55 protein-coding genes and 1 rRNA gene (1 of these 56 running past the window's edge) are annotated in these 55,901 nt (G+C 68.6%); 20 read left to right on the forward strand and 36 right to left on the reverse strand.

All coding sequences use genetic code 11. The annotated features are described in order from the left end of the window. Together rrf and QSK34_RS26705 are read left to right on the forward strand one after the other, a co-directional pair. Positions 1-102, forward strand: a 5S ribosomal RNA gene (gene rrf / locus QSK34_RS26700); the annotation flags it as partial. 319 nt (positions 103-421) lie between these two features. Beyond that, the gene (locus QSK34_RS26705) at positions 422-1,306 is read left to right on the forward strand and encodes a serine hydrolase (RefSeq protein WP_285587824.1); all 885 of its coding nucleotides are present in this window, start codon (positions 422-424) and stop codon (positions 1,304-1,306) included. Here the strand turns inward: QSK34_RS26705 and QSK34_RS26710 are convergent. From QSK34_RS26710 to QSK34_RS26735, 6 genes are all read right to left on the reverse strand, one after another. Then, positions 1,296-1,982, reverse strand: coding sequence for a response regulator transcription factor (locus QSK34_RS26710; protein WP_285587826.1), 687 nt, complete (start codon positions 1,980-1,982; stop codon positions 1,296-1,298). The genes QSK34_RS26705 and QSK34_RS26710 overlap by 11 nt on opposite strands. A 23-nt stretch (positions 1,983-2,005) precedes the next feature. Further along, entirely contained in the window at positions 2,006-2,782 is a 777-nt protein-coding gene (gene pstB / locus QSK34_RS26715) for a phosphate ABC transporter ATP-binding protein PstB (RefSeq protein ID WP_285587828.1), read from the reverse strand. 5 nt (positions 2,783-2,787) lie between these two features. Further along, positions 2,788-3,636 (reverse strand): phosphate ABC transporter permease PstA, encoded by an 849-nt coding sequence (gene pstA, locus QSK34_RS26720; RefSeq protein ID WP_285587830.1) that lies wholly within the window; start codon positions 3,634-3,636, stop codon positions 2,788-2,790. A 35-nt stretch (positions 3,637-3,671) separates the two neighbouring features. Continuing rightward, positions 3,672-4,655, reverse strand: coding sequence for a phosphate ABC transporter permease subunit PstC (pstC, locus tag QSK34_RS26725; RefSeq protein ID WP_285587832.1), 984 nt, complete (start codon positions 4,653-4,655; stop codon positions 3,672-3,674). A 3-nt stretch (positions 4,656-4,658) separates the two neighbouring features. Continuing rightward, positions 4,659-5,771, reverse strand: coding sequence for a phosphate ABC transporter substrate-binding protein PstS (gene pstS, locus QSK34_RS26730; RefSeq protein ID WP_285587835.1), 1,113 nt, complete (start codon positions 5,769-5,771; stop codon positions 4,659-4,661). A gap of 200 nt (positions 5,772-5,971) precedes the next feature. Further along, positions 5,972-7,228, reverse strand: coding sequence for a helix-turn-helix domain-containing protein (locus QSK34_RS26735; protein ID WP_161484341.1), 1,257 nt, complete (start codon positions 7,226-7,228; stop codon positions 5,972-5,974). A gap of 154 nt (positions 7,229-7,382) precedes the next feature. Here QSK34_RS26735 and QSK34_RS26740 point away from each other — a divergent pair, with 154 nt between their 5' ends. After that, a complete protein-coding gene (locus QSK34_RS26740; protein ID WP_161484342.1) occupies positions 7,383-7,658 on the forward strand; it encodes a hypothetical protein in 276 nt (91 codons plus the stop codon). Here the strand turns inward: QSK34_RS26740 and hisN are convergent. Further along, positions 7,655-8,434 carry a histidinol-phosphatase gene (hisN, locus tag QSK34_RS26745; protein WP_285587838.1) on the reverse strand — a complete coding sequence of 260 codons (780 nt, stop codon included), beginning with the start codon at positions 8,432-8,434 and terminating at the stop codon, positions 7,655-7,657. The two genes, QSK34_RS26740 and hisN, sit on opposite strands and share 4 nt — an antisense overlap. Before the next feature lie 82 nt (positions 8,435-8,516). On the opposite strand from hisN, the gene QSK34_RS26750 reads away from it, so the two are divergent. Beyond that, positions 8,517-8,963: a DUF4442 domain-containing protein gene (locus tag QSK34_RS26750; RefSeq protein ID WP_285587840.1), complete on the forward strand. Its 447-nt coding sequence runs from the start codon at positions 8,517-8,519 to the stop codon at positions 8,961-8,963. Here QSK34_RS26750 and rsgA read toward each other — a convergent pair. After that, a complete protein-coding gene (gene rsgA / locus QSK34_RS26755; protein ID WP_161484380.1) occupies positions 8,960-9,967 on the reverse strand; it encodes a ribosome small subunit-dependent GTPase A in 1,008 nt (335 codons plus the stop codon). The two genes, QSK34_RS26750 and rsgA, sit on opposite strands and share 4 nt — an antisense overlap. Then, positions 9,964-11,241, reverse strand: a complete 1,278-nt coding sequence (gene aroA / locus QSK34_RS26760; protein ID WP_285587842.1) for a 3-phosphoshikimate 1-carboxyvinyltransferase — start codon at positions 11,239-11,241, stop codon at positions 9,964-9,966. Before aroA ends, rsgA begins: the two co-directional genes overlap by 4 nt. A gap of 32 nt (positions 11,242-11,273) precedes the next feature. On the opposite strand from aroA, the gene QSK34_RS26765 reads away from it, so the two are divergent. Continuing rightward, positions 11,274-12,002: an SOS response-associated peptidase gene (locus QSK34_RS26765; protein ID WP_285587844.1), complete on the forward strand. Its 729-nt coding sequence runs from the start codon at positions 11,274-11,276 to the stop codon at positions 12,000-12,002. Positions 12,003-12,103: 101 nt separating this feature from the next. Continuing rightward, positions 12,104-12,409, forward strand: a complete 306-nt coding sequence (locus QSK34_RS26770) for a TraR/DksA family transcriptional regulator (protein WP_285587846.1) — start codon at positions 12,104-12,106, stop codon at positions 12,407-12,409. On the opposite strand, the gene QSK34_RS26775 is transcribed toward QSK34_RS26770, so the two are convergent. Further along, positions 12,410-13,153, reverse strand: coding sequence for a methyltransferase domain-containing protein (locus QSK34_RS26775; RefSeq protein WP_030456433.1), 744 nt, complete (start codon positions 13,151-13,153; stop codon positions 12,410-12,412). Between the two features lie 224 nt (positions 13,154-13,377). On the opposite strand from QSK34_RS26775, the gene QSK34_RS26780 reads away from it, so the two are divergent. The 7 genes from QSK34_RS26780 (at position 13,378) to QSK34_RS26810 (ending at position 19,556) form a co-directional block, all read left to right on the forward strand. After that, complete coding sequence (locus tag QSK34_RS26780; RefSeq protein WP_061297191.1) at positions 13,378-13,983, forward strand: sigma-70 family RNA polymerase sigma factor; 606 nt, start codon at positions 13,378-13,380, stop codon at positions 13,981-13,983. Beyond that, on the forward strand, positions 13,980-14,246 hold the full coding sequence (rsrA, locus tag QSK34_RS26785; protein WP_030456435.1) for a mycothiol system anti-sigma-R factor: 267 nt from the start codon (positions 13,980-13,982) through the stop codon (positions 14,244-14,246). The genes QSK34_RS26780 and rsrA overlap by 4 nt, the downstream gene beginning before the upstream one ends. Before the next feature lie 10 nt (positions 14,247-14,256). After that, positions 14,257-15,165, forward strand: a complete 909-nt coding sequence (locus QSK34_RS26790; protein ID WP_285587853.1) for an NAD-dependent epimerase/dehydratase family protein — start codon at positions 14,257-14,259, stop codon at positions 15,163-15,165. A 131-nt stretch (positions 15,166-15,296) separates the two neighbouring features. Beyond that, positions 15,297-16,631 carry an HD-GYP domain-containing protein gene (locus QSK34_RS26795; protein WP_030456437.1) on the forward strand — a complete coding sequence of 445 codons (1,335 nt, stop codon included), beginning with the start codon at positions 15,297-15,299 and terminating at the stop codon, positions 16,629-16,631. Beyond that, positions 16,628-17,893, forward strand: coding sequence for an HD-GYP domain-containing protein (locus tag QSK34_RS26800; RefSeq protein ID WP_030456438.1), 1,266 nt, complete (start codon positions 16,628-16,630; stop codon positions 17,891-17,893). Before QSK34_RS26795 ends, QSK34_RS26800 begins: the two co-directional genes overlap by 4 nt. Positions 17,894-17,981: 88 nt before the next feature. Continuing rightward, on the forward strand, positions 17,982-19,313 hold the full coding sequence (locus tag QSK34_RS26805; protein WP_030456439.1) for an acetyl-CoA carboxylase biotin carboxylase subunit: 1,332 nt from the start codon (positions 17,982-17,984) through the stop codon (positions 19,311-19,313). Between the two features lie 33 nt (positions 19,314-19,346). Further along, a complete protein-coding gene (locus QSK34_RS26810; RefSeq protein ID WP_156046122.1) occupies positions 19,347-19,556 on the forward strand; it encodes a biotin/lipoyl-binding carrier protein in 210 nt (69 codons plus the stop codon). On the opposite strand, the gene QSK34_RS26815 is transcribed toward QSK34_RS26810, so the two are convergent. Continuing rightward, complete coding sequence (locus QSK34_RS26815; protein ID WP_030456441.1) at positions 19,546-19,929, reverse strand: thioesterase family protein; 384 nt, start codon at positions 19,927-19,929, stop codon at positions 19,546-19,548. The genes QSK34_RS26810 and QSK34_RS26815 overlap by 11 nt on opposite strands. 47 nt (positions 19,930-19,976) lie before the next feature. On the opposite strand from QSK34_RS26815, the gene bsaP reads away from it, so the two are divergent. Together bsaP and QSK34_RS26820 are read left to right on the forward strand one after the other, a co-directional pair. After that, entirely contained in the window at positions 19,977-20,159 is a 183-nt protein-coding gene (gene bsaP, locus QSK34_RS37955) for a biotin synthase auxiliary protein BsaP (RefSeq protein ID WP_062357937.1), read from the forward strand. 139 nt (positions 20,160-20,298) lie between these two features. After that, the gene (locus QSK34_RS26820) at positions 20,299-21,921 is read left to right on the forward strand and encodes a serine/threonine protein kinase (protein WP_285587863.1); all 1,623 of its coding nucleotides are present in this window, start codon (positions 20,299-20,301) and stop codon (positions 21,919-21,921) included. 40 nt (positions 21,922-21,961) lie between these two features. Here the strand turns inward: QSK34_RS26820 and QSK34_RS26825 are convergent, their stop codons facing one another. The 5 genes from QSK34_RS26825 to QSK34_RS26845 all read right to left on the reverse strand — a co-directional run bounded on the left by QSK34_RS26825 (position 21,962) and on the right by QSK34_RS26845 (position 27,266). Next, positions 21,962-23,596 (reverse strand): acetolactate synthase, encoded by a 1,635-nt coding sequence (locus QSK34_RS26825; protein WP_285587865.1) that lies wholly within the window; start codon positions 23,594-23,596, stop codon positions 21,962-21,964. Positions 23,597-23,670: 74 nt separating this feature from the next. Next, complete coding sequence (gene bioB, locus QSK34_RS26830; RefSeq protein WP_161484354.1) at positions 23,671-24,663, reverse strand: biotin synthase BioB; 993 nt, start codon at positions 24,661-24,663, stop codon at positions 23,671-23,673. Next, positions 24,660-25,382: a dethiobiotin synthase gene (bioD, locus tag QSK34_RS26835; RefSeq protein WP_285587868.1), complete on the reverse strand. Its 723-nt coding sequence runs from the start codon at positions 25,380-25,382 to the stop codon at positions 24,660-24,662. The genes bioB and bioD overlap by 4 nt, the downstream gene beginning before the upstream one ends. Before the next feature lie 10 nt (positions 25,383-25,392). Then, positions 25,393-26,118 carry a GntR family transcriptional regulator gene (locus QSK34_RS26840; RefSeq protein WP_030456446.1) on the reverse strand — a complete coding sequence of 242 codons (726 nt, stop codon included), beginning with the start codon at positions 26,116-26,118 and terminating at the stop codon, positions 25,393-25,395. Next, positions 26,115-27,266: an 8-amino-7-oxononanoate synthase gene (locus QSK34_RS26845; RefSeq protein WP_285587870.1), complete on the reverse strand. Its 1,152-nt coding sequence runs from the start codon at positions 27,264-27,266 to the stop codon at positions 26,115-26,117. Before QSK34_RS26845 ends, QSK34_RS26840 begins: the two co-directional genes overlap by 4 nt. Positions 27,267-27,366: 100 nt before the next feature. Here QSK34_RS26845 and QSK34_RS26850 point away from each other — a divergent pair, with 100 nt between their 5' ends. Further along, positions 27,367-28,845, forward strand: coding sequence for a PAS domain-containing sensor histidine kinase (locus QSK34_RS26850; protein WP_161484357.1), 1,479 nt, complete (start codon positions 27,367-27,369; stop codon positions 28,843-28,845). Between the two features lie 53 nt (positions 28,846-28,898). Here the strand turns inward: QSK34_RS26850 and QSK34_RS26855 are convergent, their stop codons facing one another. Both QSK34_RS26855 and QSK34_RS26860 read right to left on the reverse strand, forming a co-directional pair. Continuing rightward, the gene (locus QSK34_RS26855) at positions 28,899-29,153 is read right to left on the reverse strand and encodes a WhiB family transcriptional regulator (RefSeq protein WP_030456449.1); all 255 of its coding nucleotides are present in this window, start codon (positions 29,151-29,153) and stop codon (positions 28,899-28,901) included. Between the two features lie 275 nt (positions 29,154-29,428). Continuing rightward, positions 29,429-30,382, reverse strand: a complete 954-nt coding sequence (locus QSK34_RS26860) for a diacylglycerol/lipid kinase family protein (RefSeq protein WP_285587874.1) — start codon at positions 30,380-30,382, stop codon at positions 29,429-29,431. A gap of 35 nt (positions 30,383-30,417) precedes the next feature. Here QSK34_RS26860 and QSK34_RS26865 point away from each other — a divergent pair, with 35 nt between their 5' ends. Then, positions 30,418-30,798 carry a hypothetical protein gene (locus QSK34_RS26865; RefSeq protein ID WP_285587876.1) on the forward strand — a complete coding sequence of 127 codons (381 nt, stop codon included), beginning with the start codon at positions 30,418-30,420 and terminating at the stop codon, positions 30,796-30,798. A 51-nt stretch (positions 30,799-30,849) separates the two neighbouring features. Here QSK34_RS26865 and QSK34_RS26870 read toward each other — a convergent pair whose 3' ends face one another. From QSK34_RS26870 to sodN, 3 genes are all read right to left on the reverse strand, one after another. After that, positions 30,850-31,629 (reverse strand): RNA polymerase sigma factor SigF, encoded by a 780-nt coding sequence (locus tag QSK34_RS26870; protein WP_030456452.1) that lies wholly within the window; start codon positions 31,627-31,629, stop codon positions 30,850-30,852. A gap of 17 nt (positions 31,630-31,646) precedes the next feature. Continuing rightward, entirely contained in the window at positions 31,647-32,066 is a 420-nt protein-coding gene (locus QSK34_RS26875; protein ID WP_030456453.1) for an ATP-binding protein, read from the reverse strand. 157 nt (positions 32,067-32,223) lie between these two features. Then, positions 32,224-32,610: a superoxide dismutase, Ni gene (gene sodN, locus QSK34_RS26880; RefSeq protein WP_030456454.1), complete on the reverse strand. Its 387-nt coding sequence runs from the start codon at positions 32,608-32,610 to the stop codon at positions 32,224-32,226. 57 nt (positions 32,611-32,667) lie between these two features. On the opposite strand from sodN, the gene QSK34_RS26885 reads away from it, so the two are divergent. Then, positions 32,668-32,982: a S24 family peptidase gene (locus QSK34_RS26885; protein WP_285587880.1), complete on the forward strand. Its 315-nt coding sequence runs from the start codon at positions 32,668-32,670 to the stop codon at positions 32,980-32,982. Here QSK34_RS26885 and QSK34_RS26890 read toward each other — a convergent pair. After that, positions 32,937-33,482, reverse strand: a complete 546-nt coding sequence (locus QSK34_RS26890) for a CGNR zinc finger domain-containing protein (RefSeq protein WP_161484361.1) — start codon at positions 33,480-33,482, stop codon at positions 32,937-32,939. The two genes, QSK34_RS26885 and QSK34_RS26890, sit on opposite strands and share 46 nt — an antisense overlap. A gap of 269 nt (positions 33,483-33,751) precedes the next feature. Between QSK34_RS26890 and QSK34_RS26895 the strand changes: the two genes are divergently transcribed. Further along, the gene (locus QSK34_RS26895) at positions 33,752-34,927 is read left to right on the forward strand and encodes an NAD(P)-dependent malic enzyme (RefSeq protein WP_161484362.1); all 1,176 of its coding nucleotides are present in this window, start codon (positions 33,752-33,754) and stop codon (positions 34,925-34,927) included. Between the two features lie 58 nt (positions 34,928-34,985). Here QSK34_RS26895 and QSK34_RS26900 read toward each other — a convergent pair whose 3' ends face one another. From QSK34_RS26900 to QSK34_RS26945, 10 genes are all read right to left on the reverse strand, one after another. Next, the gene (locus QSK34_RS26900; RefSeq protein WP_030456458.1) at positions 34,986-36,125 is read right to left on the reverse strand and encodes a trypsin-like serine peptidase; all 1,140 of its coding nucleotides are present in this window, start codon (positions 36,123-36,125) and stop codon (positions 34,986-34,988) included. A gap of 107 nt (positions 36,126-36,232) precedes the next feature. Then, the gene (locus tag QSK34_RS26905; RefSeq protein WP_285587884.1) at positions 36,233-37,318 is read right to left on the reverse strand and encodes a trypsin-like serine peptidase; all 1,086 of its coding nucleotides are present in this window, start codon (positions 37,316-37,318) and stop codon (positions 36,233-36,235) included. 167 nt (positions 37,319-37,485) lie between these two features. Continuing rightward, a complete protein-coding gene (locus tag QSK34_RS26910) occupies positions 37,486-38,697 on the reverse strand; it encodes a trypsin-like serine peptidase (protein ID WP_285587886.1) in 1,212 nt (403 codons plus the stop codon). 326 nt (positions 38,698-39,023) lie between these two features. Further along, positions 39,024-40,244, reverse strand: coding sequence for a trypsin-like serine peptidase (locus QSK34_RS26915; protein WP_285587888.1), 1,221 nt, complete (start codon positions 40,242-40,244; stop codon positions 39,024-39,026). A gap of 363 nt (positions 40,245-40,607) precedes the next feature. After that, on the reverse strand, positions 40,608-41,780 hold the full coding sequence (locus QSK34_RS26920) for a trypsin-like serine peptidase (RefSeq protein WP_285587889.1): 1,173 nt from the start codon (positions 41,778-41,780) through the stop codon (positions 40,608-40,610). 400 nt (positions 41,781-42,180) lie between these two features. Beyond that, complete coding sequence (locus QSK34_RS26925) at positions 42,181-43,416, reverse strand: trypsin-like serine peptidase (RefSeq protein WP_285587891.1); 1,236 nt, start codon at positions 43,414-43,416, stop codon at positions 42,181-42,183. 367 nt (positions 43,417-43,783) lie between these two features. Then, positions 43,784-44,983, reverse strand: a complete 1,200-nt coding sequence (locus tag QSK34_RS26930; protein ID WP_285587893.1) for a trypsin-like serine peptidase — start codon at positions 44,981-44,983, stop codon at positions 43,784-43,786. Positions 44,984-45,238: 255 nt separating this feature from the next. Continuing rightward, positions 45,239-46,432, reverse strand: coding sequence for a trypsin-like serine peptidase (locus QSK34_RS26935; protein ID WP_161484369.1), 1,194 nt, complete (start codon positions 46,430-46,432; stop codon positions 45,239-45,241). 91 nt (positions 46,433-46,523) lie between these two features. Beyond that, on the reverse strand, positions 46,524-47,636 hold the full coding sequence (locus QSK34_RS26940) for a trypsin-like serine peptidase (protein WP_285587896.1): 1,113 nt from the start codon (positions 47,634-47,636) through the stop codon (positions 46,524-46,526). A 226-nt stretch (positions 47,637-47,862) separates the two neighbouring features. After that, on the reverse strand, positions 47,863-48,972 hold the full coding sequence (locus tag QSK34_RS26945) for a trypsin-like serine peptidase (protein WP_161484371.1): 1,110 nt from the start codon (positions 48,970-48,972) through the stop codon (positions 47,863-47,865). A gap of 263 nt (positions 48,973-49,235) precedes the next feature. Between QSK34_RS26945 and QSK34_RS26950 the strand changes: the two genes are divergently transcribed. Then, positions 49,236-50,198, forward strand: coding sequence for a zinc-binding dehydrogenase (locus QSK34_RS26950; RefSeq protein WP_285587898.1), 963 nt, complete (start codon positions 49,236-49,238; stop codon positions 50,196-50,198). 180 nt (positions 50,199-50,378) lie between these two features. Here the strand turns inward: QSK34_RS26950 and QSK34_RS26955 are convergent, their stop codons facing one another. The 4 genes from QSK34_RS26955 to QSK34_RS26970 all read right to left on the reverse strand — a co-directional run. Next, on the reverse strand, positions 50,379-51,137 hold the full coding sequence (locus QSK34_RS26955) for a PadR family transcriptional regulator (RefSeq protein WP_285587900.1): 759 nt from the start codon (positions 51,135-51,137) through the stop codon (positions 50,379-50,381). Continuing rightward, complete coding sequence (locus QSK34_RS26960) at positions 51,134-51,931, reverse strand: DUF4097 family beta strand repeat-containing protein (protein ID WP_285587902.1); 798 nt, start codon at positions 51,929-51,931, stop codon at positions 51,134-51,136. The genes QSK34_RS26955 and QSK34_RS26960 overlap by 4 nt, the downstream gene beginning before the upstream one ends. A gap of 73 nt (positions 51,932-52,004) precedes the next feature. Beyond that, on the reverse strand, positions 52,005-52,181 hold the full coding sequence (locus QSK34_RS26965; RefSeq protein ID WP_170990908.1) for a DUF6104 family protein: 177 nt from the start codon (positions 52,179-52,181) through the stop codon (positions 52,005-52,007). Between the two features lie 64 nt (positions 52,182-52,245). After that, positions 52,246-55,901 carry the 3' portion of a multifunctional oxoglutarate decarboxylase/oxoglutarate dehydrogenase thiamine pyrophosphate-binding subunit/dihydrolipoyllysine-residue succinyltransferase subunit gene (locus QSK34_RS26970; protein ID WP_161484382.1) on the reverse strand. The gene runs 16 nt beyond the window's last position, so 3,656 of the gene's 3,672 nt are visible here — the last part of the coding sequence; its start codon lies off the right edge, out of view — the gene reads right to left on this strand; the stop codon is at positions 52,246-52,248.

A 55,901-nucleotide genomic window follows, 5' to 3' on the forward strand; every position in this document is an offset into this window, starting at 1 on the left:
GGAGGGGAAACACCCGGTTACATTCCGAACCCGGAAGTTAAGCCCTCCAGCGCCGATGGTACTGCACCGGGGACGGTGTGGGAGAGTAGGACACCGCCGGACAATCTTTATACCGAAGGCCCCGATCGATGTGATCGGGGCCTTCGACGTTTCAGGGGATGATGCCCGGCCATTCGGCCGGGCTTTCGTCGTTTTCGGGGACCAGCTGTTGAAGCTTGGCCGCGGTGGTCAGACTGTCGTTGTCTTCACGGATACGGGAGACTCCGGCCACGTCGTGTTCCGGGGTGTGTTGTGTAGCCCGGCCATTTCAGGAATGAAAGCCCGCCTGCGGTTTCGCAGGAGCATCTTGCAGCGCGGTCATGGGGAATGGTCGGGAGTTCCTCCGAGGGCTACATTGATGCCCACGATGTCCCCCCGTCGTGTGATTCTCCCTCTCCTCGCAGCGCTGGCCCTGGCCGCCAGTGCCGTCTCGCCTGACCTCACGCCGAAGTCCGAGCCGGCCCCACTCCCGGTCCGGGCCGTCGCGGTCAAGACCGAGCCAGTGTGGGCGGACCCCCAGTTCGTATCGAAGCCGGAACCCACCGATCCTCCCGTCGACAGGCGGAAGGTCACCAAGGCGGTGAAGGCGCTGCTCAAGAGTCGGCCCGGTCGGGCCTCGATCACTGTTGAGGATCTGCACACCGGGCGGGTCTTCCGGTTCGGCGGCAAGGTGGTGCTGCCCACGGCCAGTGTCGCGAAGGTCGACATCCTCATGGCCCTGCTCCGGAAGGAGCGCTGGGAGCGGCTGCCCGAGGCCGTGCAGAGGGACGCCGAGATCATGATCCGGTATTCCGACAACAAAGCGGCCGATCGGCTCTGGGAGCGGATCGGCCGTGAGGGCGGGCTCGACAGGGCGAACAGGAAGTTCGGGCTGAAGGCCACGACCGCGGTGCCTGGGAGGTGCGTCGACCTCTACTGCTGGGGGATCACCCGGACCACCACCGACGACCAGGTCCGGTTGCTGAAGTATCTGCCGAGGCTGCGCGACGGGGGCGTCGTCCGGCGGCTGATGCGCCGGGTCGTGCCGGAGCAGAAGTGGGGGGTGAGTGCGGGGGCCTGTGCGGGGGAGCGGGTCGCGCTCAAGAACGGCTGGTTGAAGCATGTGGCCAACGACCTTTGGGCGATCACGAGCGTGGGGCTCATCGGGGATCGGTACGCGGTGGCCGTGCTCACTGAGGACAATGCCACCAGCGAGGCCGGGATCGCCAAGGTCGAGAGGCTCGTCGAGAGGGTGCTCGACGGGTTCCGCAGGTGCCCTAAGGGGTGACGAGGCGGTAGCCGACCCCCCTCACGGTCTGGATGAGTTTGTCGTCCTCGTCGCCGAGCCGGGCGCGCAGGCGTTTCACGTGGACGGCGATGGTGTTGGTGGACATCGCGTCCGATGAGTGCCAGACGTGCCGCATGATCTGCTCGCGGGTCACGGTGCGGTCGGCGTTGCGCATGAGGTAGTGCAGCAGCTCGAACTCGCGCAAGGGGAGGTGGACGACGCGGCCGCCCACCTTCACCTGATAGGCCGTGACGTCGAGGGCGACGTCGCCGATGGTCAGGACGGTCCGTTGGATGCCCTGCCGGCGGAACGCCGCGTGCACGAGCGGCAGCAGCTCGGGGACGCGGTACGGCCGGGCGACGCATGCCGTCGCGCCGGCCGCCAGCGCCTCCATGGCCTGTTCCGCGAATCCCTCGCCGACGCCCAGCAGGACCGGTACGGCCCGTGCCAGGCGTACCGCCCGCACGAAGTCGACCGGTCCGATGATGGGCAGCGACGCGCTGATCAGGACGGCGTCCGGGCGCAGTGCTCCCGCCTGGAGCAGCGCCTGGGCGCCGTCGAACACGCCGGTGACGTCGATTCCCTCGGACCCGAGTTCGTGTGTCAGGTTCTCGACCAGGGCGCTGTCGGGGTCGGCGACCAACAGCGTCGGCGCGGATCGAGTCTCCCCGTCCACCCGGTCCTCCCCAATGTGTCGGATCAGCCGAAACGCCCGGTGATGTAGTCTTCGGTGGCTTTCTGGGACGGGCTCGTGAAGATCTTGGTGGTCTCGTCCATCTCGATCAGCTTGCCCGGTTGTCCCTGGGCGGCCAGGTTGAAGAACGCCGTCTTGTCGCTCACGCGTGCGGCCTGCTGCATGTTATGGGTGACGATGACGATCGTGAACTCCTGCTTGAGCTTGGCGATCAGGTCTTCGATCGCCAGCGTCGAGATGGGGTCGAGCGCCGAGCAGGGCTCGTCCATCAGCAGGACCTGCGGCCGGACCGCGATGGCGCGGGCGATGCACAGACGCTGCTGCTGTCCGCCCGACAGGCCGGAGCCGGGCTTGGCCAGCCGGTCCTTGACCTCGTTCCACAGGTTGGCGCCCTTGAGGGAGTCCTCGACGATGCCGTCGAGTTCGCTCTTGGAGTAGCGGTGGTTCAGGCGCAGGCCCGCGGCCACGTTGTCGTAGATCGACATCGTGGGGAACGGGTTGGGGCGCTGGAACACCATGCCGATGGTGCGGCGGACCGACACCGGGTCGACGTCGGCGCCGTAGAGGTCCTGCTCCTCCATGCGGATCTTGCCCGTGACGGTGGCGCCCGGGATGACCTCGTGCATGCGGTTGAGGGTGCGGAGGAAGGTCGACTTGCCGCAGCCCGACGGGCCGATGAAGGCGGTGACGGCGCGCGCGTCGATGGTCATCGAGATGCCTTCGATGGCCTTGTGGCCACTGTAGTAGGCGTCGACGTCCGTGACCTCGATCTGTTTGGCCATGGCTATTACCTCTTCCTTGCGGGCGAGCGCCAGTACGTGATGAGACGCGCGGCCAGGTTGAGCAGCATGATGATGATGATCAGCGTGAGCGCGGCGGCCCAGGCACGGTCGATCGCGGTGTCGTTGGGCCGGGCGGCCTGGTCGAACACGTACAGAGGAAGACCCATCTGCGGCCCGTTGAACGGGTCGTTGTTGATGGAGTCGGTGAAGAAGACCGTCAGCAGCAGCGGCGCCGTCTCACCGGCGACACGGGCGACGGCCAGCATGACGCCGGTCACGATGCCGGTGAAGGCGGTGGGCAGCACGACCTTGACGATGGTGCGCCACTTGGAGACGCCCAGCGCGTAGGAGGCCTCGCGCAGGTCGTTGGGCACCAGCAGCAGCATCTCCTCGGCGGCCCGGACGACCGTGGGCAACATCAGGATCGACAACGCCATCGCGCCGGCGAAGCCGGAGAACGGCATGCCCAGGATCAGGATCCAGAACGCCAGGATGAACAGACCGGCGACGACCGACGGGACACCGGTCATGATGTCGACGAAGAAGCTGATGTAGCGCTTGAGGCGCCCGTTGGCGCCGTATTCGACCAGGTAGACGGCGGTGAGCAGGCCGATCGGCACGGAGATGAGCGAGGCCAGGGCGACCTGCTCCAGGGTGCCGATGATGGCGTGGTAGGCGCCGCCGCCGGCGTCCCTGGCCCCGATATTGCGCATCGAGTGGGTCAGGAACTCCATGTCGAAGCGGGCCATGCCGTTCGCGATCACCATCCACAGGACGGAGATCAGCGGGACGACCGCGATGGCGAACGCCAGATAGACAAGGGCCTGAACGCCCTTGTCCTTGAACCGGCGCATGCCGGAGATTCGCTGGATTTCTGGAGTGACGGCACTCACGCGGCGACCCTCGCGTATTCCTTGCGGCGGGAGATGACCCAGCGGGCGGCCATGTTCACCAGCAGGGTGATGATGAACAGCACCAGACCGGACGCGATGAGCGCGCCCCGGCCGATGTCGTTGGCCTCGCCGAAGCCGTTGGCGATGTTGGCCGCGATGCTGTTGCCGTTGGCGCTGAGGATTTCGAAGCTGATCGTGAAGGTGGCCGGGAAGATCAGGGCCACCGCGATGGTCTCGCCCATGGCGCGGCCGAGGCCGAGCATGGCGGCGCTGATGACACCGGGACGCCCGAACGGCAACACGGCCATCCGGATCATCTCCCAGCGGGTCGCGCCCAGGGCGAGGGCCGCCTCCTCCTGCATCTTGGGGGCCTGCAGGAAGACCTCACGGGAGATCGCGGCGATGATCGGCAGGATCATGATGGCCAGCACGAGCGACCCGACGAGCATCGAGCGGCCGACGACCTGGTCGCCGCCGAAGATCGGGATCCAGCCGAGGTAGTCGTTCAGGAACTGCGAGGGCCCGCGCATGAACGGGACCAGGAAGATGATGCCCCACAGGCCGTACACGACCGAGGGCACCGCCGCGAGCAGGTCGATGACGTAGCCCAGGAACGAGGCCAGGCGGCGGGGTGCGTAGTGGGAGATGAAGAGCGCGACCCCGATCGCGATCGGCGTGGCGATGATCAGCGCGAGGAAGGAGCTGAGGACGGTGCCGAACGCGAGCGCGCCGATGCCGAACTTCGGCTCTGAGGCGTTGGCGTTCCACGTCAGCTCCGTGAGGAACGACGCGGTGTTCGCCTGGAGTGCGGGGATGGCTCGCGCGATCAGGAACACGGCGATGGCCGCCATGATCACGAGCAGCAGGATGCCCGCACCGGTCGATGCGTAACGGAAGGGGCCGTCGCCACGGCTGCGCCGGAAGGCGGACCGGCTCAGGGGAGCCGACCCGCCTTCGCGCGTCTGCGTCGAGGTCGCCATTGGCTAGGAGATGGCCTCAACCGCGGTGCGGACCTTGGTCAGCAGCGACGCGGGGAGCGGCGCGTAACCGAGGTTGGTCAGCACCTGCTGGCCCTCGTCCGAGGCGGTGTAGGTGAGGAAGGACTTCACGAGCGGGAGCTCCTCGGCGGAGAGGCCCTTCTCGCAGGTGATCTCGTAGGTCACCAGGACGATCGGGTAGGCGCCCGCGGCCGAGGTGGCGTAGTCGATCTTCATCTTGAGGTCGTTGCCGGTGCCCTCGACGGTGGCGGCCTCGACGGTCTTGCCGGCGCTCTCCGGGGTCAGCTCGACGAACTCGCCGGAGCCGTTGGCGACCTTGGACTTCTGCAGGCCGGAGTTCTCGGCGTAGGAGAGCTCGACGTAGGAGATGGCGCCCTCGGTCGACTTGACCGACGCGGCGATCTGGTCGGAGCCCTTGGCGCCCTGGCCCTTGGCCTCGGCCGGCCACGCCTTGCCCGGCTCGTACGGCCACTCGGCGGTGGCGGCCAGGAACTTGGTGAAGTTGTCGCTGGTGCCCGACTCGTCCGAGCGGTGGAACGCCTGGATGGCGGTCGAGGGCAGCTGGGCGTCGGGGTTGTCAGCCTTGATCGCGGGGTCGTCCCACTTGGTGATCTGGCTGTTGAAGATGCCACCGATGGTCTTCGGCGAAAGCTGCAGGCCGTCGACACCGGGAAGGTTGTAGACCACGGCGACCGGGCCCACGACCATCGGCAGGTTGATGGCCTTGCCGGTGGCGCAGCGGGCGTCGGCCTGAGCCGGCTCGTCTTCCTTCAGCGCCGAGTCGGAACCGGCGAACGCGACCGTGCCGGCGATGAACGCCTGGACACCGGCGCCCGAGCCGCTCGGCTGGTAGTTGATGCTCACACCGGGGTTGGCGCTCTGGAACGCCTTCTTCCACTCGTCGACGGCGTTGGCCTGAGCCGAGGAGCCGGCGGCGTTGATGGTGCCGCTGAGCTGGGCGTCGCCCGAGGCCGCGGGAGCGGCGGCGGCGCCCGTGTCGGTCGCGGTGGAAGGGGTGGTGTTGTCGTCAGTTCCACACGCGGCGAGCGACAGCACGCCGGCGATGGCGGCTACGGCGAGCCGGCCTGCATACTTCACGGCTGAATCCTCCTGATTGTTTCTTCAACAACCGGGAGGCTAGGGATCGAAGGTGACCTGACGACTGGACGAAGGTGAACGAAGAATGAACGGGTCCGGTCCCCTTCGTGTAGGTCTCAACAGATAACGACCAGGTCACAGGCGTATTGCGGCGTTAATGAAAGCCCCGCTCCGATGGGGAGCGGGGCCGCTGGACCGATTCAGAAAGTGCTGGTCGCACGCAGTCTGTCGTCGAAATCGCGGACCAGCAGGGACGGCGGGCCCTCGTAGTCGCGGCGGAACCGCCGCACCCGGTGGAGCACCCTCTCGGACGAGTAGACGACCCCCGCCTTGAGCGCCTCACCTGCGAGGGTGAAGGCCTCGTCGACCTCCCCGGCCATCCGGCGGGCCGTGGCGATCTCCAGCATGAGCAGAGCCTGCTGCTTGGCGGCGGGGCGTACGGAGACGAGGGACTCGGCGAAGGCCGAGACGGCGTCGTGGGGGCGGCCCAGGCGGACCATCACCAGGGCGCGGTATCCGGCCAGTTTGCCGGGGTCGAAGGGGAAGACCCACGGCCACGGCGGCGACGACGCCCGCTCGCTCTGGGCGACGGCGATCTCCGCCTCGCGCAGGCAGTTGAGCGCGGCCATCACGTCGCGCCTGCCCGCGTGGCCCAGCGCCTCGATGCACGCCAGCCACGCCCGGGCGGTGGCCGGCGGGTTGCTCCCGGCCTGCGCCCTGGCCTGGGCGACCATCGTCAGCCCGAGCTGGGGGTCGTCGTGGTCGATCTCGAAGGCGGCCAGGCTGCCCAGCATGTAGGCCTCCAGCAGCGGATGCTCGGCGCGACGGGCCGAGTCGACCGCGAACCGGTAGAACATGCGGGCGGTGCCGATGTCCTGCATGTCGGCGTGTAACCAGGCGGCGAACCCGGCGGCCTCGCTGACGGTCGGGCAGACCTCCACCGCGAACGGCGTCTCGGCCGACCGGGCCAGGGCCCGTTTGGTGAGCTCGACGTGGGCGACGGCGCCGCGGGCGAGCTCCCGGGCCGGGGTCTCGGCCTCCAGCCGGCGCTGGGCGCCGGTGATCGCGGCCAGGGACGACGCGGTCGTCTCGTCGGCCGACCGGTAGGAGATGGACGGCGCCACGGGCATCGCGGCGAGGAAGGCTATCTTGCTGAAGTCGCGGCGTTTCGTGGGGTCCTCCCCCCCGACGTCGCCGATGCGCAGCAGGTACTGCGGGATGCCGACCTGGCGCGCGAGGTCGCGGATCTGGTCGACGGTGAGCGACTGGCGCCCTCTGAGCACCTTCGACACCCAGCTCTGGGAGTATCCGAGGAAGTCGGCGAGCTGGCCCTGCGTCCATCCGCGAGCGGATCGGACCTGATCGAGAATCGTCGCCATGTCACACTCGGCGAGCGCGCTGACGACCGGCGGCCGGGCCCAGAAGTCCGGCGGCAGACCGTTTCCGTCATGACCCATGACGGTAAGTTACGCCCATTCGCGACGTCACGCAGGAATTCGCCGGACGAATATCGCGATTTCTGATCCGCATGGCGTATTCCCCGGAGTCACTCCAGGTCGTGAGTATCACGGCATGGACGCCCCCACCAAGACAGTTCCCCGTGGAAAGGTCATGACCACCTATCACGGCCCGCACGTGCCGAGCCATCCCGATCCGGACGCCAGGCGGCTGACCTGGCGTCCTGGTGCGAGGTGGACCGACCGTGAGCGGGTCAGGGCGCATTCGTGCTCGTGCCGCGGAGTGGTCTACGAATTCGTCGGCGCCGCGGGTCAGTACTTCATTCGCCGTACGACATTGCAGACGCAACTCACCGAGGAGACCGAGCGCATGGTGTCCTCACGCGCCGAACAGATGTGGGCCGACCTTTTCTCCGGAAAAGTCTATTAAGCGAGCTTTTTGAGCACTTCTGAGTGCAGAAGCCCGTTCGAGCACACCATGCTCCCGCTGTCGAGCGGCGGATTGCCGCCCACGCCGGTGCACGCACCGCCGGCCTCTTCGACGATCACGGTGAGCGCGGCCATGTCCCATGGCGACAGCTCCGGTTCGGCCGAGACGTCCACCGCACCCTCGGCCACCATCATGTGGGACCAGAAGTCGCCGTAGGCCCGCGTCCGCCACACACTGCGCGTCAGATCGAGGACGTTGTCGAGCTTCCCCTCCTTCTCCCAGCCGCTCAGGCTGGAGTAGGAGAAGGACGCGTCCTCCAGTTTGGCGACCGACGACACCTGGCACCGGGTGGCCTTGGTCAGACTGCGGCCGGTGAACGCGCCGCCGTCACGGGCCGCCCACCAGCGCCGGTTGAGCGCGGGCGCGGAGACACATCCGACGACGACCTTGCCCTCCTCCATGAGCGCGATCAGGGTCGCCCACACGGGCACGCCACGCACGAAGTTCTTGGTCCCGTCGATGGGGTCGACGATCCAGGAACGCATGCCGTAGCCCGTCTTGCCGAACTCCTCGCCGATGACGGCGTCGCGGGGGCGAGCCCGGCGAAGGGTGCCCCTGATCGCCTCCTCGACCGCCCGGTCGGCGTCGCTGACCGGGGTCAGGTCGGGCTTGGTCTCGACCTTCAGATCCACGGCCTTGAACCGGCGCATCGTGAGGTCGTCGGCCGCGTCGGCCATCACGTGCGCGAGCCGTAGATCATCGCTGTAAGCCGTCACGGATCACACGCTAGCGGTTTGGGCCGCATTTCCATCAGACCCGGGACCGCTCCAGATCCTACCAATGAGTAACATTCCGTCCATGACCACTTTCGACACGGGGGCTCTGTTCCTGCAGAGTGTTCCCTTCGCGCGCACCCTCGGCGTGTCTTTCGACTCCGTCGACTCCGGTACGGCTGTCGCCCGTCTCGCCGACCGTCCCGACCTGCACAACCACGTCGGCGGCCCCCATGCCGGAGTGGTGTTCTCCCTGGCCGAGTCGGCCTCCGGGGCGGCCATGCTCTCGCTGTTCGGCGACACCCTCGACCGGGCGACGCCGCTGGCCACCGTGGGACGGGTGGCGTACCGGAAACTGGCTCTTGGAGACCTGACCGCCGAGGCGGTCGTGAAAGCCGAGCGCGACGCGGTGCTCGCGGAACTCACCGCCGGAAACCGGCCGGAGTTCACGGTCGAGGTGACGGTACGCAACTCAGAGGGCGTGCCGGTCGCCGAGGTCACCGTGGAGTGGACGCTGCGGCCCAACCGCTAGTCGTCGTCAGGAGCGCCTTCGCGGCTCGACAGCAGCCGGCGCAGTGACACCAGGCGGGCGGGGTCGCCGTGGCCCTCGGCCACGAACCGGTCGAGGGCGCAGCCGTCGCCCAGGTGGGTGCAGCCCTTCGGGCAGTCGACCGCGGCCTCGTTGAAGTCGGGGAAGGCGACCAGCACGTTGTCGATCTCGACGTGGCCGAGCCCGAAGCTGCGCACCCCCGGCGTGTCGATGATCCAGCCGCCGTCGGGCAGCTCCAGCGCGACGGCGGAGGTGGAGGTGTGGCGGCCCCGGCCGGTGACCGCGTTGACGTGGGACACCGCCCGGCCCGCCGTCGGCACCAGCGCGTTGACCAGCGTCGACTTGCCCACGCCCGAGTGGCCGACCAGCACGCTCACCCGGTCGGTCAGATGGTCGCGCAGCTCCGACAGGTCGCCGCCCCGCTGCACGGTGATGTGACGGACGCCGAGCGGCTCGTAGAGCGCGATCAGCTCGTCGGGGGCGGCCAGGTCGGCCTTGGTCAGGCAGAGCAGCGGGTCGATGTCGGCGTCGAAGGCGGCCACCAGCAGGCGGTCGATCATGCGCGGACGCGGCGGCGGGTCGGCCAGCGCGGTCACGATGACGAGCTGGTCGGCGTTGGCCACGACCGGCCGCTCGACCTCGTCGTAGTCTTCGGCGCTGCGCCGCAACATCGAGCGGCGTTCCTCGCGGCGGACGATCCGGGCCAGGGAGTCGGGTCTGCCCGACGTGTCGCCGACGAGCGCGACCTCGTCGCCGACCACGATGCCCTTGCGGCCGAGCTCGCGGGCCTTCATGGCGGTGATCACGATCGACGGGCCGCTGTCGTGGATGCCGCGCCCGGTCAGCACGGTGTAGCGCCCCCGGTCGACGGCGACGACGAACCCCGGCACCGCCGCCTCGTGGGCAGGCCGGAGCCGGGTCCGCGGCCGGGAACCCTTGCCCGGCCGGACCCTGACGTCGTCTTCGTCGTATTCGCGCCGTCTCAGGACGCGTCTCCCCGCAACATCGCCGCCCACATCGTGGCGAACTCGGGCAGGGTCTTGGCGGTCGTGGCGATGTTCTCCACCTCGACGCCGGGCACGGCCAGGCCGATGACGGCGCCCGCGGTGGCCATGCGGTGGTCGTCGTAGGAGTGGAAGACGCCCGCGTGGAGCTTCTTCGGGAAGATCTCCAGGCCGTCGTCGGTCTCGCGGGCGTCGCCGCCCAGCCGGTTGACCTCGGTGGCCAGCGCGGTGATGCGGTCGGTCTCATGACCCCGGATGTGAGCCACGCCCCGCACGCGGGTCGGCGAGTCGGCCAGCGCGGCCAGCGCCACGATCGTCGGCGTCAGCTCGGCCTCGTCGCGCAGGTCGACGTCGATGCCGTGGAGGCCGCCGCCGTGGACGGTCAGGCCCTCGGCGGTCAGCTCGACCCGCGCGCCCATGCCGGTCAGCAGCTCGCGCAGCCGGTCGCCCGGCTGGGTGGTCTCGGCCGGCCAGTGGGGGATCGTCACCGAACCCCCGGTGACCATCGCCGCGGCGAAGAACGGCGCCGCGTTCGACAGGTCGGGCTCGACCGTGAAGTCGGTGGCCGCGATGGGACCGGGCAGCACCCGCCACACGTGTCTCTCGGAGTCGTCGACCTCGACCCCCCGCGCCCGCAGCATCTGGACGGTCATCGCGATGTGCGGCATCGACGGCACCGGCGGCCCGACGTGGCGCACCGTGACGCCCTTGGGGAACCGCGCCGCCGCCAGCATCAGCCCGGAGACGAACTGCGACGACCCGGACGCGTCGACGGTCACCTCGCCGCCGGAGAGCGGCCCCCGGATGGTGAACGGCAGCCGGTCGCCGTCGACGTGGGCGCCCAGGGCGCGCAGCGCGTCGAGGATGGTGCCCATCGGGCGCTTGCGGGCGTGGGGGTCGCCGTCGAAGGAGACCTCGCCGTCGGCCAGCGCCGCGATCGGCGGCAGGAAACGCATGACGGTGCCGGCCAGGCCGCATTCGATGTGGCCGCCGCCGGTGACCGGCCCGGGCGTCATCTCCCAGTCGGAGGAGGAGACGCTCTCGTTGCTCGGGACCATCCGGGTGCCCAGCTTCCGCAGGCCCTCGGCCATCAGGTCGGCGTCGCGGCTGCGCAGCGCCAGTCGTACCCGCCCCGGACCGTCGGCCAGCGCGGCCAGCGGCAGGGCGCGGTTGGTCACGGACTTGGAGCCGGGCAGCGCCACCGTGGCGACCACCGGGCCGGACGCGACGGGCGCGGGCCACAAGGGAGCGGACATGCCCCCAAGCCTATCGGTGGCAGTCTGGAGGGATGTGTGGAAGATACGCGTCGGCGCGCAAGCGCCACGAACTGCTTGAGGAGTTCGAGGTCGAGCTCGACACCGTGGACGAGACAGGGGAGGAGCTCGCCCCCGACTACAACATCGCCCCCACCAAGGACGTGTACGCGGTCATGAGCCGCGTCCCCCACGTCGAGGGCGCGACCAGGCCGGTCCGGCAGCTCCGCGTGGTCCGCTGGGGCCTGGTCCCGAGCTGGGCCAAGGACCCGTCGATCGGCTCCCGCATGATCAACGCCAGGATCGAGACGGTCGCCGAGAAGCCCGCCTTCCGCAAGGCCTTCGCCACCCGCCGCTGCCTGCTGCCCGCCGACGGCTACTACGAGTGGATGCCGACCGACGACAAGCGCAAGCAGCCCTTCTTCATCCGCCCGGAAGACGGCGGCGTGCTGGCGATGGCCGGCCTGTACGAGTTCTGGAAGGACCCGGAAGGCGAGTGGATCTGCACCTGCACGGTGATCACCCAGGACGCCGAAGACCGCCTGGGCCACATCCACGACCGCATGCCCATGCTGATCGCCCGGGACAAGTGGGCGGAATGGCTCGACCCCTCGGTTTCGGATGCGTCCGAACTTCTGGTTCCCGCCACTACGGCGGGGCTGGTGGCCTATCCGGTCGATCCGGCGGTGGGGAACGTCCGCAACAACGGAGAGCAGCTCATCGTCCCACTTCAGGACAGTGGTGACACCAATCAGCTGTTCTGAATGTCCCTGGGTGTAAGGAGTGCGGCGAGCGGGCATCCGCTGAGAAAGCCGGGAGACCGGGGACTCCCGGCGGTGTCCCCCATTCCCGGAGGTGCGGATTCGTGGAATCTGCGGCCGCGCGTATGCGCCTGGAGATGATGCTCGACGACCTGGACCGGTCCATCGGAGTCCTGACGACCGCCCCGTCAGCCGAAATCACCCTCAGCGACGCCGACCGGAACCGAGCGATGATCGAGGCGGCGAGCCGGCAGCGGCAGGCGGTGGTGGCCGCGCTGTCGCGGCTCGACGCCGGGACCTACGGCCGCTGCGTCGACTGTGGCGTCGTGGTGCCCGACGGCAGGTTGGAGGCCCGCCCCGAGGCGGCCCGCTGCATCGGGTGCCAGTCGAGGCGGGAGAGACGCCGCTAGTCAGAGGGGCTTGCGCCCGCTCGCCACCAGGTGGATGCCGACCGTGTCGTCGTCGTCGGGGTGGGCGTCGAGTTCCGTTCTGACCAGCCACGACAAGGAGCGCTGGTCGCTGCCCAGCACGTGGTCGACCGTCGAGGGCGACAGGACGGTGCGCGGGCGCACCCACTCGACCTCCAGGCCGGCGCCGGTCAGCAGGTCGCGGAGCTGGGCGGCCGAGAAGCAGCGGGTGATGCTGCCGTCGGGCCAGGGCACCAGCATGACCTCGCCGGTCTGGCACAGGTGGGCCCAGTAGTTCTGCTCGGCCAGGATCGCCATGCCCAGCACCAGGGAGTCGACGCAGACCAGCACCCGGCCGCCCGGCTTGAGCACCCGGGTCACGTCGGCCAGCGCCGACTCGGCCATGATCTCGACCGACAGGGCGCGTTCCTCGGCGACCACGGCGTCGACGCTCTCGTCGGCCAGGAACGCCAGGTCGTCGCTGCGCACCTTGTGGATGTGGTCGGAGGCCTCCCTGAGCCACGGCTCGGCGGCGGGGCGGCGGAAGTCGAGCACCTCCACCACGCGGTGCCCGGCGCGGGCGGCCTGGGCGGGCCAGCGCCCCCGTCCACCGGACAGATCCAGCAGCAGAGAGGGCTTCTCGGGCAGCCAGCGGCGCAGCTGCTCGGCGACGACGGCGTGGTAGAAGGTCCAGTAAGGCCCGAGATTTCCTGTGCCGTTGAGTTCATTGGCCGGAATGGGCAGCACGAGCGGCTCCTGGACGTTGACGATCTCAGAAGGGCATGGTGGCGACGGTGTCGCTACCGGCCGGTACGTAGCTTTTTCCCCGGATAAGGCATTGCGTACCTTGTCCGGGAACAGACTCTACGCCGCCGCGGTTGACGATGGGCATGAACGCGTTGCTGGTGAGGCCGGAAACCCCGGCCTATGCCGTCCCGGTATCCTCTGATGCGATACGCATCTATGAGGGGGTGGGTCCGGTCTCCAAGACTGCCGAGGAGACTCTGGAGCAGCGCAGTGAGCGGTTCGAGCGGGATGTCATGCCCTACATCGACCAGCTCTACTCCGCCGCGCTCCGGATGACCCGCAACCCCGCCGACGCCGAAGACCTCCTCCAGGAGACCTTCGCGAAGGCCTTCGCGTCGTTCCACCAGTTCCAGGTGGGCACCAACCTGAAGGCCTGGCTCTACCGCATCCTGACCAACACCTTCATCAACAGCTACCGCAAGAAGCAGCGCGAACCGAAGCAGGCCGGCACCGAGGAGATCGAAGACTGGCAGCTCGCCCGCGCCGAGTCCCACACGTCGAGTGGGCTCAAGTCGGCCGAGCTGGAGGCGCTCGAACACCTCCCCGACAGCGACGTGAAAGACGCTCTCGCGGCGCTCCCCGAGGAATTCCGGATCGCGGTCTACCTGGCCGACGTCGAGGGGTTCCCCTACAAGGAGATCGCCGACATCATGGGGACCCCCATCGGAACCGTGATGTCGCGCCTCCACCGCGGCCGCAGGCAACTGCGTTCGCAGCTTGAGGACTACGCGCGCGAGCGCGGGCTTGTGCGATCGGAGGAGGGCGCATGAGCTGTGGTGACCACCACGACACCGACTGTAGTGAGGTGCTCGACCGGGTCTACAGCTTTCTCGACGGTGAACTCGACGAGGACAAGTGTGGAGACATCCGGCAGCACCTCGACGAGTGCGACCCCTGCCTGCGGGAATACGGGCTCGACAAGGTCGTGAAGCAGCTCGTGGCCAAACACTGCGGGTGTGACCCGGTGCCCGACGACCTGCGGGCCAAGATCCGGCTGCGGATCGAACAGGTGCGAACCGAACTGGTGGAATAGCCTGCTGGCCATGCGGATTCTGGTCACGGGCGGTGCGGGTTTCATTGGGTCCAACCTCGTCGATCGGCTGCTCGCCGACGGCCACGAGGTCGTCGTGGCCGACGACCTCTCTTCGGGGTCCAACCGGGCCCCGCGGGCGGAGTTCCACCGGCTCGACGTCCGCGACCCGGCCCTGGCCGAGGCCGCCGGCGGCGCCGAGGTGATCTGCCACCTGGCCGCGCAGATCTCGGTCCGCGCCAGCGTCGCCGACCCGCTCACCGACGCGCGCGTCAACGTCGAGGGCACCCTCAACGTCCTCGAAGCGGCCCGCGTCAACAAGGTCCGCAAGGTCGTCTTCGCGTCGTCGGTGGCCCGCTACGGGCGTCCCCAGACCATCCCGGTGCCCGGGAACACCCCGGCCCAGCCGATGTCGCCCTACGCCGCCTCGAAGGTGAGCGCCGAGGCCTACCTGTCGGCCTACCGGGCGCTCTACGGCATCGAATACACCACGCTGGTGCTCTCGAACGTCTTCGGGCCGCGTCAGTCGCCCGGCGGCGAAGCGGGCGTGGTGGCCATCTTCACCGACGCCCTGCTCGGCGGCCGGCCGACCGTCCTCTACGGCGACGGCTCCCAGACCCGCGACTACGTCTACGTCGACGACGTGGTCGACGCCTTCGCCCGCGCCTGCGGCCCCCGTGGCGACGGCGGGACCTTCAACATCGGCACCGGCGCGCAGACCTCCGACCGCGCGCTGCACTCCCTCATCGCCGCCGCGGCCGGGGTGCCCGACGAGCCCTCCCTCGCGCCCACCCGGCTGGGCGACCTGCCCGCGATGGCGGTCGACCCTCGGCCCGCGTTCGACGGGCTGGGCTGGCGGCCGGAACACGACCTCGCCTCCGCGCTCAAACTCACCGTGGATTGGGTCCGCAACTCACAGTGATGAGTTGATTACGGTTTGGCGACAACCCAGTGAAGTGGCTGTCCTCTGGGTAGCCTGACCGTGCACATCAATGTGGAGGCGGCGCAGGTTGACAGACGCGCCTTCTTTGAGGGATGGCCGCTTTGCGCGAAATGCCGTGGCCGGCGAAGATCTACTTCGTCCTGTGCATCGGGGCGGCCGGAATTCTGCTCGTCCGGAGCGGGCAGGCCTATGACGGGCTCGACTGGTCGTCGACGCTGGTTCTCGCGCTGCTCTTCCTCGTCTGCGAGTCGGTGCCGACCCAGCTGAGCGTGCGGCAGGCGGCGATCTCGGTCAGCTTCTCGGCCGCGCTCGCCGCGGTGGTGCTGGTCGGTCCCGAGGGCGCGGCCCTCGTCGCCGCCACGGCGGTCTTCTCGGTACGTCCGGGGCTGCCCACCCACAAGCGCCTGTTCAACGGGGCGCAGTTCCTCATCTCCGGCTACGCCGCCGGGTGGGTCTACACCCTGGCCGGCGGGGTGCCGGGGCTGCCCAGGCGCACCGACTTCCCCGAGATCATCCTGCCCTACGGCGCCGCGACCTTCGTGTTCGTGGCGCTCAACTTCGTGCTGACCGCGCTGATCCTGGCGCTGGCCGAGGGCGTGGGCAAACGCCAGGTGCCGGTGCCCGACGTGGCGCAGTTCCTGCTCTCCTATCTCGGGTACGCCACCTTCGGCCTCCTCATCGCCGGGTTGTGGGCCACCGTCCAGTCGATCTCGGCCGTGCTGGTCCTGCTGCCGCTGTTCGTGGCGCGCTGGGCGTTCGGCCAGTACCACGCGCAGCACCGCTCCTACGAGGCCACCATCGCCGCCCTCTGCCAGGCCGTGGAGACCAAGGACTGGTACACGCGGGGCCACTGCACCCGCGTGTCGGCCGCCGCGTCGATGATCGCCGAGGAGATCGGCATGGGCACCGAGCGGCTCCACGCCATCCGCTACGCCGGCATGCTCCACGACGTCGGCAAGCTCGGCGTGCCGACCAAGGTCCTGCAGAAGGAGGGCGTGCTCACCGAAGAGGAGTTCGCCGCCATCCAGCTCCACCCCATGCGGGGCCTGGAGATCGTGCGCGGCATCGGCTTCCTCGACGAGGCGTTCGCCGGGATCATGCACCACCACGAGCGATACGACGGCCGGGGCTATCCGATGGGCCTGGCCGGGTCGGAGATCCCCGAGTTCGCGCGCATCATCTGCGTCGCCGACGCGTTCGACTCGATGACCTCCGACCGCTCCTACCGCAAGGCCAAACCGCAGGAGGAGGCGGTGGCCGAGCTGCGGAAGTGGTCGGGCACCCAGTTCGACCCGATCATGGTGGGGGCGTTCATCCGGGCGCTCGACCGCGACGGCTGGAACCCGCCCGCGAGCGTGCCCGCGCCCAGCGGCATGCCGGTGGTGACCGCCGCCAAAGACCACGACGACCCGACCACGCCGATCCAGGTGGTGTCCGACCGATGACGAGCGAGACCCGGGGCATCCAGGGCCTCGACTCGGGGCAACTCCTGCTGATCTGCGCCGGGGGCATGCTCGCGGTCGCCGGGATCTCCCACACGGCCGCCGTCGGGCTGGTCGACTCCCAGGTGGCGATCGGGTTCGGCGCGCTGATCGCCTGCGGCGAGCTGGCCCGGCTGACCATGCCGGGCAACCGCGAGGTGGCGCCGATCAGCACCGCCGCCGCGTTCGGCTACGCGCTGCTGCTGTACGTCGGCGGAGACCAGGCCGCCCACTCGGCGCTGCAGGTCGTCGCCGTCATGGCCGTCGGCATGATCGCCGGTGGGCTGCCGCACCTGGCCGTCGGCCGGGCGCCCCGGCTCGACGCGATCGCGCGGCGGCTCATCTGCGGCTCGCTGCTGGCCTTCGCGTTCCGGCCGTTCGCCGACGTGCTGCGCCCGCCGCCGGGCGGGGCGTGGTGGGTGGCCCTGCTGGTGATGGTGCTGCTCATCGGGGTGGCGCTGGCCGTCGACGTCGTGGTGGCCGGGCTGCTGCGGGCCGAACAGGTCCGCACCGCGTTCTCGGTCGCCGTACGCGACGAGGCGCGCATGGCCGCGCCGCTCGGCGCCGCCGTGTCGGCCAGCGGCATCCTGCTCGCGCTCGCCCTGCACAGCATGGAGCTGACCGCCCTGCTGGCCTTCGCCGCGCCGCTGCTCGTCACCCAGGTCGCCTTCCGCAAGTACGCGGGCATCCGGGCGACGTACCTGCAGACCATCAGAGCGCTCGCCCGGGTCACCGAGGTCGGCGGCTACGTCGAACCGGGCCACTCGCGCCGGGTCAGCCGCCTGGCCGTCGCCATCGGCCGCGACCTCGGCATGGCCGAACCCGAACTGCTCGAACTCGAGTACGCCGCCCTCATGCACGACATCGGACAACTCAGCCTGACCGACCCGATCCCCGGCGGCGCGACCGTGCTGACCGATCCCGAGCAGGCCCGCCGCATCGCCGAACTGGGCGCCGAGGTCATCCGCAAGACGGGCGTGCTCAACCAGGTCGCCGACATCGTGCGCCGCCAGTGCGACCCCCTTGAGGAGCGTCCGCCGCTGGCCAGCCGCATCATCAGGGCCGCCAACGCCTACGACGACCTGGTGAGCGGTTCCACCAACCGCGACCGCGCGGCGGCCGCGCTCGAACGCATGCGGCTCGACGGCGGAACCCAATACGACCCGGATGTGGTCGAGGCGATGGCGACCGTCATCGACCGGCTCGTTCCGGTCAACAGGCTCTGACAATTGTGGGCTTCCTACAGTTTGAGGCGTAACGATCAGTGCTCAAGAGTGCACGGCGCGGGATGATCCGGGCCGTAAGGTTGGCTGCGTGTTCGAGTCAGTCTTGGTCGCCAATCGCGGCGAAATCGCCCGCAGGATCATCCGGACCCTCAACGAGATGGGGATCAGATCGATCGCCGTCCACTCCGAGGCCGACGCCGACCTGCCCTTCGTTCGTGAGGCCGTCGAGTCGGTGAACATCGGCCCGGCCAATCCGGCGCAGAGTTACCTCGACCAGGCCCAGGTCCTGGCCGCCGCACGCGCCACCGGCGCGCAGGCGATCCACCCCGGCTACGGCTTCTTCTCCGAGAACGCCGAGTTCGCCCGCGCCGTCATGGCCGCCGGGCTGACGTGGATCGGCCCCTCGCCCGAGGCCATCGTCCAGATGGGCGACAAGATCAACGCCCGCAACCTCATGGAGACCGCCGGTGTGCCGGTCGCCGCGGGCACCCGTGAGCCGGTCACCACCATCGAGGAGGCCACCAAGGCCGCCGCGAAGATCGGCTACCCGGTCATGGTGAAGACCGCCGGTGGCGGCGGCGGCATCGGCATGGGCGTCGCCCACGACGAGGACACCCTCGCCAAGGCCTTCGACCAGGCCTCCCGCGCGGCCGCCCGCTTCGGCGGCACCCCAGCGATCCTGCTCGAGCGTTACATCGAGCGGGCCCGCCACGTCGAGGTGCAGATCCTCGGCCTCAACGACGGCCGCGTGCTGGCCCTGGGCGAGCGCGACTGCTCGGTGCAGCGCCGCCACCAGAAGGTCGTCGAGGAGTCGCCGTCCCCGGGCATCACCCCCGAGCTGCGCGAGCGCATGCTCGCGGCAGCGGCCCGCGCGGGCGCGGCGGTCAACTACCGGGGCGCCGGCACCGTCGAGTGCCTCGTCGACGCCGACGCGCAGGACTTCGTGTTCCTGGAGATGAACACCCGCCTCCAGGTCGAACACCCGGTCACCGAACTGGTCACCGGCGTCGACCTGGTCGCCGCGCAGCTCCGCATCGCGGCCGGCGAGGACGTCGACATCGACGCCACCCCGCGCGGCCACGCCATCGAGTTCCGCGTGTACGCCGAAGACCCCAAGCGCTTCCTGCCCGGCCCCGGCCACGTCACCCAGTGGGTGGAGCCGTCGGGTGAGGGCGTGCGCGTCGACTCCGGCTACGAGGCCGGCAACACGGTCACCCCCTTCTACGACCCGCTGATGGCCAAGCTCTGCGTCTACGGCGCCACCCGCGCCGAGGCGATCGAGCGCGGCAGGGCGGCCGTCGCGGCTTTCACGATCTCCGGGCCGAAGCACAACCTGCCGTTCTGCGCCGAACTCCTCGACCACCCCGAGTTCGTCAGCGGCGACTATGACACCGGTCTGGTGTCCCGCATGAGATCGTGATCCGGAACGACAGAGGTTTGATGGGAGACAGCGGTGGCTGAGGTACGCGCGGAGATGGTGGCGAACGTCTGGAAGGTCGTCGTCGCCGAAGGTGAGACGGTGTCCGACGGAGACACCCTGGTCATCCTGGAATCCATGAAGATGGAGATCCCGGTCATCGCCGAAGACGACGGCGTGGTCGCGATCAAGGTGTCCGAGGGCGACGTCGTGCAGGAAGGCGACCTGATCGCCGTCATCGAGTAGCGCGTGAGAGGAACTTCTCGCGGTCGACCACGACCCGCTCGATCACGCCGGTGGCGACGACCGAGCCGTCGAGGTGGGCCGCGGTGAAGGCGAAGACCAGGCGGCGCCCCTCGACCTCGGTCAGCTCGGCCGAGATCTCGACGTGGGCGCCCAGCCCGCTCGCCGCGAGGTGCTTCATCTCGACCCGCGTCCCGACCGACGTCTGCTCCGGCGTGAGCTGCCCGCCGATCGCCTCGCAGGTCAGGCCCTCGGCGAGGGCCAGCAGCCTCGGCGTGCCCAGCACGGGCACGTCGCCGCTGCCGAGCCTCTCCGCGGTGTCACTCTTCTCCACCATGATCAACCGATTGGCCCGCAGTCCGGGCGTGAGCGCCATGGTGGGATGCTAGTAGTTCGACCCTCCAACTGATCGAAAGGTGTGACGTGGACCTTTACTGCGACCACTGCGGGGGCCTTTCGGACGACGGCGACCACGGCGCCTGTCAGGGCGCCCGTGAGATGGAGCCGCCTCGCTACTGCGCCAAGTGCCGCCGCCGGATGACCGTCCAGGTGACGCCGACGGGCTGGTCGGCGCGTTGTTCGCAACACGGGCTCACCGCAGCCTGAACACAACCTGAACCAAACCTGTGTTCTGACCGTTATGGTGAGGGATTCCTGGGAGATCTGGGCTTACCGGCCGATTTTGCCGGTGCCCGCTAGACTTCCGGCACGACAGTGGTCAGTGACATAGGGGGTATCCGGGGGCATGGTTGCCCAAGGGACGACGCTGGCCGGGCGCTACCGATTGGACCAGCGCATCGGCGCTGGCGGAATGGGCGAAGTCTGGCGCGGGGAAGACACGGTCCTCGCGCGTACGGTCGCCGTCAAGGTGCTGCTCCCGGGCCGTCTCGACGACCCCGGTTTCGGTGCGCGCTTCCAGGGCGAGGCGCGCGCCATGGCCCTCATCAACCACCCCGGCGTGGTCGACGTCTACGACTACGGGGTGACCGACGTCCCGGGTGACGGTCCGACCGCCTACCTGGTGATGAAGTTCGTCGACGGCGAGCCGCTCGACCGGCTGCTGCTCCGGATAGGGCGCATCCGCCCCGAAGCGGTCATGGAGCTCATCGGGCAGGCCGCGGCGGCGATCCAGGCCGTCCACGACCGGGGCATCGTGCACCGCGACGTGAAGCCGGGCAACCTGCTCGTGCAGGCCGACGGCACCCTCGTCCTCACCGACTTCGGCATCGCCCGCTCCGACGCGGCGAGCCGGCTGACCGACGCGGGCATGGTGCTCGGCACCGCCGCCTACTGCGCGCCCGAGCAGGCCGAGGGCGAGCCGGTGACCCCGGCGGTCGACATCTACGCGCTCGGCGTGGTCGCCTACGAGTGCCTGGCCGGTCGCCGCCCCTTCGACGGCGACACCCCGGTCACGATCGCGCTCAAGCACATCCGCGAGCAGCCGCCGCCGCTGCCGGCCGACATCCCGCCGCACATCCGCCACGTGGTGGAGCGTGCCCTGCTGAAGTCGCCGGCCGAGCGGTGGCCGACGGCGGCGGCGATGAGCCAGGCCGCCCGCCAGGCCGCCAACCCCGGCGCGTCGCTGACCCAGCCCAACCCGGCGCAGCCCAACTCCGGCGTGTTCCCGAAGACGGGCGACTGGTACGAACCCCCGGCGACCGGCGCCTACGCCGCGACGGGCGCCTACCCGGCGACCGGCAGCTTCCGCACGACCGCGGCGACGCCCGAGACGCAGTCGGCCGGTCAGGGCGGGCGGCGCAAGCAGAACAAGAGCAAGCGCGGCCTGACGATCGTCGCCGTCGTGGCGGCGGTGTTCGCGTCGGTGGGCATCGGCTGGGCGGGCGTCAGCATGATAAACAGCCCCGGTCAGGCGACTCAGAAGCCGCCAGAGGTGGAACACGCTGCGGGGACCGAGACTGCCTCCCCGAGCAGCCCGAGCCCGAGTCCGAGGCGCTCCAAGCCACCGCGGACGCCGACCCCCAAGCCGCCGGTGACCGCGGAACCGTCGAAGGAGCCCTCCAAGGAGCCCTCGCCGAGCCCTTCACCCAGTCCCTCGCCGAAGCCGACCCCGAAGCCGTCGCCGAGTCCGACCAAGGAGATGCGGGCCGTGCCGACGCTCTGGAAGTTGTCGGCCGACGCGGCCGAGGCGGCGCTGCTCAAGCAAGGCTTCCAGGGTTCGTTCCAGACCAAGGGCGACACCGGTCTGGGCTGCACCGAGGTCTACTCGCAGAACCCGAAGGGCTCGACGCAGGCGCCGGTCGGCTCGACCATCACCGTCTACGTGCGGCGCATCGCCTGCCCGGCGGCCTCCCCGTCGCCGTCGCCGACGCCCACCGCGACGTCGTCGGGCGCGGCCACGAGCCCCTGACGCAGGTGGCGGTGACGGGAGGCCCGTCACCGCCATGTCGTCAGACGCCGGTCGTGTTGCGCGGGTAGGCGATGTCGGGGTCGGTCGCGATGTTCACCATGTAGGGCACGCCCGACTCGAACGCCCGCTTCAGCGCCGGGCCGATCTCCGAAGGCTTGGTGACCAGTTCGCCGCCCCCGCCGAGCGCGGTCACGACCTGGTCGTAGCGGCACTGGGGCTGCAGGTCGGCGGCGACGTCGTAGCCGTACAACATCTGCATGGGGTGTTTCTCCAGGCCCCACATGCCGTTGTTGCCGCAGATCATGACGACCGGCAGCTTGTGGCGGACCAGCGTGTCGACGTCCATCAGCGAGAAGCCGGCGGCGCCGTCGCCGAGCAGGAGCACGACCTGCGACGACGGGCGGGCCAGCCGGGCGGCGATGGAGTAGCCGAGGCCGGTGCCCAGGCAGCCGTAGGGACCGGGGTCGAGCCAGTGGCCGGGGCGCTTGGGCTCGACGTACTTGCCGGCGTAGGAGACGAAGTCGCCGCCGTCGCCGATGACGACGGCGTCGTCGGCGAGCTGCCGGTTGAGCTCGCCGTAGATGCGCATCGGGTGGATCGGGTCGCTGTCGGAGGCGAGCAGTTCGGCGTCTTCGGCGATGGCCGCCCTGGCCGCCTCGGCGAGCTTGGTGGTCCATTCGTCGCGCGGCTTCACGCTCGCGGTCCGGCACGCCGCCGCCAGGCCCCAGAACAGCAGCGACAGGTCGCCCGCCGCCGAACCGGACAGACCGGTGTGGGTGGCCAGCTGGGAGGGCGCGTCGGCGAGGTGGACGACCCGGGCCAGCGGCGCCCCCTCCTTGCCGCCGAACCAGCCGTAGTTGAGCCGGAAGTCGAGCGGGGTGCCCGCGACGATGACCAGGTCGGCCTGCGAGAACGCGAGGCCGCGGGCGCGGGTGACCAGCAGTTCGTGGCCCGAGGGCAGGATGCCGCGCCCCTGGCCGTTGGGCACCACCGGCAGGCGGAACTCCTCGGCGAAGTCGCGCGCGGCCTCTTCGGCGCGGTCCATCCACACGTCGGAGCCGACGACCAGCATCGGCCGCTCGGCCTCGGCGATCAGCGCGGCGATGGCGGCCAGGTGGTCGGTGTCGGGCTCCAGCGGCGAGGGCGCGAGCGTCTCGGTCTCGACCGCGGGGGAGGGCGCGAACAGGTGGTCCATGTAGAAGTCGAGGAACACCGGGCCGCGATGGGGGGCGAGCGCGGTGCGGAAGGCCATCTCGACGTCCTGGCCGATCGAGTCGGCGCCGGAACCGGTGAAGGCCAACTTGGTGATCGAGTCGAACAGGGGCGGGTGGTCCATCTCCTGCAGCGCGCCCGAGCCCCAGCGCGACTGCGGGGCCCGGCCGCCGAGGATCACGACCGGGCTGCCGTTGAAGTGGGCGGTCGCCACGCCCGACACCCCGTTGGTGATGCCGGGCCCGGCCGTGAGCACCGCCAGGCCCGGTTTGCGAGTGAGCCGCGCCGTCGCCTCGGCGGCGAAAACGGCGCTCTGCTCATGGCGTACGTCGAGGATGCGCATGTCTTCGTGGACGGCGCCGTCGTAGAGGGGGAAGACGTGGCCACCCGAGAGGGTGAACATCGTCTCGACGCCGTAGGCCTTGGAGACGCCGACAGCGACGTCGCCCGCGTGCTTGCTCATTCGTGAAACCTACCAGTCGGTTAACTAGTGGACCTACGAGCTGCCCTGGCCGCGGGCGAACGAACCCTCCTGGTCTAAAGCGTCTGGGACAGGGCCTTGATCGGCATCTTCAGGTCGGTCAGCAGAGCCAGATCTTCGGCTGGGGGGCGGCCGAGGGTGGTCAGGTAGTTGCCCACGATGATCGCGTTGATGCCACCCATCATGCCCGCACGAGTGCCCAGGTCGCCAAGGGTCAGCTCACGTCCGCCGGCGTACCGGAGGATGGTTCGCGGCAGTGCGAGGCGGAAGGTCGCGATTGTCTTCAGGGCCTCGGCGCCCTCGACGACCGGGTAGTCGGCGAAGGGCGTGCCGGGGCGGGGGTTGAGGAAGTTGAGCGGGACCTCGTCGGGCTGGAGCTCGCCGAGCTGGGCGGCGAACTCCGCGCGCTGCTCGATCGACTCGCCCATGCCGATGAGGCCGCCGCAGCACAACTCCATGCCGGCCTCGCGCACCATCAGGCAGGTGTCCCAGCGCTCCTCCCACGTGTGGGTGGTGACCACGTTCCCGAAGTGGGACCTGCAGGTCTCCAGGTTGTGGTTGTAGCGGTGGACGCCCATCTCGGCCAGTTCGTCGACCTGGGCCTGGGTCAGCATGCCCAGCGAGCAGGCCACGTTGATGTCGACAGCCTCCTTGATGGCCTTGACGCCCTCGCGGACCTGGTCCATCAGGCGCTTGTCGGGCCCGCGCACGGCCGCGACGATGCAGAACTCGGTGGCGCCGGTCTGGGCGGTCTCGACGGCGGCCTTCACCAGCTCGTCGATGTCCAGCCACACGGAGCGCACGGGAGAGGTGAACTGGCCCGACTGTGAGCAGAAGTGGCAGTCCTCCGGGCAGCCGCCGGTCTTCAGGGAGATGATCCCCTCGACCTCGACCTCCGGGCCGCACCACTTCATCCGCACCTCGTGGGCGAGGGCGAGGAGGTCGGGCAGGCTCTCGTCGGGCAGGTTCAGGCATTCGAGCGCCTGCTCCCGCGTCAAGCCCCTGCCCTCGTCGAGCACCTGCGTTCTGGCGATCTCCAGGATGGTCATTGGTGAATCCTAAGGGCGGTGCGGAAAGCCGACGGGTCGAACGCGCCGCCCAGCGGCGCCCCCAGCGAGGCCCGCGCGACCCGGCCGAACGCCTGCCTTCTCAACAGCCCGGCATTCTCCGGTACGGCCCCCGCCAGCGGCCTGGCCGCCAGCATCTCCAGGTCGGCGACGTTGCACCGTTCGGCCAGCCCCGGCTCCGCCGGCCACGACCCGATGACCACCCCGGCCAGGTCGAGCCCGTGGTTGGCCATCGCCTCCAGCGTCAGCGCCGTGTGGTTCAGCGTGCCCAGCCCGGCTCGCGCCACGACCAGCACCTGCGCCTTCAGGGTGTGGGCCAGGTCGGCCAGGGTGGCGCCTTCTTCGTCGAAACGTACGAGAAGACCACCGGCGCCCTCGACCACGACGAGCGGGTGTGACTCGGCGAGTTCGGTGACGCGCCTGGCCGTCTCGGCCAGGTCGAGCGCGGGCAGCCCCGCCACCCGCGCGGCGGCGGCCGGGCTCAGCGGGTCGGGGTAGCGGGCGAACTCGAAGGTGTTCGTCGCGCCGGAGAGCCGGATCACCTCGTCGAGGTCGCCCGGCTCGTCCTTCCCGACGCCGGTCTGGGCCGGTTTGACCACCGCGACGGGGCCGCCCCGCTCGATCGCCAGGGCCGTGACGGCGGCCGTGACCACGGTCTTCCCGACACCGGTGTCGGTGCCGGTCACCACAAGAACGCTCATCCGGCCAAGATTACGGAGTCGGACGCCGCAGCCGTGTGACGAACTTGTAGCGGTCGCCCCGATAGAGGGACTGCGCCCACTCGACCGGGTTGCCGTCGGCGTCGAAGGCGTGGCGGGTCAGCATCAGCATCGGCAGGCCGATGTCGACGCCGAGCACCTGCGAGTCGTAGGGCGTGGCCAGGACCGTCTCGATGATCTCCTCGGCGTCGGAGAGCCGGACGCTGTAGGCGTTGTGGAGCGTCTCGTACAGCGAGGGGTGGCCCTCCAGCTCGCGCCGCAGCCGTGGGAATCGCCGCGCCGACAGGTGGGTGGTGTCGATCGACATCGGTTCGCCGTTGGCCAGGCGCAGGCGGTGGATGCGCAGCACCCGGCCGCCGGGGTTGATGGCCAGCCGCCGGCCGAGGGCCTCGTCGGCGGTGATGTAGGAGATGTCGAGGATCTTGGTGTCGGGTTCGAGGCCGACGGTCCGCAGGTCCTGGACGTAGGAGGTGAGCTGGAGCACCTGGGCGACCTTGGGCTGGGCGACGAAGGTGCCCTTGCCCTGGATGCGGATCAGGCGGCCCTCGACGACGAGTTCGGTCAGCGCCTGGCGTACCGTCGTGCGCGAGGTCTCGAAGCGCACCGCGAGGGTGCGCTCGGGGGGCAGGGCACTCCCGGCGGGCAGGCTCTTGGTGAGCTCGAGCAGGCTACGTTTGACGTCGTAGTACTTCGGCACCCGGGGAGTGTCTTCGGTCACGCGGTCACCTTCGTTCCGGCCACGGCTGCGAGCGCGCGCCCGATCACCGCGAGATCTTCGGACCCCAGATTGGCCCGAGCGGTCAACCTTAGACAAGACCGCCCATCGGGAACCGAAGGGGGTCGGAAGCAGCCGACCTTCACACCGTGGTCCGCGCAGGTCGCGGCGGCGGCCAGGGCCCGGTGGGGGTCGCCCAGCACCACCGGCACCACGGCGGCGGCCGGCTCGGTGGTCTCGAACCCGAGTTCGCGGGCGGTCGAGGCCAGTGCGAGGGCGATTTCACGGGCTCGTTTCGGCAGGTCAGACTGCTCTTCGAGGATGTGCAGCGCGGTGAGGGCCGCTGCGGCGCTCGCGGGGGCGAGACCGGTGTCGAAGATGAACGACCGGCCGGTGTCGACGAGGGTGTCGATCACCTCCGGCGCGCCCAGCACGGCGCCGCCCTGGGAGCCGAGCGACTTCGACAACGTGACGGTTCTCACAATGTGAACATTCCCCGCAAGTCCGGCTTCGTGAACCGCCCCGCGGCCGGATTCCCCGACGACGCCGAGGGCGTGCGCCTCGTCGACGACCAGGAGCGCTCCATTCCGTACGGCCACCTCCGAGAGCGCCCCCAGCGGCGCGAGGTCGCCGTCGACGGAGAACACCGCGTCGGTGACCACCACGGCGTTCTCCTCCGTGCGGCCGACCAGCGCCCGCTCGACGGCGCCGACGTCACCGTGGGGGGTCACCACGACGCGGGCGCGGGCGAGCCGGCACGCGTCGACGATCGAGGCGTGGTTGCCCGCGTCGGAGACGACCAGCCCGTTCCTGCCGAGCGTCGCCACGGCGGCGAGGTTGGCGAGATAGCCGGAGGAGAACACCAGCGCGCCGGGGGAGTGGGTGAAGGCCGCGAGGGCCTCCTCCAGTTCGTGGTGGAGCCGGGTGCTCCCGGTGACCAGCCGGGAGCCGGTCGCGCCGGTGCCCCACTCACGGGTCGCCGCCACGGCCGCCTCGGTCAGCCGGGGATCGCGGCAGAGCCCCAGATAGTCGTTGGAGGCCAGGTCGAGCAGCCCGTCGAAGTCGGGCGAGCGCGGACGCAGCGCCCGGGTCAGGCCGGCGGCGGCGCGGCGCTCGGCGGCCTGGCGAAGTCGATCGATCGGCCCATGCATGGAGAGATGATGCCAGGTGCGATGTCCCGAGACGACGCCCCCGTGTGCCGCACGGGGTCCCGATTGGCGTTCGGGCCTGCTCAGCACGCATGATGCAGTGGTGCCGACTCTCAGCGACCTGGTGGCCAAGCACACCGATCTGTCCTCCGCCGACCTCGAATGGGTGCATTCGCTGGTCTCCGACTGGCAGTTGCTGGCCGACCTGTCCTTCGCCGACCTCATCCTGTGGATCCCCGCCGAAGAGGGCTGGATCGCGGTCGCCCAGATGCGGCCGACGACCGGCCCGACGGTCTACCACGACGACGTCGTCGGTTCCTTCGTGGCCCGCAACGAGCGGCCGCTGATCGAGACGGCCTGGCAGGAGCGGCGGATCTGCCGCGAGGGCGACCCCGACTGGTCGACCGGGGTGCCGGTCCGCGAGGAGACCATCCCGGTCCGCCGCGCCCTCGACGGGCCGCTCATCGGCGTCATCCAGCGCTCGACCAACCTCTCTTCGGCGCGTACGCCCTCGCGGCTGGAGCTGACCTATCTCCAGAGCGCCTCCGACCTGGCCCAGATGGTCGCCGAGGGCCGGTTCCCCTTCCACGGCGACGAGCCGATGCTGGTCCGGTCGCCGCGTGTGGGCGACGGGCTGCTGCGGCTCGACCGGGCCGGGCGGGTGACCTACGCCTCGCCCAACGCGCTGAGCGCCTACCGCCGTCTCGGGCTGCACGCCGACCTGGTCGGCTCGGAGCTCGGGAAGACGACGGCCGACCTCTGCTACCGCGACGAGCCGATCAACGAAGACCTGATGCTGGTCGCCAGCGGCAAGGTGCCGAGGGAGACCGAGGTGGAGCGCGGCGGGACGGTCGTCCAGCTCCGGGCCATCCCGCTGATCATCTCCGGGGGCCGGATCGGCGCGCTGGTGCTGGTGCGTGACGTGACCGAGCTGCGCCGCCGGGAGCGCGAGCTGCTGACGAAGGACGCCACGATCAGGGAGATCCACCACCGGGTCAAGAACAACCTGCAGACGGTGGCCGCGCTGCTGCGGCTCCAGTCGCGCCGCCTGCGGGTGCCCGAGGGGCGGGCCGCGCTCGACGAGGCGGTGCGAAGGGTCGGGTCAATCGCGATCGTGCACGAGACCCTGGCGCAGATGCCCGAGGAACTGGTCGCCTTCGACGAGATCGCCGACCGGGTGATCCAGATGACGGCCGAGGTGTCGGTGGCCCAGGTCGCGCTGCGGCGCGCGGGCACGTTCGGCATCCTGCCGGCGGCGGTGGCCACGCCGATCGCGATGGTGCTCACCGAGTTGCTGCAGAACGCCGTGGAGCACGGGCTCGACGGGCGGCCCGGCAACGTGCAGGTCCGGGTGGAGCGCCATCAGGACACGCTCGAAATGGTGATCGCCGACGAGGGTCAGGGGCTGCCGCCCGGATTCGACATCGAGACGAACAGCAATCTGGGCCTGCAGATCGTGCGGACCCTCGTCGTGGGAGAACTTTCCGGGCGTCTTGACATCGCCCCGCGAGAAGGCGGCGGCACGGAAGTCGTCCTCAGCATTCCGGTGAACGTTCCCACCAACGACATTCACCGGATTTGACCCGTGCGCAACAATCGCGCAATGCGGGCACGCTCTAATTCGGTTGTATGAATTCAGACGTTGGCACGGGCACGGGCCCGGGCGGTGCGGCGCTTCAGTGCGCGACGCTCGTCCTCGCTGAGGCCGCCCCAGACGCCAGCGTCCTGAGCCGACTCCAGAGCCCACTTCAGGCACAGTTCACTGACCGTGCACTGGCGGCAGACCTGCTTGGCCTCTTCAATCTGCATCAACGCGGGCCCGGTGTTGCCGATCGGGAAGAACAGCTCGGGGTCCACGTCACGGCAGGCAGCGCGGTGGCGCCAGTCCATGCGTTCCACTCCTTCGTAAGTGGAGCCTGGGCGGCTCCTGCACCTTTGTGAACAGATTCACTAGCTGACGCGAACGGCCGCCCGAAAAGTTGAGGGACGAGATTCGCGATGACGATCGCCGGGAACCTTGGCGTGAGCTGTGGCTCTCGTAAAGGTCCTACGTTCCGACGTCGCGTTCAGCTTTTCAGCCACTCCTACAGCACACAAGAGGTTTGGGGGAAGGTTTTGCGGGTCCTAGCTGTCGGATGCGTCACACTATGACCGCTTGTAACTGTCTAGACCAGAACTTGTAACGCGTCCGGGATAGAGCGAAATGTCACCCTTTCCCGTTCTCCCAGGTAGTCGCCGTCAAGCTGGAGTGCGACGGGCCGAACCGCCTCGATGGTGAAAACACTCTCGTCATGTGCTTGAACGAGGTGTTTACCCGTCGGCAATCCCTGAGGCTCGCCGACGATCTGCCGGAGCAGGTTCACCACGGCCGGCAACCGCAGTTTCGTCATCGCCAGCAGATCGAGGCCAGTGTCGAACCCGGCCCACGGCGTCGGGTTGACCGGCCGGCTCCCGACGAACGTCCAGGGCGCGGTGTTGGAGACGATCGCCAGGAAGATCCCCGGTACGTCGCGCTGCCCCGGCCGGCTCAGGGTCATCGCCGGATGCCGCCGGTCGGTCATGAGGTAGTGCCGCAGGGCCGTCTGCACGTACAGCGTCGGCGAAGCCCGGTAACCGGCGCTGCGCAGGCCTTCGACGGCTCTGATGACCTCGGCGTCCCAGCCCAGGTCGGCACAGAATGTGAAGTAGCGAGACTCTGCCACTGCCCCGGTGCCGGAATCTCTAACATCCCATTCGGCAAGTCCGAGACTGATCGTGCGCGACCGGCCCTCGCGCAGCGCCTCCAGGATCGCGCCGGTGGCCTCGACCGGGTTGTTCGGCAGCCCGAGCGCCCGTGCCAGCACGTTGGCGCTGCCCCCCGGGATGATGATCATCTTGGCCCGGTCCTCGGCCGCCATCAGCCCGTTGGCCACCTCGTTGACCGTTCCGTCGCCGCCGAGGACGGCCACCGCATCGAAGCCCTTCTCCTTGGCGTGGGCGGCCAGGACCGACGCGTGCCCCCGGTATCCGGTCTCGGCGACCTCCAGATCGACCGCCGCCCCGAGCGCCCGCAGCAGGACGTCGAGCGTGCGCCGGTTGGTCGAGGTCGCCTTGGGGTTGACCAGCAGAAGTGCCCGCATGCCTGAAGGTTATGCGACGGGTAGTCTCACCAACTGTGCAGAACCGTCCCTTCACCCTCCTCGTCGCGGCGGTCGCCGTCGCGATCGAGGGACTGACCGCCGTCGCGATCGGCGGCTGGGTCGCCTACGAGACCTTGATCGGCGCGCCCGACGACGTCATGAGCTCACTCGTGCTGGCCGGGTTCGCGCTGGCCGTGGGCGCCGGGCTCGTGTGGGTCGCGTGGGGCATCCTCCAGCTGATGCGCTGGAGCCGGGGGCCCGCCGTGGTCACCCAGATCTTCGCCATCCCTCTGGCGATCAGCCTGATCCAGGCGGGGCAACTCGCCTGGGGGGTGCCGCTGATCGTCGCGGCCGCGGTGATTCTCGTCACTCTTCTCGCGCCGCCCACGACCCACGCCCTCATGGGCGACGGCTGAGGGCCGGAAAAGGTTCGGCCGGCGTCTCACGGCGCCGGCCGAATTCGTTCGTCAGTCTTCCGCGGTCAGGCCTTCGCGCAGTTGCGCGAGGGTCCGGGCCAGCAGGCGGGACACGTGCATCTGCGAGATGCCCAGTTCCGTGGCGATCTGCGACTGGGTCATGTTGCCGAAGAAGCGCAGCAGCAGGATGCGCTTCTCCCGCGGGGGCAGGCGCTCCAGCAGCGGCTTGAGCGACTCGCGGTATTCGACGCCCTCCAGCGACTCGTCGACGATGCCGAGCGAGTCGGAGACCGCCGGGGCGTCGTCGTCGCCCGAGTCGGGCGCGTCGAGCGAGACCGTCGAGTAGGCGTTGGCCGACTCGAGGCCCTCCAGCACCTCTTCCTCGGTCATCTGGAGATGGGCGGCCAGCTCGGCCACCGTGGGCGCGCGCCCCTCACGCTGCGAGAGCTCACTGATCGCCTTGGTCAGCGACAGCTTCAGCTCCTGCAGGCGGCGCGGCACGCGGACCGCCCAGCCCTTGTCGCGGAAGTGGCGCTTGATCTCACCGACGATGGTCGGGGTGGCGTAGGTCGAGAACTCCACGCCCCGGGCCAGGTCGAACCGGTCGATCGACTTGATCAGGCCGATCGTGGCGACCTGGGTCAGGTCGTCGAGCCATTCGCCGCGGTTGCGGAACCGGCGGGCCAGGTATTCCACCAGCGGAAGGTGCAGCTCCACGAGCTCGTCGCGGATGCGCTGGCGGCGCGGGTCGTCGGCCGGCAGCTCAGCGAGCTCCCCGAAGAGGGTGCGGGCGCGCACCCGATCCGGGACTCCGGAGTCGCTGGTGGCCATGGCACGGGTCCTTTCCGTCACGCCGGCCTCGCCGCGCCTCGCCGCTTGCGCAGCACGATCGCCATGTGATCGGGGGAGGACACGGCATCGACGTCGTCGGCGAGCGCGGTGAGCACCATCCAGGCGAAGTCATCGCGTTTGGGCTCGGCGATCCCGACGGTGGTGACCTCGACCCGGATCGACATCTCCTGCCCGGTCAGCTCGAACTCCGCGATCAGGTCGGTGCCGGGGACGGCATGGCGCAGCAACATCGCGCACGCCTCGTCGACGGCGATCCGCAGATCTTCCATCTCGTCGATGGTGAAGTCGAGCCGTGCCGCCAGACCTGCCGTCGCGGTCCGCAACACGGACAGATAGGCGCTGGCCGCCGGAAGCCGTACGCTCACGGCGTCGCGGATCCCGGCCAGATCCCCTGTGACATCAGTTGCGTCGGTCACGATCCTCCTTGCCCTGCCGGCCACATCTCGCGGGGCCGCATGTTTGCAACCTACCGCCACTCGACCGCGATTGCTCGGCTTGGACGCGCCGATGCCGGAAATGCGCGGACCCCGCACGGAAAGGTCCAAGGATACGTGCGGGGTCCGAGGCGGAAGGCTACGCGGCCTTCGTCTCCCAGAAGATCTTCGCGATCTCGTCGATCTTGCCCAGGAGGTCGTCGGCCTTGGCGACGTCGACGGTGCCCTTGGCGCCGGCGGCGCCGGCCAGCTTGGTGGCGTCCCAGAAGAGCTGGTGGAGCTGCGGGTGGGCCTCAAGGTGCGGGGGCTTGAAGTAGTCGGTCCAGAGCACCCACAGGTGGTGCTTGACCAGTTCGGCCCGCTCCTCCTTGATCGTGAGGGCCCGCGAGCGGAACACCGGGTCGTCGTTGTCGGCGTACTTCTGCATGATCGCCTTGACCGATTCGGCCTCGATGCGAGCCTGGGCGGGGTCGTAGACGCCGCACGGCAGGTCACAATGGGCCGATGCCACGTGCTTGGCAAGCATCGGGTTTCCTTTCGTCAGAGTGGCTGCGGTTCCGACATTACTGCTCCGAGGTGGATCATGTTCACCAGCGTCCGGGTGTCCGGGGATTCCATGCTTCCGGCGCTGCGGCCCGGCGACTGCCTGTTGGTCCGCCGCACCGCGAAGATCCGTCCCGGAGACGTCGTGATCGCTCGCATACCCGGGAACCTGATCGTCAAAAGGGTCTTCCGGTGGACCGGCGAGGGCTGGTGGCTGGAGAGCGACAACCAGCAGGCGCCCGGCCGCAGGGACTCGTGGGACTTCGGCGCGATTCCCCAGGACCGGATCGTCGGGAAGGTGGTCGGCCGTTACTGGCCGTCACTCGCCTTGGGGCCGCGCTTCCTGGCCCGGTAGGCGGCCACGTTGGCCCGGCTGGCGCAGCGCTCGGAGCAGTAGCGCCGCGACCTGTTCGACGAGGTGTCGAGGTAGGCGTTGCGGCAGGGCGCGGCCTGGCAGATGCCGAGCCGGTCGGCGCCGAGGCCGGTGACCACGCCGGCCAGGCCCATCACCGACCCGACCGCGACGGTGTCGCCGACCCGGCCGCCCTCGGTCAGGTGCATGTGCCAGGGCTGGCCGTCGTGCCCGGCGATCTGGGGGTGGACGGGATGGCGCACCAGCAGGCCGTTGAGGCGCTGGACCACGTCTTCCTCGTCGCCCTCGGCGGCCGACTCGAACACCTCGGTCAGCTCGTCGCGCAGCTCGATGACATGGTCGAGGTCGCGCCGGGTCACCCGCCCGGCGGCCTCGGTCCGGCCGGTCTCGGCGAGCAGGGCGCGCAGGCCGTCGAGGGTCTTCAGATCATCCCGGCGGTTGACGAGGAGGACGGCCAGTTCGGCATAGGAGGTCAAGTCCACGGGGAACCCTGTAATAGGTGACTCTGGACATTGAGTATTACACAGGGACGGAAAGTTCCAAAGAGATTGACACTGCATTAAAGGCCGACCGGCTGCGACGTATCTGGCCGCGAGGGGCCGTCTCAGCATGTGGCACACTAGGGCAACGGGTGACCCCCGTGCCCGAGACGGCCGTCAACGACGACGGTTCCGGTGTCTATCCATGCCGCGGGCCCTCGTCTCGTAACGGTCTGTGTTGTGTCCGTCACCAGACATCAGGGGTCAGCGTAATGACTGCTTCCCTCGAAGCCCTCGACCTCGATCCGGCCTTCGCGCTGCACCGCGGCGGAAAGCTAGAGGTCAGAGCCACCATCCCGGTCCGAAACGCCGACGATCTGTCGCTCGCCTACACGCCCGGCGTGGCCCGCGTCTGCTCGGCCATCGCCGATTCGCCCGAGCTCGCCAACGAGTACACCTGGGTCTCCAACGTGGTCGCCGTCGTCACCGACGGCACCGCCGTGCTGGGGCTCGGCGACATCGGCCCCGCCGGGGCGATGCCCGTCATGGAGGGCAAGTCGCTGCTCTTCAAGGAGTTCGGCGGGGTCGACTCGGTGCCGATCTGCCTCGACTGCACGGGGGTCGACGAGATCGTCGAGACCGTCGTCCGGCTCGCGCCGTCCTTCGGCGGCATCAACCTGGAGGACATCAGCGCCCCGCGGTGCTTCGAGATCGAAGACCGGCTCCGCGAGCGCCTGTCCATCCCGGTCTTCCACGACGACCAGCACGGCACGGCGATCGTCGCCACCGCCGCGCTGACCAACGCCGCCCGGCTGATCGGCCGCCCGCTCGGCGAGCTCCGGGCCGTGGTGGCCGGGGCCGGGGCGTCCGGGGTCGCGGTGACCCGCATGCTCCTCAACGCCGGCATCGGCGACATCGCGGTCTCCGACAGCAAGGGCCTGATCTTCGAGGGCCGGGCCGGGATGAACCCGTACAAAGACGCCCTGGCCAGGGAGACCAACCGGGCCGGGCTGACCGGCTCGACCGAGGCGGCCCTCGCCGGGGCCGACGTCTTCATCGGCCTGTCGGGGGCGACCATCTCCGAGCAGGCCATCGCGTCGATGTCGCAGGACGCCGTCGTGTTCGCCCTGTCGAACCCGACGCCCGAGGTCCACCCCCAGGTCGCCGCCAGGCACGCCGCCGTGGTGGCGACCGGGCGGTCCGACTTCCCCAACCAGATCAACAACGTGCTCGCCTTCCCCGGCGTGTTCCGGGGGGCGCTCGACGTCCGGGCGACCACGATCACCGAGAACATGAAGATCGCCGCGGCGGCGGCGCTGGCCGGGGTCGTGGGCGACGAGGTGCGGGCCGACTACATCATCCCGTCGCCGTTCGACGACCGGGTCGCCCCGGCCGTCACCCGGGCGGTGGCCGACCAGGCCCGCAAGGACGGCGTGGCCCGCCGGTAACCGCGCAGACGCCGAAGGGCCCGGCCTCCCCCCGAGACCGGACCCTTCCGTCCACGTGTCACTTCTTGACGATGCTGCCGGACCAGTTGCCGGCCGCGGCCTTGTACACGTCGTACGTCTCGCCGTCGAAGTAGGGCGAGGTGATCTTGTCGATGCGGTCGTTGCCGTTGGAGTCGGCGAAGGCGCTGGTCACGCCGTTGACGTAGCCCAGGCGGCGGGCGTTGCTGTACTTCAGCAACCACGGGCCGCCGTCGGCGCCCGGCGTCATCGAGCAGGTGATCGCGATCTGCTCCTCGATCTTGAGCCCGGCGTCGGTGACCTCACGGTTCGGCTTGCCGTAGCACCACTTCGGGGTGACTCCGGTGAACGCCTTGTTGCCGTCGGGGTGACGGGCGGCGGGGTAGCCGAAGGCGTACACCGCGCCGGCGCCGACCTTCTGGTTGTAGGCCAGGCCCTGGCCGCCGACGTTGTCGCCGAGGCGGCCGGCGTCCTTGATGGTGAGGATCCACCACTTGCCCTTGTCGCGCCACTTGACGCCGCCGTGGGCCTTGTACTGCTTCTCCGAGACGGCCCTGGTCGCCTCGAACTTCACGCCGTTGTAGACCGTGACGAAGGCGTAGTCGCGGTCGTAGTCCTCGTAGACGTCGAAGTCGTAGTGGGTGAAGCCCTGCTTGGCGACGTACACACCCCAGGGGGCCTTGCCCTGGTAGTAGCCGGGAACGAAGATCCACTGGTCGAGCATGTGGTCGTTGTCGTCGGTGTCGAAGACGCAGTGCCCCGCGGTGGCGACCAGGTTCTTGTACTTGGCCTGGATGGAGCTCGCCGAGCACCAGTAGGTCTTGCCGTTCTTGCGGAAGAAGACCTTGCCCAGCGTCTTGGGGATGTTGATGTTCTTCGACTTGCCCGCCTGGCCGCCCGGCCCGGTCGGGGAGACGGTGCCCGCCTTGCCGTCGGCCGACGGGCCGCCCTTGGAGGAGAGCTTGGCCACCTTGGCGACCGTCTCGGCGTCGGGGCCCCACTGGGTGGCGGCCTTGAGCGCCTTGCTGTTGCTGCGGAACCAGAAGCCCGCGATGTTGTCGGCGTCTGCCACGGAGACCGTGGGTCCGTCGGCGGGCGAGGCGTTCGCCGGTAACGCCACCAGAACGGCGGATCCGGCTATGCCGGCGGTCACGAGACCCAGCCGTGCGCGCTTGTCCACGTGAACCCTCCTTTTCCTCCCGTTGCGGATGTGGATCTCGCAGATGACTAACCGTGAGACCGAAAACAAACGGGAGGAAAAGGAATGTGACCTAAGTCACACAGGAACTACTTAGTTTCCGTGAGCCCGAGCGTGCCGTCCTTCTTGACGATCGAGCCCGACCACAGCGGGGCCGCGGTCTTGTAGACCGCGTAGGTCTCGCCGTCGAAGTAGGGCGAGGTGATCAGGTCGCTGCGGTGGTTGCCGTCGGTGTCGCCGCCGAGGCTGCTCACGCCGTTCAGGTAGCCCTTGCGGGCCGTGCTGCTGTACTTGATGATCCACGGGCCGCCGGAGGAGCCGCCGGTCATCGAGCAGCGGATGGCCTGGTGCTCCTCGGCCTTCACGCTCTTCTCCGCGACGGGGTAGATCGGCTTGCCGTAGCACCACTTCATGGTGGAGCCGGTGTAGGTGTAGTCGCCGTCGGGGTGGGCCGCGGTCGGGTAGCCGAACACGAAGACGTTCTGGCCGACCTTCTGGTTGTACGCGAAGCCCAGCCCGCCGACGTTGTCGCCCAGGCGCCCGACGTCCTTCCACTTGCCCTCCGACCACGTGATGCCGTTGTAGACGGTCACGAAGGCGAAGTCGCGGTCGATGTCCTCGTAGACGCTGAAGTCGTAGTGGGTGTAGGCGGTCTTGCCGACGTACACACCCCAGGGGGCCTTGCCCTGGTAGTAGCCCGGGATGAACACCCAGTGGCCGACGACCGAGGCGTTGCCCTCCAGGTCGTAGGCGCAGTGCCCGGCGGTCGCCACGAGGTTCTTGTACGCCGACTGGATCGACGACGCCGAACACGAGTAGAGGGAGTCGCCGACCGTGAAGAACACGCGGCCGGCGCTCTTGGGCAGGTTGACGTTCTTGGTCGTCGTCGTGGGCTTGGCCTCGTCACCGATGGCGGGCACCACACCCGGCTTGCCGTCGGCGGCCGGACCGCCGGTGGAGACGTGCTTGGGGACCTTGGCGTGCTCCAGGCCGTAGGGGGCGGCGGCCTTCAGGTTCTTGCCGCCGTCGGCGGTCCAGAACTCCAGGGTGTCGGCGGCCGCGGCGGGCGTCGCCATCTTGGCGGACTGGCCCACCTTGGGGCCGGCGTGCGCCGGCACCGCTAAGGAGGCGGCCACGAGGCCGGCCACGCCGACGGGAAGGAGGATGCGCTTCACAGGGGGTTCGCTCCTTGCGATTGGCGTGAGACGCCTCTTGCGTCTCATGCGCCAGAAAGGGATAGCCAGAAACTTACATGACTCTGGCAACTCCGCTAAAGAACACATAAAAAACGAAAAAGCCCGGCTGGTTGCCGGGCTTTTTCATTGACGCCGAAGCGGATCGACTAGGCGATCGAGCCGGTCCACAGGTTCGCGGCGGCCTTGTAGACACCGTAGGTCTCGCCGTCGAAGTAGGACGAGAGCGAGGTGTCGATGCGCTTGTTGCCGTCGGAGTCGGAGACGCCGATGGTCACGCCGTTCAGGTAGCCGAGACGGCGGGTGTTCTTGTACTGCGCCAGCCACGCCGAGCCGAGCGAGCCCTGGCCGGTGAAGGACGACTTGACGCCCAGCAGCTCCTCGCCCTTGATGGCCGAGGCCTTGGCGCCGAAGGTCTTGCCGTAGCTCCACTTGAGGGTCTTGCCGGAGTAGGCCTGGTTGCCGTCCGGGTGCGAGCCGCTCGGGTAGCCGAAGACGTAGACCGACTGGCCGACCTTCTGGTTGTACGCGAAGCCCTGGCCGCCGACGTTGTCACCGAGGCGACCGGCGTCCTTGAACTTCCACACGAAGTACTTCGTGACGTCCTTGCCGTCGACCTTCTCGGTCTTCTTCCGGGTGAGGAAGCCGCCACCGTTCTTCTGGTACGTGTTGTACTCGGCCTCGGTGATCTCGGCGGGCGCACCCTGGCCGAGAGCGATGCCGTTGTACACGTTGACGAACGCGTAGTTGCGGTCGCCGTCCTCGTACACGTCGAAGTCGTAGTGGGTGAAGGCCTGCTTGCCGACGTACACGCCCCAGGGGGTCTTGCCCTGGTAGTAACCCGGCACGAACACCCAGTACTTCATGGTGGCGCTGTTGGTCTCGGTGTCGTAGACGCAGCTGCCGGCCGTGGCGACCAGGTTGCGGTAGGCCGACTGGACCGAGGTGGCGGTGCACCAGCGCGGCTTGACCGCGGTCAGCTTGCCGGTCCGCGGGTCGCGCACGACGTCGTCGGCGAAGAACACCTTGCCCGTGGTCTTGGGCAGGTTGACGTTCTTCGAGGTGCTGGTCGTCTTCTTCTCGTCGCCGATGGCGGGGACGACACCCGGCTTGGTGTCGGCCGAGGGGCCGCCGGACGAGACGTGCTTGGCCGGGACCGTGGTCTCGACGTTGTACGGCGTGGCGTTGATCAGGTTCGCGGCGCCTTCGGTCAGCCAGAGGGCGGCGATGTTCTTGGCCGCGATGCCCGTCGTCGCCAGGGGGTCCGAGGCGACGTCGCCGGCGGCGCTGGCGGGCTGGGTGACGAGAGCGGAGGCCAGCAGACCGGCCGCCACACCACCGAGGGCGAGAGTGCGCTTCATAAGGGGGAACTCCTCTTGGTCTGTACGTGGGCCGCCTCTTGCGTCCCATGCGTCAGTAAAGGGGCAACCCGGAACTTACATGCCTGTTCGTCACAGGCGGTAGCGAAACTGGGGCGTCCGAAACCACTCAGCATCCCGTGACATTTCCGTGATCTGTCAGACCCGAGGTCAGAGGTGGAGTCGGGTTGTTATCAACAGGTGATGATGTGATGTAAATCACATCGAGTCGATGGCACCGATTCGAGGGCCCGTGCGTCAAAGGGAACTTCGTTGGAACGGGCAAACGAAAAGGCCCGGCCGGAGCCGGGCCTCCCGTTGGACGACCACTACGCGATCGAACCGCTCCACAGGTTCGCCGCGGCCTTGTAGACGCCGTAGGCCTCGCCGTCGAAGTACGGGGAGACCGAGGTGTCGTAGCGCTTGTTGCCGTCGGTGTCGGAGACGCCGATGGTCACGCCGTTCAGGTAGCCCAGACGGCGAGCGCTCTTGTACTGCGAGATCCACGCGGAACCCAGGGCGCCCTCACCCGTGAAGGAGGACTTGACGCCGATGAGCTCCTCGGCCTTGATGGCCGAGGCCTTGGCCGCGAAGGTCTTGCCGTAGCTCCACTTCAGGGTCTTGCCGGTGAAGGCCTGGTTCCCGTCGGGGTGCTGGCCGCTCGGGTAGCCGAACACGTAGACGCTCTGGCCGACCTTCTGGTTGTAGGCGAAGCCCTGGCCGCCGACGTTGTCGCCGAGGCGACCGGCGTCGGTGTACTTCCAGACGTAGTACTTGCCGTCCTTCTTCCAGTAGTACTTGTAGGTCTTGGCGACGGCCTCCGAGACCTCCTTGAACGACGCCAGGCCGTGGAGCTGCCACAACTTGTCGAAGTCGGCGAGTCCGTTCGCGGGCAGGGAGATGCCGTTGTAGACGGTGACGAACGCGTAGTTGCGGTCGCCGTCCTCGTAGACGTCGTAGTCGTAGTGGGTGAAGGCCTGCTTGCCGACGTACACGCCCCACGGAGCCTTGCCCTGGTAGTAACCCGGGACGAAGATCCAGTTCTCGAGCGTCGCCTTGTTGGTCTCCGTGTTGTAGACACAGCTGCCGGCGGTCGCGACGAGGTTGCGGTAGTTCGACTGGACCGACGTGGCGGTGCACCAGTGCGGGTTCTTGGCGACCCACTTCGGCCACCAAGGGGTGCCCTTGTTCTCGAAGCCGTCGGAGAAGAACACCTTGCCGGTGGTCTTCGGCAGGTTGACGTTCTTCGAGGTGCTGGTCGTCTTCTTCTCGTCACCGATGGCGGGGACGACACCCGGCTTGGTGTCGGCCGTCGGGCCGCCGGTCGAGACGTGCTTGGAGACGACCTGGGTCTCCACGTCGTAGGGGGTCGCGTTGACCAGGTTGGCGGCGTTCTCCGCCAGCCACATGGCCGCGATGTTCTTGGCCGCGATGCCGGTCGTGGCCAGCGGGGTGCTGGCGACGTCGCCGGCGGCGGCGGCCGGCTGGGTGACGAGGGCGGAGGCCAGCAGGCCGGCCGCCACGCCACCGAGGGCGAGGGTGCGCTTCATGAGGGAACTCCTTGGTCTGTACGTGGGCCGCGTCCTGCGTCCCATACGTCAGGAAAGGGATGTTCCGGAGGTTACTCCTGCGATCTTTCGTGCCTGAAGTGGCGTTTGCGGGCTTCAGGGGCGCGTGATGCGCTCGTGATCTGGGCGACTCACAGTCGGGTCACGAGTCAATGACCTCTGGACGCGCAAATCCCGTGGCCGCAGGGGTGTCGGGCTTGACGATGATGGTTAACCCCTGGTGAAGAAGTCGGACATAGATCAACAAATGTGACTTAAATCACATGCGATCAGTGGAACCGATGCCCGAGAACGACAAAAGGCCCGGTCGTGAACGACCGGGCCTTCCGTTCAGCTGGTGACCGCTTAGGCGATCGAGCCGCTCCACAGGTTCGCAGCAGCCTTGTAGACGCCGAAGGTCTCACCGTCGAAGTACGGGGAAACCGAGGTGTCGTAGCGCTTGTTGCCGTCGGTGTCGGAGACGCCGATGGTCACGCCGTTCAGGTAGCCCAGACGACGAGCGCTCTTGTACTGCGAGATCCACGCCGAGCCCAGCGAGCCCTCACCGGTGAAGGAGGACTTCACGCCGATGATCTCCTCGGCCTTGATGTCCGACGCCTTGGCGGCGAACGTCTTGCCGTAGGTCCACTTGAGGGTGTGACCGGAGTAGGCGTGGTTCCCGTCCGGGTGCGAGCCGCTCGGGTAGCCGAACACGTAGACGTTCTGGCCGACCTTCTGGTTGTAGGCGAGGCCCTGGCCCCCGACGTTGTCGCCCAGGCGACCGGCGTCGTTCCACTTCCAGATGTAGTACTTGCCGCCGTCGATGAAGCGGATGTCGTACTGCAGCCACAGTTCCTTCGAGACTTCGACCAGGCCGCCAAGGTCCTTGAGGGTCTTGACGTCCTTGAGGCCGCCGTGGGGCAGCTTCAGGCCGTTGTACACGGTGACGAACGCGTAGTTGCGGTCGCCGTCCTCGTACACGTCGAAGTCGTAGTGCGTGAACGCCTGCTTGCCGACGTAGATGCCCCACGGGGTCTTGCCCTGGTAGTAACCGGGGACGAAGACCCACTTGTCCAGGGTCGCCTTGTTGTTCACGACGTCGTAGACGCAGTGACCGGCGGTCGCGACGAGGTTCTTGTACGCGGCCTGGACGGAGGTGGCGGTGCACCAGTGCGACTTCTTGTCAGCGCCGATGAAGAACACCTTGCCCGTGGTCTTGGGCAGGTTGACGTTCTTCGAGGTGCTGGTGGTCTTCTTCTCGTCACCGATGGCGGGGACGACACCCGGCTTGGTGTCGGCGGTCGGGCCACCAGTCGAGACGTGCTTCCCGACGACCTGGGTCTCCACGTCGTAGGGGGTCGCGCCCTTCAGCTGGGCCATGTTCTCGGCCCACCAGAAGGCGGCGATGTTCTTGGCCGCGATGCCGGTGTTGGCCAGCGGGGTGCTGACGACGTCACCGGCGGCGGAAGCCGGCTGGGTGACGAGGGCGGAGGCCAGCAGGCCGGCCGCCACGCCACCGAGGGCGAGAGTGCGCTTCATGGGGGAACTCCTTGGTCTGTACGTGGGCCGCGTCTTGCGTCCCATGCGTCAGGAAAGGGATGAGTGGACCTTACAGCCGATCTTGGGTGTGTCCGTAGCGATACCTGAGGTTCCCGGAGGCTCGTGAGTCGTCGAGATCTTTTCGTAACCGGGATTACTCAAAGTTGACAGGCTTGTAAGGATTAACGCCGGGACAGAAGCGCAGTTCGGACTGTCCGTGACTCGCCGCCTGTGGGCGCGAAGGAAACCACAGGGTTCTGTGAAGATCCTGGGAATGTGATGTAAATCACTCGCGATCAATGGAACCGATCGGCGAGTTAACTCAACCTTTGCTGGAACGCGCAAAAACGACAAAAGACCCGATCGTAACGATCGGGTCTTTCGTCGAGCTGGTGACCGCTTAGGCGATCGAGCCGCTCCACAGGTTCGCAGCAGCCTTGTAGACGCCGTAGGTCTCGCCGTCGAAGTACGGGGAAACCGAGGTGTCGTAGCGCTTGTTGCCGTCGGTGTCGGAGACGCCGATGGTCACGCCGTTCAGGTAGCCCAGACGACGAGCGCTCTTGTACTGCGCGATCCACGCGGAACCGAGCGAGCCCTCACCGGTGAAGGACGACTTGATGCCGATGATCTCCTCGGCCTTGATGTCCGAGGCCTTCGCCGCGAAGGTCTTGCCGTAGCTCCACTTGAGCGTGTGGCCCGAGTAGGCGTGGTTGCCGTCCGGGTGCTTGCCGCTCGGGTAGCCGAAGACGTAGACCGACTGGCCGATCTTCTGGTTGTAGGCGAGGCCCTGGCCGCCGACGTTGTCACCGAGGCGACCGGCGTCGACGAACTTCCAGATGAAGTAGTGCAGCTTGCCCTTGTACCAGACCGCGGCCGTGTCACCGATGAAGGTGTCGAAGCCGAAGTAGTCGTCGTAGACGTCCTTGGAGACCTCGACCCAGCCGCCCAGGTCCTCCCAGCCGTCGCCGCCGGTGATGCCCTTGGGCACGTGCTTACCGAAAGCGGGGCCGTCGTGCGGGGCCTTCAGGCCGTTGTACACGGTGACGAACGCGTAGTTGCGGTCGCCGTCCTCGTACACGTCGAAGTCGTAGTGGGTGAAGGCCTGCTTACCCACGTAGATGCCCCACGGGGTCTTGCCCTGGTAGTAGCCCGGGACGAAGACCCACTTGTCGAGGGTCGCCTTGTTGTTCACGACGTCGTAGACGCAGTGACCGGCGGTCGCGACGAGGTTCTTGTACGCGGCCTGCACGGAGGTGGCGGTGCACCAGTGCGGCTTGTGGTCGGCGCCGATGAAGAACACCTTGCCCGTGGTCTTGGGCAGGTTGACGTTCTTCGAGGTGCTGGTGACCTTCTTCTCGTCACCAATGGCGGGAACGATCCCGGGCTTGGTGTCGGCGGTGGGACCGCCGGTCGAGACGTGCTTCCCGACGACCTGGGTCTCCACGTCGTAGGGGGTCGCGCCCACGAGGTTGGCAGCCTTGTTGGCGTACCAGTAGGCGACGATGTTCTTCGCCGCGATGCCGGTGGAGGCCAGCGGGGTGCTGGCCACGTCGCCGGCGGCGGCAGCCGGCTGGGTGACGATAGCGGAGGCCAGCAGGCCCGCCGCCACGCCACCGAGGGCGAGAGTGCGCTTCATGGGGGAACTCCTTGGTCTGTACGTGGGCCGCAGCTGCGTCCCATGCGTCAGGAAAGGGATGGCTGGACCCTACAGCCGTGATTTCTGCGGCCAAAGGGGCGATCGATCACTCTCGGTGACGGAGATTCCCTCGTAATCTGGTCCACTCAGCGTTGACAGACGTGTCAATGACGCCGGAGGGATGGAAGCGCAGCTCTGGTGCCAGAGGGGTGTGCCGAGTGAATGGCGTAGCCAACCACAGGAGTCTGGGAAGATCCTGGGAATGTGATGTAAATCACATGAGATCAATGGAACCTGGCGCGAACGGCAAAGGCCCGGCCGAACGGCCGGGCCCCGCAGATGTTCGATCTTGACTAAACGATCTTGACTAGGCGATCGAACCCGACCACACGTTGGCGGCGGCCTTGTAGACGCCGTAGGTCTCGCCGTCGAAGTAGGCCGAGACGCTCGTGTCGATGCGCTTGTTGCCGTCGGTGTCGGACACCCCGCTGGTCAGGCCGTTCAGGTAGCCGAGGCGGCGGGTGCTCTTGTACTGCGAGAGCCACGCCGAGCCCAGCGAGCCCTGGCCGGTGAACGACGACTTCACGCCGATCAGCTCCTCGGCCTTCACGGCCGACGCCTTGGCCTTGAAGGTCTTGCCGTAGCTCCACTTGAGCGTGTGGCCCGTGTAGGCGTGGTTGCCGTCGGGGTGGGAGCCGCTCGGGTAGCCGAAGACGTAGACGTTCTGGCCGACCTTCTGGTTGTAGGCCAGGCCCTGGCCGCCGACGTTGTCGCCGAGGCGGCCGGCGTCGGTGAAGCGGATGACGTAGTACTTGCCCTTGATCGGGCCGGGCGAGCGGATGGCCTTGCTGTAGGTCTCCCACTCGGCCTTGGAGACTTCCTTGGTGTTCTCCGACCGCATCCACTTGGCGAAGTCGCTGCCCTTGGCGGGCAGGCCCGACGCCGGCGCCTTGAGGCCGTTGTAGACGGTGACGAACGCGTAGTTGCGGTCGCCGTCCTCGTAGACGTCGAAGTCGTAGTGGGTGTAGGCGGTCTTGCCGACGTAGATGCCCCAGGGGGTCTTGCCCTGGTAGTAGCCGGGCACGAAGACCCAGTAGTCGAGGGTGGCCTTGTTGGTCACCGTGTCGTAGACGCAGCTTCCGGCGGTGGCGACCAGGTTCTTGTACTTCGACTGCAGCGAGGTGGCGGTGCACCAGTGGGGCTTGCCGTCGCCGCCGCGGAAGAACACCTTGCCGGTGGTGCGGGGGAGGTTGACGTTCTTGGAGGAACCGCCCGACTTGGCCTCGTCGCCGATGGCGGGGACCGTTCCAGCCTTCCCGTCGGCCGAGGGGCCGCCGGTGGAGACGTGCTTGTTGACCTTGATGGTCGTCTCGGCGTTGTAGGGGGTCGAGCCGACCAGGTTGGCGTACCGGTTGGCGAACCAGTAGGCGACGACGTTCTTGGCCGCGAGCGACGTCTTGGCCAGGGAGTCGCTCGCCACGTCACCGGCCGCCGAGGCGGGCTGGGCGACGAGGGCGGAGGCCAGGAGGCCGGCTGCCACACCGGAGAGGGCGAGGGTGCGCTTCAAGGGTGCTCCATGCGTTGGTAAAGGGACCGTCAGGACGATATGCGGGATGTTCCGCGTGTCCAAAGCGACTTCACCGGGCCTTTGGGGCCGTTGTGCACGCATCGCCGCAGGTGAGCACTTGACTCGCGGCAGTCGGATCTTGAAACGAATGTGACTCGAATCACATTTTTCGATGGCACCGAAATCCAGCTATGTACGTCTAATTCCTCCACGCATGAAAAAGGCCCGGCCAGGTGCGGCCGGGCCCTCTCCGTCCTAGGCGATCGAACCGGACCACAGGTTCGCCGCGTGCTTGTAGATGCCGTAGGTCTCGCCGTCGAAGTAGGGCGAGAGGCTGACGTCGATGCGGTCGTTGCCGTCGGTGTCGGAGACCGCGGCGGTGACGCCGTTCAGGTAGCCCTTGCGGCTGGTGTTGCTGTACTTGTACATCCAGGCCGAGCCCGACGAGCCCTCGCCGGTGAAGCTGCACTTGACGCCGAGCAGTTCCTCGCCCTTGACCGCCGAGGCGGAGGCCGGGAACGTGGTCCCGTAGCACCACTTCTGGGTCTGGCCCGTGTAGGCGTGGTTGCCGTCGGGGTGTGACCCGCTCGGGTAGCCGAAGACGTAGTCCTTCACGTTTCGCTTCTGGTTGTACGCGAAGCCCTGGCCGCCCACGTTGTCACCCAGCCGGCCGGCGTCGACGAACTTCCAGATGTAGTACTTCGAGCCGACCTTCTTCGTGTACTTGCTGACGATCCACGGGTAGGTGCCGTAGGAGCGGTACTTGTCCCACTCGCTCTTGGAGACCTTCTTCCAGTCGCCGTCGAGCGGGCCGCCGTCGTGCGGGGCCTTGAGGCCGTTGTAGACGGTGACGAAGGCGTAGTTGCGGTCGAAGTCCTCGTAGACGTCGAAGTCGTAGTGGGTGAAGGCCTGCTTGCCGACGTAGATGCCGTAGGGGGTCTTGCCCTGGTAGTAGGCCGGGACGAACACCCAGTACTTCAGCGTGGCGGCGTTCGACTCGACGTCGTAGACGCAGTGCCCGGCGGTGGCGACCAGGTTCTTGTACTTCGACTGGAGCGAGGTGGCGGTGCACCAGCGGGGGTTCTTGTCGGCGTCCAGGAAGAAGACCTTGCCGGTGGTGCGGGGCAGGTTGACGTTCTTGGACGAGGTGGAGCCCGCGCCGCCGATCGGGGAGACGAGACCGGGCTTGCCGTCGGCCGACGGGCCGCCCTTCGACAGGTGCTTGGCGACGACCTTGGTCTCGACGTCGTAGGGGGTGGCGGCGTTCAGGTTGGCCTTCGACTGGCCGTACCAGAAGGCGACGACGTTCCAGGCGGCGATGCCGCTGCCGGCCAGCGGGTCGGACGCCTCGTCGGGAGCGGCGCTGGCCGCGGACGGGACGGCCAGGGCGGCGCCGAGAAGACCGGCGGTGGCGCCCAGAAGCGCGAGGTGCTTCGCTCGGGATCGCATGGTGGTGCTCCTTCATCGCAGAGGGTGTGCTGTGATGAAGGTAGGTTTCTGCGCTTTATCCCTGCTTTATCCGCGGTTGCAAGGCGCTTGCTCAGTTCGTCGCCTGCTTGGCGGCCTGCTGGTAGACCCGCGCGGTCACCGCGTTGAAGTAGGGGGAGGAGGCCGCGTCGAGCTTGCCGTCGGCGTTGATGTTCCACGTCAGGCTGGTCACGCCGTTGAGGAACCCGGTCTTCTTCACCGGATCCCAGCCGAGCACCCACGGGCCGCCGCTCGCGCCCGCCGTGAAGGGGCACGGGTTCAGCAGGACGCCGTTCTCCAGGAGATAGGTGGGGGCGGTGGCGGCGGTGGCCCTGGTCGTGCCGGAACACGACCGGACGACCTGGCCGTCGTAGGGGCGGGTGCCGTCGGGATGGGCGCCGGCCGGGTAGCCGAAGACCGACACCGGGCGGGAGCGGCCCTTGGTCGAGGCGAACTGGAAGGCGCCGACCTTGTCTTCGAGCCGGCCGCCCTGCACCCTCTGGTCGCCCTTCCAGGTGAAACCCCGGTAGACGGTCACGAAGGCGTAGTCGCGGTCGTAGTCGCCCGCGCCGGAGAAGTCCTCGTGGAGGTAGAGGGTGTGGCCGACGTAGACGCCGGCGTCGGTCGAGCCGCCCGCGTAGGAGGGGATGAAGACCCAGTTCTCCACGGGCTTGTTCTGGCCGAGCGACCAGCCGCAGTGGCCGGCCGTGGCGACCAGGTTGCGGTTCTTGGAGTGGACGACCGAGCCGGAGCACCAGTACTCCTTGTCGCCCAGCTTGAAGAAGACCTTGCCGACCATCGGCTGCTGGGAGGGCGCGACGGCGCCGGCCGCGCCCGTAGCCACGCCGGCGCGGGAGAGCTCGGCCATCGAGGGGGCCTGCCGCGCCCCGGTGGACGGCTTGGAGGCCGGGACGTAGGTGCTGGCCTCCTTCAGCCGCGCCGGCGTCCAGTAGGCGGCGACCTTCTGCATGTCCGCGCCGGTCGCGGCGAGTGGGTAGGCCATCACGCCCTTGCCGAGGTGCCGCTCCGCCGGGGGCGCGGCCTCCTTGGCCGAGACCTCCATCAGGGGCGCCGTGGGCGGGGCCGCGACGGCGGGCGCCGATGTCGGCGTCCAGATCGAGAGGAGCGCGGCGGCACCCAGCGCGACGGCGACGCCGCCCGCGGCAAGGGTGATCCGCCTGGTCATGGGGGCCTCTCGGGGGTCTCGTGACGGAGGTATCGATCGTAAGGGGTGATTTTTCCAGATCACCAGTGATCAGGCACAGGTTCTTGGCCTTCTCGTTATGAATCCGAGGGAACCGAACGGCCCTCTGGCCCGTCCGAGTAGATCGGGCCGAAGCTACGGCCCGTGTAAAGGAAAGTGCCCGGGAGACGATGAACGTCCCCCGGGCACCGGTTCTCGCGGCAGATGGTCACGCGGTCCAGCGGTTGGCCGCGACCTTGTAGACGTCGTAGGTCTCGCCGTTGAAGTAGGGCGAGGAGAGCCGGTCGTACCGGTCGTTGCCGTCGGTGTCCCAGGCGATGCTGTTGACGCCGTAGAGGTAGCCGGAACGGGTCTTGCTCTTGTAGTTCCAGATCAGCGGGCCGCCGCTGGCGCCGGCGGTCATGCCGCACTTGATGCCGACGTGCTCCTGGACGTTGTACTTCGGCGCGGCCGGCATGGCGGCGGTCTGGCCGTAGCACCACTTCATCGTCTTGCCGCTGAACGGACGGTCGCCGTCGGGGTGCGGGCCGGCCGGGTAGCCGAACGAGAAGACGTTGGTCTTGGTGCTGCGGTTCCAGGTGAAGCCCTGGCCGCCGACGTTGTCGCCGAGGCGGCCGACGGAGGTCTTGACGAGCTTGTACTTGCCGTCGACCTTCTCCCAGCTGGCCTTGTAACCGGAGGCGACGTTGACGAACGCGTAGTCGTAGTCGTAGTCCTCCTTGACAACGAAGTCGTCGTGCGCCTGGTACCAGGTGGCCGGGTAGATGCCGTAGGGCGCCTTGCCGTTCCACGCCTGGGTGCCGTCCCAGTACGACGGGATGAACACCCAGTTGTCGTAGAACCGGTTGCTGGCCGGGTCGTACACGCAGTGGCCGGCGGTGGCCACGACGTTGCGGAACTTGCCCTGGATCGAGGTGCCGGAGCAGTACTTCCAGCTCTTGGGGTCGAGCGGGTTCTTGCCCGGCAGGGTGAAGAACACCCGGCCGACCGTGTTGGGCAGGTTGACCTGCTTGCTGGCGGGGGTGCCCGCCTTCTCGCCGCCGATCGGCGGGACCACGCCGGCCTTGCCGTCGGGCTGGGGGGTGCTCGGACGGCCCGAGCCCTTGACCGCGTTGCCCAGCTCCTCGGTGCGGTCCTTCGCGGCGCGGAGCCGGTCGGGGGTCCAGAACTGCGCCGCGGCGGCGGCCGTGGTCGGGGCCGCCTTCTGGGTCACGTCGCTGGGGGCCGTGGCCGTGGCCGACGAGGCGGTGCCCACGACGCCGAACGCGACCAGCGCGCCTGCGACGGGGATGGAGAGACGTCGTGCTCGGGAGATCATCGAAGTCCTTTCCCTTGGGACGAATTGAGGGTGCGTCCCAAATACGTGGAAACAGCTCCGAACGTTAATGACGCGATCACGGGTAACGCCGCAGATATAACGAGAGGGCTGGGTCAATTGGCCTTACCGTTATTCATGCACTGCCGTTATGAATGGCGTATTCGCAGGTGATCCCTGGTTTGCCATTTCGGTTTACGTATTATTCGCGGCGGGTCTTGGTCCCTTTTGTCACTCCCGTAACAGGCATAGAGTAATGTTCTGCCATGATCGCAGTCACGGCTTCGCAGACCGATCCGAACGACCCGCTGAAGGGTCTGACCGTGGGCGAGCGGCCCGAGCCCGCCGTCCCCGACGGCTGGACGACGGTGACCGTCAGGGCCGCCTCGCTCAACCACCACGACCTGTTCACCCTGCGCGGGATCGGCATCAGCCCCGACCGGCTGCCGATGACGCTCGGCACGGACGCGGCCGGGGTCGACGAGGCGGGCAACGAGGTGATCGTCCACTCGGTCATCGGAACGCCGGTCAACGGCGACGAGACCCTCGACCCGCGCCGGACGCTGCTCTCCGAGCTGCACCAGGGCACCTTCGCGGAGAAGGTGGTGGTGCCCACGCGGAACCTGGTGCCCAAGCCCGCGGCCCTGTCGTTCGAGCACGCCGCCTGCCTGCCGACGGCCTGGCTGACCGCCTACCGGATGTTGTTCGAGAAGTCCGGTCTTGAGCCGGGATCGACGGTGCTGGTCCAGGGCGCGGGCGGGGGCGTGTCGACCGCGTTGATCACGCTGGGCCGGGCGGCCGGTTATCGCGTCTGGGCGACGAGCCGCTCGGCGGCCAAGCGGGAGAAGGCCCTGGAACTGGGCGCCGACCAGGCGTTCGAGACCGGCGGGCGGCTGCCCGAGCGGGTCGACGCCGTGATGGAGAGCGTGGGGGAGGCGACCTGGGACCACTCGATCTCGTCGCTGCGGCCCGGCGGCCGGGTGGTGATCTGCGGCGCGACCAGCGGAATGGTCGCCCCCACCAAGCTGGCCCAGGTCTTCTTCCTGCAGAAGCAGATCATCGGCTCGACCATGGGCACCCGCGACCAGCTGGCGAGACTCGCGGTCTTCCTGGAGCAGACGGGCATCCGCCCGCTGGTCGACCGGGTGCTCCCGCTGACCGAGGCCCGCGAAGGCGTGGCGGCCATGGCCGGGGGCGAGGTGTTCGGGAAGATCGTCTTCACTCTCTAGGGCGGCCGGCCGACTCCCCGTGGCCGGGCGGTTCGGGCGCGGCCGGTCGGCGCCGGCCGCGGGGAGGTCCGGGGACGGCGGGCGGGGCCGGCCGGGCGGAGCCGTAACGGAAGCAGAGAAGCGACCATGAACGGCGCGACCGGCCGCACACGACGCACAGGTGAGCGCCACCCATCGTGATCAGCCGTCAGGGGCGAGGATCGAGCGCAGGCGGGCGGCCGTGTCGTCGAGGACCGCCTTGCAGGCCGCCAGGTCGGCGTCGCCGATCCGGGTGTCGGCCGCCTCCGACCGGACGGCGGCCACGAAGTCGGCCAGATACTGGCCGAGTTCCGCGTCGTTGGCCGTGGCCCGCTCGTCGTCGGTGGTGCCGTTGGCGGGCGTCGGGAAGCCCGTCATGGCCCACGTGTCGGTCCAGATGCGCTGCCACTCGACCTTCCAGCGCTCCGACTCGGCCTTCCACTGCTGCTTCTGGCGCGACCATTCGGCCTTCTGCCGGTCGCGCTGGCGCTTCCACTCGTCGCGGGTGTCGCGGGCCGAGCCGGTCGTCTCCTGGTTGATGGTGCGGGCCATCGTGGTCAGCTCGTGGCGCAGGGAGCGGACGGTCTGGCGCACGTCTTCCTTGACCTCGCGGGCGATGTCCTGGACCGAGGCGGTGATCTCGCGCTCCAGGTCGGCGAGCTCGTCGAGGCGGGCGTTCAGCTCGGCGCGGCCCTTGTCGGTGAGGGTGAACACCTTCTTGCCGTCGACGACCTCGTGGGTGACCAGGCCCTCCTCCTCCAGCCGCGCCAGGCGCGGGTAGATCGTGCCGGGCGAGGGGGAGTAGACGCCGAGGAAACGGTCCTGGAGCAGGCGGATGACCTCGTAACCGTGGCGGGGGCTCTCCTCCAGCAGCTTGAGCAGGTAGAGCCGGAGCCTGCCGTGGCCGAAGACGGGACTCATTCTGATTCCTTACTGAGCAGGGTCACGCCGCCCGAGACGGTGGTCGCGCTGAGGGTGGCCATGCCACCGCCGAGGCGGCCGGTGAGGGTCTTGGTGCCGGGGAGGCCGTTGTGCGTGAGACCGGGGAAGGCGGACTCCAGATTGCCCGACATCGAGCGGAAGGTCACGTCGCTGTCGGTGGCGCGCGGGAGCCGCACCCAGATCGAGCCCGAGACCGTGTTGAGGGTCACGTGGCCGGTCGGGCCGAGCGTCAGGTCGGCGGTGATGCCGCCGCTGACGGTGTTGCCGCGCAGGCGCCTGGGCACCCCGTCGGCGACGGTCAGCTCGCCCGAGACGCTGGTGAACGCGAGGTCGCCGGCGAGGGCGCGGCTCTCGACCGACCCCGAGACTGTCTCGGCGTGGACGTCGCCGCTCACGCCGTCGAGGATGATGTCGCCCGTCACGCTGCGGACCCGGGTCTGACCCTCGAAGCCGGCGATCACCGCCCCGGCGGAGATCACCCCCGCCTCGACCCGGCAGGTCTTCGGGACCGTCAGGGTGATCACGCAGCTCCGGCCGCCCCCCGAGCGCAACCAGCCGAGCACGCCCTCCCAGGTGAGGTCGCCGTAGGTGACGGTGAGCCGGCCGGCCTCCTGCTCGACGACGAGGGGGACGCTGCCGATCTCGCTGATCTCCAGGCCGGGCGGGCCGTCGCTGGCCAGCACCGCCAGGTGGCCGGCCACGATGCGCACGCTCAACCGGTCGACCGGATCGAACGTGAGCTGGTCGGGTTTGTCGATGGTCCATCTCGGCATGACGCCGCCCCTTCCACGAACTGCCTACAAACACGATATGTCGCGTTCGTGGAAAGTCAAGATGTATCGCGTTCTAGTCCTCGTCGTCGTCGAGGCGGGCCAGCCAGGTCGCCAGGCGCTCGACCGGGGTCTCGAACTCGGGGTTGAGGTCGACGAACTCGCGCAGCCGCTCGGCCAGCCAGACCATCTGCACCTCCTCCTCGCCCCGGCGCTCGACCAGTTCCTCGATGCCCCTGTCGGTGAAGTACATGAAAGCTCCCGGAAACGGCGAGAGGCCCCCCGCAGTGGAGGGCCTCCCGCTGGGTGTGACGTGTCTAACCGAAGATCTCGGTGATGATGGCGTGGAGTTCGTTGTCGTGGGTGCTGTGGGAACCGGCGGCCGGCGAGGAGTTCGCCGCCCGCGAGACCCGCCGCAGCCGCCGGCCGTTGAGCACCTCGGGCCGCTCGGTCATCTTCAGCGCCAGGTAGGGCCACGGGCCCATGTTGACCGGTTCGTCCTGCGCCCACACGAGCTCGACGTCGTCGGCGTAGCGGGCCAGCTCGGCCTTCAGCGGCTGCTCGGGGAACGGGAAGAGCCGCTCCATCCGGACGACCGCCGTGTCGGTGTGGCCCCCCTTGTCGCGTGCGGCGGCCAGATCGTAGTAGATCTTGCCGGAGCACAGGACGACCTTCCGGACGCCCGCCGGGTCGACCGTGGTGTCACCGAGCACCGGCTGGAAGGTGCCGGAGGTGAACTCGGCGGTCGCCGACGCCGCCGCCTTGTGGCGCAGCAGCGACTTGGGCGTGAACACGACCAGCGGCTTGCGCCGGTCGGACAGCGCCTGCCAGCGCAGCAGGTGGAAGTAGTTCGCCGGGGTCGTCGGCTGGGCCACGGTCATGTTGTCGAGCGCGCAGATCTGCAGGAAACGCTCGATGCGGGCCGAGGAGTGGTCGGGACCCTGACCCTCGTAGCCGTGCGGCAGCAGCAGCACGACCGACGAGCGCTGGCCCCACTTCTGCTCACCGGACGAGATGAACTCGTCGATGATCGACTGGGCGCCGTTGACGAAGTCGCCGAACTGCGCCTCCCACATGACCAGCGCCTCGGGCCGGACCACGCTGTAGCCGTATTCGAAGCCCAGCGCCGCGAACTCGCTCAGCAGCGAGTCGTAGACGTAGAACTTCGTGACGCCCTCGTTGAACGTCTTCAGCGGGGTGTGGTCTTCGCCGGTGACCCGGTCGACCAGCACCGCGTGGCGCTGGCCGAAGGTGCCGCGCCGCGAGTCCTGGCCCGCCAGGCGGACGGGGTGGCCGTCGAGCAGGAGCGAGCCGAACGCCAGCGTCTCGCCGGTCGCCCAGTCGATCGCGTCCTCCTCGATCATCGCGCCGCGCCGCTGGAGCACCGGGTTGAGCCTCGGGTGGACGGTGAAGCCCTCGGGCAGCGTGAGCTGCGTGTCGATGACACGCTTGACGGTCTCCTCGGAGATGGCCGTCTTGGTGTCGTCGTGGCTCCACACGATCAGCTCGTCGGTGGGCGGCTTGACGACCGCGCCCTCTTCGAGCGGCTTCTTGGCGGCCTCGCGGGTCTCGGTGAAGGCCCGCTCCAGCTGCTCCTGGTAGTCGCGCAGCGCCTGCTCGGCCTCTTCGACCGTGATGTCGCCGCGGCCGATCAGGGCCTCGGTGTAGAGCTTGCGGGTGGAGCGCTTGGCGTCGATCAGGTCGTACATGAGCGGCTGGGTGAAGCTCGGGTTGTCGGCCTCGTTGTGGCCGCGGCGCCGGTAGCAGATCATGTCGATCACGACGTCCTTGCGGAACGCCTGGCGGTATTCGTAGGCCAGCTTGCCGACCCGGACGACCGCCTCGGGGTCGTCGCCGTTCACGTGGAAGATCGGCGCCTGGATCATGCGCGCGACGTCGGTGGCGTAGACCGACGAACGCGAGGCCTCCGGGCTGGTGGTGAAGCCGACCTGGTTGTTGACCACGATGTGGACGGTGCCGCCGGTGCGGTAGCCGCGCAGCTGCGACAGGTGCAGCGTCTCGGCCACCACGCCCTGGCCCGCGAAGGCCGCGTCGCCGTGGATCAGCACCGGCAGGACGGTGAAGCCCTCGGGGCCCATCTCCAGCAGGTCCTGCTTGGCGCGCACGACGCCTTCGAGGACGGGGTCGACCGCCTCCAGGTGGGACGGGTTGGCGACGACCGACGCCTTGATCCGCTTGCCCGACGGCGACACGAAGTCGCCGTTGGCGCCCAGGTGGTATTTCACGTCGCCCGAGCCGTGGGCGCTGCGCGGGTCGAGATTGCCCTCGAACTCGCCGAACACCTGGGCGTAGGACTTGCCGACGATGTTGGCCAGCACGTTGAGACGGCCGCGGTGGGCCATGCCGATGACGACCTCGTCGAGCTGCTCGTCGGCCGCCGCGGCGATCACCGAGTCGAGCAGCGGGATCAGCGACTCGCCGCCTTCGAGCGAGAAGCGCTTCTGGCCGACGTACTTCGTCTGCAGGAAGGTCTCGAACGCCTCGGCGGTGTTGAGCCGCGCCAGGACGTGGAGCTGCTCGTCGCGGTCGGGCTTGGCGTGGGGCTTCTCGACCCGCGCCTGGATCCAGGCCCGCTCTTCGGGGTTCTGGATGTGCATGTACTCGATGCCGACGGTGCGGCAGTAGGAGTCGCGCAGCACACCGAGGACCTCGCGCAGCGTCATCAGCGCCCGGCCGCCGAAACCACCGGTCGGGAACTCGCGCTCCAGGTCCCACAGGGTGAGGCCGTGCTTGGTGATGTCGAGGTCGGGGTGCTTGCGCTGGCGGTATTCCAGCGGGTCGGTGTCGGCCATCAGGTGGCCGCGCACGCGGTAGGCGTGGATCAGCTCGATGACGCGGGCCGACTTGGCGACGTCGTCGTCGTGGGAGGCCGAAACGTCGGCGGTCCAGCGGACCGGCTCGTAGGGGATCCGCAGCGACTCGAAGATGTCGTCGTAGAAGTCGTCGGCGCCCAGCAGCAGCTGGTGGATGCGCCGCAGGAAGTCACCCGACTGCGCACCCTGGATGATGCGGTGGTCGTAGGTGCTGGTGAGCGTCATCACCTTGCTGATGGCCAGCCGCGAGAGCGTCTCGGCCGAGGCGCCCTGGTATTCGGCCGGGTATTCCATCGCGCCGACGCCGATGATCGTGCCCTGGCCGGGCATCAGGCGCGGCACCGAGTGGACCGTGCCGATGGTGCCGGGGTTGGTCAGCGAGATCGTGGTGCCCTGGAAGTCGTCGACGCCGAGCTTGCCGGAGCGCGCCTTGCGGACGATCTCTTCGTAGGCCATCCAGAAGTGCTGGAAGTCGAGCGTCTCGGCGGCCTTGATCGACGGCACCAGCAATTGGCGCGTTCCGTCGCTCTTCTGGACGTCGATCGCCAGCCCCAGCCCGACGTGCTCGGGCCGGACGAGAGCCGGCTTGCCGTCGATCTCGCCGTAGGCGTAGTTCATCTCCGGCATGGCCTCAAGAGCGCGCACGATGGCGTAGCCGATGAGGTGGGTGAAGGAGATCTTGCCACCGCGCCCGCGGGAGAGGTGGTTGTTGATCACGATCCGGTTGTCGATCAGCAGCTTGGCCGGAACGGCCCGCACGCTCGTCGCGGTCGGGATCGCCAGCGACGCCTCCATGTTGAGGGCGGTGCGGGCGGCGGCGCCGCGCAGCTTCTCCTCGACCGCGCCGACGGGCGGCTTCGGCGCCTCGGTCTTGGCGGCGGCCGGCTTCTCGGGAGCCTTGGCAGGAGGTGCCTTCTTCGGCTCCGCCTTCGGCTGCGGGGGAGCGGCGGGTGCGGCGGGTGCGGGAGCGGCGGCCTGCGTCGCGTCGCCCGGCGGGGCGACCTTGCCCTGCCCGTTGTAATCCGCGAAGAAGTGCCACCAGGCCTTGTCAACCGACTCGGGGTCCTGAAGGTACTTTTGGTAAAGCTCGTCGACAAGCCATTCGTTCTGTCCGAAGCTTGCCAGCGGGTCTGTCCGCG

It is taken from the genome of Herbidospora sp. NBRC 101105, from assembly GCF_030269205.1.
In the GTDB taxonomy this organism is placed as follows: domain Bacteria; phylum Actinomycetota; class Actinomycetes; order Streptosporangiales; family Streptosporangiaceae; genus Herbidospora; species Herbidospora solisilvae.

What these genes read in the sequence shown, in the direction of transcription:
- QSK34_RS26920 (WP_285587889.1), bottom strand. Translation starts at nt 41,780, where the DNA reads ATGAAGCGCACTCTCGCCCTCGGTGGCGTGGCGGCCGGCCTGCTGGCC.
- QSK34_RS26815 (WP_030456441.1), bottom strand. Translation starts at nt 19,929, where the DNA reads ATGGCGCTCACGCCCGGACTGCGGGCCAATCGGTTGATCATGGTGGAG.
- QSK34_RS26845 (WP_285587870.1), bottom strand. Translation starts at nt 27,266, where the DNA reads ATGCATGGGCCGATCGATCGACTTCGCCAGGCCGCCGAGCGCCGCGCC.
- QSK34_RS26895 (WP_161484362.1), top strand. Translation starts at nt 33,752, where the DNA reads ATGACTGCTTCCCTCGAAGCCCTCGACCTCGATCCGGCCTTCGCGCTG.
- QSK34_RS26955 (WP_285587900.1), bottom strand. Translation starts at nt 51,137, where the DNA reads ATGAGTCCCGTCTTCGGCCACGGCAGGCTCCGGCTCTACCTGCTCAAG.
- QSK34_RS26800 (WP_030456438.1), top strand. Translation starts at nt 16,628, where the DNA reads ATGACGAGCGAGACCCGGGGCATCCAGGGCCTCGACTCGGGGCAACTC.
- pstB (WP_285587828.1), bottom strand. Translation starts at nt 2,782, where the DNA reads ATGGCCAAACAGATCGAGGTCACGGACGTCGACGCCTACTACAGTGGC.
- QSK34_RS26790 (WP_285587853.1), top strand. Translation starts at nt 14,257, where the DNA reads ATGCGGATTCTGGTCACGGGCGGTGCGGGTTTCATTGGGTCCAACCTC.
- QSK34_RS26765 (WP_285587844.1), top strand. Translation starts at nt 11,274, where the DNA reads ATGTGTGGAAGATACGCGTCGGCGCGCAAGCGCCACGAACTGCTTGAG.
- QSK34_RS26965 (WP_170990908.1), bottom strand. Translation starts at nt 52,181, where the DNA reads ATGTACTTCACCGACAGGGGCATCGAGGAACTGGTCGAGCGCCGGGGC.
- QSK34_RS26740 (WP_161484342.1), top strand. Translation starts at nt 7,383, where the DNA reads ATGACCACCTATCACGGCCCGCACGTGCCGAGCCATCCCGATCCGGAC.
- aroA (WP_285587842.1), bottom strand. Translation starts at nt 11,241, where the DNA reads ATGTCCGCTCCCTTGTGGCCCGCGCCCGTCGCGTCCGGCCCGGTGGTC.
- QSK34_RS26820 (WP_285587863.1), top strand. Translation starts at nt 20,299, where the DNA reads ATGGTTGCCCAAGGGACGACGCTGGCCGGGCGCTACCGATTGGACCAG.
- pstC (WP_285587832.1), bottom strand. Translation starts at nt 4,655, where the DNA reads ATGGCGACCTCGACGCAGACGCGCGAAGGCGGGTCGGCTCCCCTGAGC.
- QSK34_RS26825 (WP_285587865.1), bottom strand. Translation starts at nt 23,596, where the DNA reads ATGAGCAAGCACGCGGGCGACGTCGCTGTCGGCGTCTCCAAGGCCTAC.
- QSK34_RS26750 (WP_285587840.1), top strand. Translation starts at nt 8,517, where the DNA reads ATGACCACTTTCGACACGGGGGCTCTGTTCCTGCAGAGTGTTCCCTTC.
- QSK34_RS26885 (WP_285587880.1), top strand. Translation starts at nt 32,668, where the DNA reads ATGTTCACCAGCGTCCGGGTGTCCGGGGATTCCATGCTTCCGGCGCTG.
- QSK34_RS26910 (WP_285587886.1), bottom strand. Translation starts at nt 38,697, where the DNA reads ATGAAGCGCACTCTCGCCCTCGGTGGTGTGGCGGCCGGTCTGCTGGCC.
- QSK34_RS26950 (WP_285587898.1), top strand. Translation starts at nt 49,236, where the DNA reads ATGATCGCAGTCACGGCTTCGCAGACCGATCCGAACGACCCGCTGAAG.
- sodN (WP_030456454.1), bottom strand. Translation starts at nt 32,610, where the DNA reads ATGCTTGCCAAGCACGTGGCATCGGCCCATTGTGACCTGCCGTGCGGC.
- QSK34_RS26960 (WP_285587902.1), bottom strand. Translation starts at nt 51,931, where the DNA reads ATGCCGAGATGGACCATCGACAAACCCGACCAGCTCACGTTCGATCCG.
- QSK34_RS26925 (WP_285587891.1), bottom strand. Translation starts at nt 43,416, where the DNA reads ATGAAGCGCACTCTCGCCCTCGGTGGCGTGGCGGCGGGCCTGCTGGCC.
- bioD (WP_285587868.1), bottom strand. Translation starts at nt 25,382, where the DNA reads ATGAGCGTTCTTGTGGTGACCGGCACCGACACCGGTGTCGGGAAGACC.
- QSK34_RS26795 (WP_030456437.1), top strand. Translation starts at nt 15,297, where the DNA reads ATGCCGTGGCCGGCGAAGATCTACTTCGTCCTGTGCATCGGGGCGGCC.
- rsrA (WP_030456435.1), top strand. Translation starts at nt 13,980, where the DNA reads ATGAGCTGTGGTGACCACCACGACACCGACTGTAGTGAGGTGCTCGAC.
- QSK34_RS26915 (WP_285587888.1), bottom strand. Translation starts at nt 40,244, where the DNA reads ATGAAGCGCACCCTCGCCCTCGGTGGCGTGGCGGCCGGCCTGCTGGCC.
- QSK34_RS26870 (WP_030456452.1), bottom strand. Translation starts at nt 31,629, where the DNA reads ATGGCCACCAGCGACTCCGGAGTCCCGGATCGGGTGCGCGCCCGCACC.
- QSK34_RS26855 (WP_030456449.1), bottom strand. Translation starts at nt 29,153, where the DNA reads ATGGACTGGCGCCACCGCGCTGCCTGCCGTGACGTGGACCCCGAGCTG.
- QSK34_RS26860 (WP_285587874.1), bottom strand. Translation starts at nt 30,382, where the DNA reads ATGCGGGCACTTCTGCTGGTCAACCCCAAGGCGACCTCGACCAACCGG.
- pstA (WP_285587830.1), bottom strand. Translation starts at nt 3,636, where the DNA reads ATGCGCCGGTTCAAGGACAAGGGCGTTCAGGCCCTTGTCTATCTGGCG.
- QSK34_RS26940 (WP_285587896.1), bottom strand. Translation starts at nt 47,636, where the DNA reads ATGACCAGGCGGATCACCCTTGCCGCGGGCGGCGTCGCCGTCGCGCTG.
- QSK34_RS26935 (WP_161484369.1), bottom strand. Translation starts at nt 46,432, where the DNA reads ATGCGATCCCGAGCGAAGCACCTCGCGCTTCTGGGCGCCACCGCCGGT.
- QSK34_RS26945 (WP_161484371.1), bottom strand. Translation starts at nt 48,972, where the DNA reads ATGATCTCCCGAGCACGACGTCTCTCCATCCCCGTCGCAGGCGCGCTG.
- bioB (WP_161484354.1), bottom strand. Translation starts at nt 24,663, where the DNA reads ATGACCATCCTGGAGATCGCCAGAACGCAGGTGCTCGACGAGGGCAGG.
- QSK34_RS26735 (WP_161484341.1), bottom strand. Translation starts at nt 7,228, where the DNA reads ATGGGTCATGACGGAAACGGTCTGCCGCCGGACTTCTGGGCCCGGCCG.